The organism is Autumnicola edwardsiae (assembly GCF_031846505.1).
GTDB classification, from domain to species: Bacteria; Bacteroidota; Bacteroidia; order Flavobacteriales; family Flavobacteriaceae; genus Autumnicola; species Autumnicola edwardsiae.
In genome coordinates this window covers 1-52,774 of record NZ_JAVRHP010000015.1, presented here as the reverse complement: position 1 = coordinate 52,774, position 52,774 = coordinate 1, and the positions used below count along the sequence as shown (strand labels likewise).

Below are 52,774 nucleotides of genomic sequence, written 5' to 3'. Positions count from 1 at the left end.
ACTTATGTTATGGCAAGACTAAAGTAGACAAGTAAAACCATCTCACCAATTAAATTAGACGAACTGCATGGATATTAGTTGAAGTGTAAAAGTTAATAGGCACGGTCCTTTGTTCCTTCGTAAAAGTTAATAAAAGCGCGGTTTACCACCCGGTTACCACCCGGCGTGGGATAATCTCCTGTAAAATACCAGTCTCCAAGATTCTTGGGACAGGCTTTATGAAGGTTTTCCACGGTTTGGTAGATAACTTTTACTTTTGCCTTTACTGTAGGTTCGCTTATTAGCTCTGAAATCTTATCGGAAATTTCTTCGTTGGTAAAAGGCTCGTAGATTTCCTTTACAAAATTCTTTACCTCAGAATCTTCAAGATCTACCTGCTCTTTGCATTTATTATAGACATCCTGAATTACCTGGTAACTGTTGTTTTCTTTATGTAGGTCCAGCGCAGCTCTAAAGGCAACCAGGTCTTCCAGCCTTGCCATATCAATGCCGTAACAATCTGGATAACGTATCTGGGGGGCAGAGGACACGATCACGATCTGTTTCGGGTTTAGCCGGTCCATCATTTTAATGATACTTTTCTTCAGCGTAGTCCCACGTACAATACTATCGTCAATAATTACAAGGTTATCCTGCGGCCTTACCACGCCATAAGTTACATCATATACGTGTGCAACCAGATCATCCCGGCTGCTGTCTTCAGTAATAAAAGTTCGCAGCTTCACATCCTTAATGGCAATTTTCTCGGTTCTTAGGCGATGGGAAAGTATTTGCTGTAAGCGCGCATCGGTGAGCGTTTCCTTTTCGGCCAGAATGGCATCGTTCTTTTGCTTGTTCAATTCATCCTGGGCTGCTTCAACCATACCATAAAAAGAAGTTTCGGCGGTATTAGGAATAAAGGAAAAAACGGTATTCAAGGTATCGTGCTCTATAGATTTTAAAACTTCAGGCATTAACAACTGCCCAAGTTTTTTCCGTTCTTTATAAATTTCAGCATCACTTCCGCGGGAAAAATAAATGCGCTCAAAAGAGCAGGCTTTGCGCTCCAGAGGTTCAATAATTTGTTCTATGGAAACTTTTCCGTTCTTTTTGGTAATAATTGCATGGCCGGGAGCCAGCTCCTGCACATCTTCAAATTTTACATTAAAAACAGTCTGAATTACCGGCCTTTCTGAAGCTACCACTACAACTTCATCATCTTTATAGTAGTATGCCGGGCGTATTCCTGCGGGGTCACGTAAAACAAAGGAATCGCCGTGACCCATAAGCCCTGCCATGGCATAACCGCCATCCCAATTTTTAGAGGATTTCCTAAGGATTTTGGCAACATTAAGCTGCTCGGCAATATGTGGTGACGCCTGTTGTTTATTAAAACCTTCCTTCTTGAGCTTTTTATAAAGCTTTCTGACTTCAGAATCCAGGAAATGCCCGATTTTCTCCATTACCGTCACGGTATCGGCTCTTTCCTTTGGATGCTGCCCAAGTTCAACAAGATTGTTAAAAAGCTTGTTTACATTGGTCATATTAAAATTTCCTGCCACAATAAGGTTCCTGTGCATCCAGTTGTTTTGCCTCAGGAAAGGATGTACACTTTCAATATTGTTTTTCCCAAACGTTCCATAACGAACGTGCCCCAAAAAAACTTCTCCCAGGTACGGAATGTATTTTTTCTGAAGGGCTACGTCATCTGCATATTCGGGATTGGTTTTAATTTCTTCATTAATGCGCTCATTAATCTGAGCAAAAATATCCTGAATTGGCTGTGCCTGGTTAGACCTTACCCTGCTAATATATCTTTCTCCCGGGGCGGTGTTTAATTTGATGCTCGCAAAACCGGCGCCATCCTGTCCCCTGTTGTGCTGCTTTTCCATCATGAGGTACATTTTATTTACTCCGTAAAATGCACTTCCGTATTTCTCTTTATAATATTCCAGTGGTTTTAAAAGGCGAATGTGTGCAATTCCACATTCGTGTTTTAGGGCGTCACTCATAATTTTTTACCTCTTTAGGTTTTAGCTTTGTCACAAAAAAAGCCCTGAAATTACAGGGCAAATAAATTAAGTCAATTCTATTTCGAATTGTGTTAGTTTCCTGAACTCCTTCAGCCGGGAATGGACTTCTTCTTTGGATAGTTCCTGCATTCTTTCTGTTCCAAATTTTTCTACACAAAACGAGGCAAGAGTCGAGCCATAGATAATGGCATTCTTCATGTTTTCAAAGGAAATATCTTCGGTTTTAGCTAGATAGCCTATAAAGCCACCGGCAAAAGTGTCTCCAGCTCCTGTGGGGTCAAAAACTTCTTCCAGTGGTAAAGCCGGCGCAAAAAAGATTTCTTCCTTATAAAAAAGAAGGGCTCCGTGCTCTCCCTTTTTAATAACCACATATTTTGGACCCATAGCTTCTATCTTCCTGGCTGCTTTTACCAGGGAATATTCACCCGACAGCTGCCGTGCTTCTTCATCATTAATGGTTATGACATCTACTTTGGCGATAACTTTCTTTAAATCCTCAAGTGCGTTATCCATCCAGAAATTCATGGTGTCAAGAACTACCAGTTTTGGGCTTTCTACCTGTTCTAGTACGCTTAATTGTACCATCGGGTGGAGGTTGCCAAGCATCACAAATTCAGCATCTTTATAATTTTCCGGTACTACCGGCTGGAAATCTGCCAGCACATTTAGCTGGGTTTCCAGGGTGTCGCGCGAATTGAGATCGTTGTGATAGCGTCCGCTCCAAAAAAAAGTTTTTCCTCCTTCTACTTTCTCAATTCCCTCTATGTCTATGTTGTTTCTTTTAAATAAATCAAGATATTCCTGGGGAAAATCATCTCCTATAATAGAAACTATTGCACTGTTAGCATCAAAATGTGAGGCAGAAAGGCCAATGTAGGTTGCCGCACCACCTAAAATTTTATCTGTTTTACCAAAAGGGGTTTCAATAGCATCAAAGGCAACAGTGCCTACAATAAGAAGTTTACTCATAACAAGGTTTAAAATAAGCTGCAAATATACAGTTTGTTTTTCAAGGTGTAAACCAAATAAGGAATTAGGGAAATATTAAATTCAGTTTTTTTTAAAACCCTCGTCAATGAGCAGCTTTTTCTCTTTGGAAGCGGCTACGGCAAGTGCATCACAGCGCTCGTTTTGCGGATGGTTGTTGTGGCCTTTTATCCATTTAAATCGCACTCCGTGTTTACGATATTCGGCGAGGAATTCTCTCCATAGATCAGCATTTTTCCTTTCTTTAAAATTCTTTTTCTCCCATCCAAGCACCCATTTTTTTTCTACGGAATCTACTACGTACTTAGAGTCGGTAAAAATGAGGACATCAACCCCCGGTCTTTTAAGTTTTCTAAGAGCTTCTATAACGGCAAGAAGTTCCATGCGGTTATTTGTGGTGTGTTTGTAGCCTTTGGAGAATTCTTTACGGTAAGGCTTTCCAACCCACTCCATTACAATTCCATATCCTCCGGGGCCTGGATTTCCCCTTGCGGCACCATCTGTATAAATATGAACCTGGGGGTTACTCACTTTTTTTGTCTTGTAGAAGTTCCTCTATTACCTTCGGAAAAAAGGTATATTCAAGCTCATGAATTTTTGAGGCAAGGCTTTCCGGGGTATCACCCCGATCTATATTTACAGTTTTCTGAAAAACAATTTCACCTTCGTCATATCTTTCATTTACATAATGAATAGTGATACCGCTCTCCTTTTCTTTATTGTCGATAATTGCCTTGTGAACTTTGTCGCCATACATGCCTTTCCCGCCGTATTTTGGAAGAAGTGCGGGATGTATATTTATTATCTTTCCGGGAAATCTTTGCAAAATATTTTCAGGAAACATCCATAGGAAACCTGCAAGCACGATCAGGTCAGGTTCCATATCCTGCAAGACGTATAGAAGTTCATTAGAATGGTAGAAGGAATTCCTGTCAAAATAGAGCGCCTTTACATTGAGGTCGTGTGCTTTTTTTAAAACACCGGCCGACCGGCGGTTAGAAAACACTGCTACCACCCGCGACTCTGGCGAATTCTGAAAATATTTTATTATATTTTCGGTATTTGTGCCGGAGCCTGAAGCAAAGACAACTATTTTTTTTTGCTTTGTTGGTTGCATGGTCCTCAAAATAGGAAAGTTAACATTTATTAGGATGTAAAATTAACCGGTTTCAGTGAATTTATGTAAATTACATTCACATTTTTAAAGTAAAAATCGGTTTTAAAATAAAGTTTTTTATTTTTGCCACCTAATCAAAATTAAAATAAAATATTATGTCAGACATTGCATCAAGAGTAAAAGCGATAATCGTGGACAAGTTAGGTGTTGACGAGAACGAAGTTGTAAACGAAGCCAGCTTCACCAACGACCTGGGCGCTGATTCATTGGATACAGTGGAACTAATTATGGAATTCGAGAAAGAATTTGATATTCAGATTCCAGACGACCAGGCAGAGAACATTGCTACTGTTGGTCAGGCAATTTCTTATATTGAAGACGCTAAAAAATAAAGCAAAAAAGCCATATGGAGTTAAAGCGAGTTGTAGTAACGGGATTGGGAGCACTGACCCCCGTTGGTAACAATATTGAAGAATATTGGGATGGATTGGTGAGTGGGAAAAGCGGTAGTGCACCTATCACTTATTTCAATACCGAAAAATTCAAAACCAAATTCGCTTGTGAACTCAAAAACTTCAATCCTTTAGATTTCTTTGATCGCAAAGAAGTAAGAAGGCTTGATAGATTTGCACAGTATGCGATAGTAGCTTCAGATGAAGCTATTGAAGATTCAGGTTTAGACCTGAGTGTTGTCGATAAATTTCGTGTAGGCGTAATTTGGGGAGCCGGGATAGGTGGCCTTGAAACTTTTCAGGATGAGGTTATGACCTTTGCCGGAGGAGATGGAAGCCCCAGGTTTAATCCCTTTTTTATTCCAAAGATGATTGCAGATATTGCCCCGGGCAATATCTCAATTCGTCATGGGTTTATGGGGGCAAACTACACTACGGTTTCTGCCTGTGCTTCTTCTGCAAATGCTATGATAGATGCTCTTAACAATATTAGGTTAGGATACAGCGATGTTATAGTTACAGGAGGATCTGAAGCAGCTGTGACCATTGCCGGTATGGGTGGTTTTAATGCCATGCATGCACTTTCTACAAGAAATGAGAGCCCCGAAACAGCATCAAGACCTTTTGATGCCACACGAGATGGCTTTGTTCTTGGAGAAGGTGGGGGCGCGCTTATATTGGAAGAATACGAGCATGCCAAAGCAAGGGGCGCAAAAATTTATGCGGAGGTCCTGGGCGGAGGCTTATCCTCAGATGCTTATCATATGACGGCACCGCATCCGGAAGGAGACGGGGTTGTGGCTGTGATGAAAAATTGTTTAAGAAATGCAGAAATGAATCCTGAAGATGTTGATGCAATCAATACTCACGGGACTTCCACTCCTCTTGGAGATGTGGCAGAGTTGAAAGCCATAGTGAAAGTTTTCGGAGATCATGCGAAAAACATCAATATCAATTCCACAAAGTCTATGACGGGACATTTGCTTGGAGCTGCGGGTGCGATAGAAGCTATTTCAGCTATCCTATCCATGAAACACGGGATAGTGCCTCCAACGATTAATCACGAACATCCAGACGAGAACATTAATCCGGAATTGAACCTAACCTTAAACAAAGCACAGAAGCGCGAGGTAAACGTAGTAATGAGCAATACATTTGGTTTTGGTGGGCATAACGCCTGCGTTTTGTTCAAAAAATTCATTGAATAATCACGATGAGTGTTATTCGGAACATATTAAATTCCCGCTCTTCCAAGGGCGGGAATTTTTTTAATGATATCCATAAGATCCTGGGATTTCGTCCCAAGAATATTTCACACTACAAAAAGGCATTTACCCACCGTTCCCTCAATATGAAGGATGAGAAAGGGAATGCCGTTAATTATGAAAGGATGGAATTTCTGGGGGATGCTATGCTGAGTGCTGTGATTGCTTCGCATCTTTTTCGGGCTGTACCAGGAGGTAACGAAGGTTATCTTACAAAGATGAGGTCCAAAGTGGTGAGTCGTAAACATTTAAACGAATTAGGTAAGGATCTTAAGCTTATAGACCATGTGCAGACGAATATTCCCAAGGAACAATTTGGAGTTAATATTCACGGTAATTTATTTGAATCACTGGTTGGAGCAATTTATCTGGATCGTGGTTATAAGTATTGCCGGCGTTTTATTTTTGATCGGGTAATAGAGCCGTATGTTGATATAGAGCAACTGGAAGGTAAAGTGATTAGCTATAAAAGTTTATTTATTGAATGGTGCCAGAAGGAAAAGAAAGAATTTGATTACGAAGTGTATGAAGATACGGGTAATGATGAGCTTAAACATTTTGCGGTAAAACTTAGGATTAATGACAGGGTAGTAGCAAAAGCCAGGGCGACTTCTAAGAAAAAAGCAGAAGAAAAGGCCTCAAAACGAGCTTATTATGCTTTTCAAAATAAAATGTAATAATATTTATTCCCTAAACAGAACTACAACGTTTTCGTAAAAAAGTTGCGGATTTTTGGCCTGGAGAACCTGTATTTTGTCATTCTTATTTTATCTTTAACCAAAGTATTGAATTATGCAGTCGCATAAAATGTTGCTGGATGAGGTAGAGGAAGATCACTTTAGGCTTATAGCTATTTATTGTCCTGTAGAACAATATAAAATGGCATACCTGCTGAACAGACATTTAAATCTGCATTTAAAAAGAGCGAAGCGGGACGTGGATTTTAATCATAAATCGGTTCAGGCAATGTATCCTTTATTTACTTCAAAAGACCATACAACCCATTGTGTCTTTAGCCTGGTAGCCAATAAATTTAAAGGACAGGCCAGAAAAATACTAAGCTCAGGATCACTGTTTTATGAGGAAGAAGTGAGGCCTTTAGTAACGCATCTTATACCTGAGTACAATAAGGTTGATTTTTTTCTGAAAATAGAAGAAGATATACCAGACCATATATATAAAAGACTTCTGAATGTTGTAAATAATATTCCGCAAGTCCTTGCTGCATACGATATAGATGCAGAAAACCTTAAATCGAAAGAAAATTTAATTTTTGAATAATGCCAACAAACAAGAAGACTAAAATAGTTGCCACTCTCGGGCCGGCAACAAGTACCAAAGAAGTTTTATACGATATGCTCCAGGCTGGAGTAAATGTTTTTAGAGTAAACTTTTCTCATGCAGATTATGAAGGAGTTAAGGAGCGTATAAAAATGATTCGAGACCTTAATAAGGAACATAATTTTAGTGCAGCTATTCTGGGTGACCTGCAGGGGCCAAAACTAAGGGTTGGTGTGATGAAGGAGGATGTGGTAGTGCAAAAGGGTGATGAAATAATTTTTGCCACCGGAGAGAAATTCGAGGGGACTTCAGAAAGAGTTTATATGAACTACAAGACCTTCCCGCAGGATGTAGCTCCCGGAGAACGCATACTTCTTGACGACGGAAAGTTAATTTTTGAAGTAGTTAGCACAAATAAAAAAGACGAGGTTAAAACAAAGGTTGTACAAGGTGGTCCACTTAAATCCAAAAAAGGAGTAAACCTTCCGAACACAAAAATTTCTTTACCTGCCTTGACCGAGAAGGATGTAAAGGATGCCATATTTGCTTGTGAGCAGGAAGTAGACTGGATGGCACTTTCCTTTGTACGCCATGCTGAAGATCTCATCGAATTGCAGGAATTGATCAAAAAGCATAGCAAACACAAAATTCCAATTATCGCTAAAATCGAAAAGCCTGAAGGTGTCCAGAACATCGAAAAAATCGTGGCGTATTGTGACGGATTAATGGTGGCCCGTGGGGATCTTGGAGTAGAAATTCCTGCCCAGGAAGTACCGCTTATCCAGAAGAAACTTGTTCTTACTGCTAAAAAAGCACGTATCCCGGTAATCATTGCAACCCAAATGATGGAGACCATGATTACGAGCCTTACGCCTACAAGAGCAGAGGTTAACGACGTCGCCAACTCTGTTATGGATGGTGCAGATGCTGTGATGCTTAGTGGAGAAACTTCTGTGGGACAATATCCGGTGCAGGTAATCGAGAAGATGTGTCAGATTCTGGAAAGTGTAGAAAGTTCGCCGTTAATTAAGGTTCCACATGATCCTCCACATGTGCGCACCAAACGATATATTACAAAAGCAGTATGTTTCCATGCCGCCCATATGGCCAATGAAATTAAGGCAAAAGCTATCTGTACTTTGACCAACAGCGGCTATACAGCATTTCAAATTTCTGCTTGGAGACCAGAATCACACATATTGGTTTTTACTCCCAACATGAGAATTTTGGCGCAGTTAAGCCTGCTGTGGGGCGTTAGGGCTTTTTACTATGATAAATACGTGAGTACAGACGAAACCATCGATGATATTAGCTCCCTTGCTAAAGCTGGCGGTTACGTGCAGCCGGGGGACTTTACAGTTAACCTTGCTGCAATGCCAATGGCAGAAAAAGGTATGGTGAATACACTAAGGGTTTCTGAAATAGAATAACCAAAATAATTTCTACTTAAAAAGCCACGAACGCAATACAATTGTGAATTCGTGGCTTTTTCTTTTTGCATTGATTGTATTATTGGAGGCTTACCAGAGGCGTGAGATTTTGATTTTAGAAAAAATTATACTGAAGAAGAATTAGTGATAATAATATCTGTCTCCAACATCAAGATCTTCCCGCACTAAAAGATCTGTAATTATCGTTTTGTTGCTTCCGTATTGCTTATGATCAAACGCTAATTTCAAGGTGTCTTCTGATAAATAAAGTATTTTGAATAACTTATAATCTTCCGGAATGTTTAATAATTGTGAAATTTGGGGGCTCATTAGCTTTATAAAATGATCCCCTTTCCCATTCTTGTGGAGATGCCACTGTCCAGTTAAAGTTTTTCCACAATTGCCTGAATTTCCGTTGTTATCATAAAACACACTGTCCTTAAGAAAGGTTTGGCGGTAGGATAAAAAGCACGGGTGCATATTCATGCGTACTTTGCCATTATAGCGTTCGGCAATTTTCCAGGTCTTTATACCGTCTGAAGAAATTAAGGCCACCGCGTTATCAGGGAGTTTATACGGTTCATTATCTAACCCATCACAGGAGTACATTAAAATGATCAGGATGTATATGAGCCGCAATTTCATAAGGTGAGGTTTAGGATAAGGCATCTGTTCCATAAATATAAACCTTAAAACTCAAATCTCAGCTGCACCTCAATTTCTTCTTTTTGTTCCTTTTCTTCAAGTTTATCAGTATTAAGATTAGAAAGGGAAATGCCCAGCAGCCTTACCGAATTTTTCATCTTTTCCTGGTACAAAAGTTCCTTTGCAATTTCCAGTATTAATTCTTTGCTGGAGATATAATAAGAAATAGTTTTGCTCCGTGTTTGCAGGGTAAAGTCGCTGTACTTGATTTTTAAAGTAATCGTTTTTCCGGCTACCTTACTTTTTTCCAGTCGGCGTTCAATCTCTTCTGCAATATTTTCCAGTCGTTCCAGCATAAAAATTTCCGAAGAGATATTTTCATTAAACGTACGTTCTGCTCCAAGGGATTTTCTTATTCGGTTTGGCTTTACCTCGCTTAGATGAATTCCGCGCACTACGTTATAATAGTGCAGGCCGCTTTTTCCGAAATTCTGAGTGAGATATTCTGCCGACTTTAACTTCAAATCTGCTCCGGTAAAAATTCCCAGGCGGTACATTTTTTCTGCCGTGACTTTGCCTACACCGTGAAACTTCCTGATGTCCAGCTTTTCCAGGAATTCTTCTACCTCTTCAGGATTAACAGTCTTTTGTCCGTTGGGTTTATTATGATCGCTGGCAATCTTGGCAATAAATTTATTAATGGAAATCCCTGCAGATGCATTTAAACCGGTTTTATCCTTTATTTTTTGTCTTATTTCCCTTGCAATTAAAGTGGCGCTGGGATGTCCTTTTTTATTTTTGGTGACGTCAAGATAAGCTTCGTCCAGCGATAGAGGTTCAACCAGATCAGTATATTCCAGGAAAATTTCCCTTATTTGCCGGGAGATCTCACGGTAGCGGTCAAAACGGGTTTTCACAAAGATTAAGTGAGGGCAATTCCGCATAGCAGTTATACTGCTCATAGCACTCTTTACCCCAAACTTTCTCGCTTCATAACTGGCGGCAGCCACAACACCCCTTTTGGAACTTCCGCCAACGGCAATAGCTTTTCCCCGTAGCTCGGGATTGTCCAGTTGTTCTACGGAAGCATAAAAAGCATCCATATCTATGTGAATGATCTTTCGTAAAGGGATAGGTTTGTCCACCTTGCAAATTTAACCATTTTCGCTTCTGAAATAAGGGTACTTTTAGCTTTAAGAAACGATTGAAGGGAAATTGCTTTTAAATATAATTTTTAGATATACCAGCTTTCCTTCAGTGGAAGTGACGATAATTGTCTTTTTCAGCATTAAGCTGGAGCACTGCAAGCTTAAAGTTCAGATGAATAAAACGACATCCTAAAAATCCAAATCATTACGTACATTTGGTAGAGCGCATTAATTTTTCTCACTTATTATTTTCGGCTATATGAAAACGGCAATTATTTTAGGAGCAACCGGTCTCACAGGTGGAGTTTTGCTTCGCAACCTTTTGGGGGATGATCGTTATGGTAATATTATTCTTTTTTCCAGAAGTCCTGCCAATGTAAATCATGCAAAAATAGAAGAACACATTATTGACTTATTTAAATTGGAAGAACATGCTGAAAAATTTAAAGCAGACGAGGTTTATTGCTGTATAGGAACTACAAAGAGTAAAACTCCAGATAACGAAACCTATAAAAAAATAGACCATGGGATTCCTGTAACTGCAGCAAAACTTTGTGAGAAAAACAACATCCCCTGCTATTTGGTGGTTTCGGCTATGGGAGCAGATGGTAAAAACAAAATTTTCTATAATCGCGTTAAGGGAAAAATGGAAAAACATGTTCTTGAATTTGACATTAAAAAAACCTATATTTTCAGGCCTTCCTTAATTGCCGGTGATCGCGAAGAAAAGAGAACAGGGGAGAAAATTGCCAAATATGCGATGTCATTTTTTAAGCCCTTAATGATAGGTTTTTTAAAAAAATATAGGTCAATAAGTCCGCAAGAGATTGCTACAGCAATGATCTTTGTTGCGAATAACGGGCATCGTCAAACACGAATTGAATCTGACGCAATCGCAGAACTTGCAAATGCTGAAAAAAATAGTGAATGATGGAAATTGAACGCAAATTTTTGGTCACTTCAGACGATTTTAAGTTTGAAGCAGAAGAAAAATTGAGGATTAAGCAGGGTTATTTAAACTCTCATCCAGATCGGGCTGTTAGAGTAAGAACAAAAGGAGCAAAAGCTTTTATTACTGTTAAAGGAAGATCTTCTGAAAGCGGCCTAAGTAGATTTGAGTGGGAAAAAGAAATTTCTACTGAAGATGCCGAAGAGCTTCTGAAGCTTTGTGAACCTGGAATTATAGACAAGGCTCGATATTTAATAAAATTGGGACAACATACTTTTGAAGTAGATGAATTCTACGGAAGCAATAAAGGTTTAATTGTTGCCGAAGTAGAATTGTCTTCAGAAACAGAAGAATTTGAGAAGCCGGAATGGTTGGGCAAAGAAGTTACGGGCGATAATAAGTATTATAACGCCCAACTATGTAAAGAACCTTATCAAAACTGGAAAAAATAAGCTTCTAATATTCAATAAGTACTGAAGAATTTAACTGAGAAAGGTGACACTTCAAAAATGGCAATTTTCGGCTTTCTGTAGGGCGAGAATCAAAAACTACCAACAAGTCCTACTCTTCCCAGGCCTACTTTAAAGTCCCAGGTAATATTTAATTTATCCGGATCTTTGGTTTTATAATTCCTGTCGCTGTTCAGGTAATTATCTATAGTATCTACTACCACCACACTTAAAGCAAGGCTTAACGCCACATCAGTGAACCAGTGCGCGCCAGACCACAACCTGGAAACCGGCGCAATTAGACCAACACCCCATATTCCTGCTTTTACAAACATGTTGTCAAACTGTTTACTAAGCGCATAAGCCGTAGTAAATGATAAAATGGTATGTCCCGAAGGAAAAGAGTGGTAGGCACCTTCATTGCTAAAAGGCTTAAAACTGCCTTTACCTTCATTAGTTCCCGGCCTGGCCCTCCCTAAGGCAGTTTTACTTATAGTTTGAATCAAACCTGCCGCAGAGGCTGCAGAAATCATCAAAACCCCTGTACGCCTTAGCTTTTCATTTTTGGTAAATAATCCATAGAGATAAACAGCACCGTTTATGGCATAGTTGTTCTGCGGACTTCCATAATACCACCCGAAATCTTTTACTATTCCCGGAATGTCGTCTTCTTGCCCTCTAAACCATTCTGTAGTCTCTTCATCAAAAATATATAGAACCGCTGTTCCTGCAACTATGGCCCCTGCGGTAATAAAATCATCCTTTTGCCATTTAAGAGGCTGGGTGTAAGTAGTTTTTAAGCCACCAAATGCACTTACCCCATCATATTTTAGTAGTTCCCAGGTGGTGGGAAGGCTGTCTTTTGGGGTTTCTATTTGCTGGGCCGTGGTGCAAAAAGAAAAAAGGATAAGGGCTAAAAATGCCAGTTTTGAGGTATAAGAGAATTTCATAGCTATTTGTTCTTATTTTGTTATACTGAAAATTTCAATTGGATTTTTTCTTCCCTGGAGTATTTTAAAACCAAGGGAGGTAGTGGAGAAAATCCCCTGAAGCTTTCCTTTTTCTATTATTGAACCTGAAGCAAGAATGGACGCTTTGTATTCATTGCACAAACCTTCTATTCTTGCAGCAACATTAAGAGTATCACCGTGATAGGCAATATCTCTTTTAATATCGCCAACTTCCACAGCAGTAACCAGGCCCACATGGAGTCCTGCTTTAAACTTTGGAACCACACCAAATTTAGCATTATAAAATTCGCTTCTAGCAACAAGCAACTCCTGAACAGCAAAGAAGAATTCCACACAGGCGGCTTTTTTAAAACCCTGCATCGGCCAGCTTATTACCACTTCATCGCCAACGTACTGGTAAATTTCAGCATTAAATTCTCTAACTTTCTTATTAATGTCCAGAAAACTATCCTGGATAAGTTCGCTATACCTTATATGTCCCAGTTTTTCGGCCAGTTCTGTAGAGGAAGTAAGGTCCAGAAACATGAAAATGCGTTCTTCTTCCCTGGGATATCTAAATCTTCCGAAGAGAAATGGCAACAGGACGCCGGGACCAAATTTTTTATTCATTTGATTTATAAAGCTTATTACCAGGGACATGAAGAAGGTGTAAACCATGAGAATAGAGTTGAAATAGTTCCAGTTTTCTTCAAGCATAAGGTCAATATCACTATTATAAAGGATAAAATCGTCTGAAATACCAAAGATAATAATTCGGCTAATGCTGATAATCACCATGAGCACCAGGAAATAGGAAATACTACTTATTAAAATATTAGCCGCAAGAGGGAGGTTTCTAAAGAAGGTTTTCTTTAGAAACCCATCCAATAATCCAAGGCCGATCCCAAGTAAAATGCTCACGGTTATTACAAATAAGGATACCGGCCAAAAGCCAACTTCCAGGTTCTTGTCAAAAACATTGAATACAGAAAGTGCTACAAGGTGGATGATATATAGTAATATGCTATAGGAAATTATCCAGAAAACCACCTGCTTCACTACACTGCTTAGAAGCGGAAATTTATTGGTTATTCTAATAACATCGAAGGTGTAATTTTGCTTCATTCAAATGGATAAACTGTTAATAAAAAATAATGAAAGGGCATTGAGGCCCCAGATTAAAATATGAACAGCCCCAAAAAATGATTTTCCAGGACTGATCGTGCTAACAACTAATTAACTAACAACAATATGAAATTACTGCCAACCTCCGCCAAGGGATTGGTATAAATTAACCATGGACCTTAATTGGTCAAATCTTGCATCTATTAGATTCAAACTGGAGTTAAGAGCATTTTCCCTTGCCGTAAGCACCTCAAGGTAATTTGCCAAACCATTGGTAAGTAATTCTTCAGAATAATTTGTGGCGGTTTGATAGGCCTCATATTCTTTCTGCCTCACTTCAATAGTTTCTGTAGCCGCCTGGTAGGAGTAAAGTGCATCCATTACTTCCCGGGTGGCCGTTAAAAATGTATTTCTAAAGTCTAAACGTGCCTGTTCCTGCTCAGCCTGGGAAACCTCGTACTCGGTTCTTATCCTTCTTCCGTTAAATATTGGCTGGGTTAGCCCTCCAACGAGAGTAGCAAAAAGGGAGTTTACATTAAATAATTGGTCCATATCCAGACTCTGTAAGCCACCGTTGGCCGATAATGTTAGGGAGGGATAAAAATCTGCCCGTGCAGCATTGGTAAGCTGGAAGGCATTAACAAGGTTATATTCTGCAGCAATTACATCAGGACGATTCCTGAGTAATTGTGCGGGAACTCCTATTTGAAGTTTGGTAGTGATTTCCTGCCTGGTCAAATTGGTTCTTTCAATTTGCATTGGAGCTTCTCCCAGCAGAATCGAGAAAGAATTTTCCAGTAAACGTTCCTCATTTCGGAGATTTATCAAAATTGCCTGCGCAGTATAAAGCTGTGCTTCCGTTTGCTTTACACCAACTTCGGTCACATTGCCCGCTTCCTTTAAGGCTTTTGTAGTTTCTAGGCTGCTTTCCCTGTTCTGTATGGTTTGCCTGGTAATCCTTATTTGTTCATCCAGCGCCAGTAACTGGTAGTAATTAGAAGCAATATTAGCAATTAGGCGTGTTTTTACGGCTTGATGAGCGGCCACGGTTTGCAGGTACTGTGCCTGGAATGCTCTTTTTGTACTGGTTATCCTGCCCCAGATATCTGCTTCCCATGAGAGGTTTCCTGCAATTTGATAGGTATCTAAATAATCTATTCCACCACCTGCATTTCCCAGTTGAAGCCCTATTTGACCATTATCAGAAAAATAACTTCTGGTAAAAGAGGCATCGCCATTGAGAGTTGGAAAATAAGCTGCTTTCCCCTGTTTTACATAGGCTTCTGCGGTAAGGATCTGTTGCACGGCTATCCTTATATCTATATTATTTTCCAGCCCTTCCTCGATATATTGGGTAAGCAAAGGATCGGTAAAGATTTCCCTCCAGGATACGTTAGCCATATTTAATGAATCCTGCGGAAAAGTATCTGTACGGTAATGCTCTTCTTCTACAATATCTGGTTGCTCATAATCTTTAGCGACAAAACAACCCTGTAGTGACAGCAGAATTACGGGAGCCAGGAAAAACTTATATATCTTCAATTTTTTCATTTTAAACTATTCTAAATTCTTTGTGTTTTGTTCAGTAACAGCAGGTTTGGAACTCACTTTTTCCTGCAGCCACTGGAAAAAGATGAATAAAATTGGGATTATAAATACACCTATAAGAGTTCCTATAAGCAAACCACCTACAGCTCCTGTACCAATAGATCTATTTCCTGCAGCTCCCGTACCACCGGCAAATACAAGTGGAAGAAGGCCAATGATAAAGGCAAGCGACGTCATAAGAATAGGTCGCAGCCTTACCCGGGCAGCTTCAAAAGCCGCATCTGGAATGCTATAGCCGTTTTTGCGGCGCTGCATGGCGAACTCTACAATAAGTATCGCGTTTTTGGCCAAAAGCCCCAGGAGCATAATTAATGCGATCTGGAAGTAGATGTTGGCCTGCAATCCGGCAAATTTTGTGGCCAGATAAGCACCCATTACCCCTACAGGTAGCGAAAGTAATACTGCTAAAGGCAAAAGGTAACTTTCATATTGTGCCGATAAGATGAAGTATACAAACAGGATACTCAGCAAAAAGATGAAAAAGGTTTGTCCACCGGCAGCAATTTCTTCCCGTGTTAAACCTGAAAAGCCAACCCCAAATCCTGTGGGAAGTGCACTTTCGCTTACTTCCTGTACGGCGGCAATAGCATCTCCGGAAGAGTATCCCGGTGCAGCAGATCCACTTACATTTGCAGAATTAAACAGGTTGAACCTTGTGACCGACTGTGGCCCGTAAACCCTGTTAAGGCTCACAAACTCTGTAATAGGGGCCATTTCTCCCTCTAAATTTCTTACAAAGAGTGAATTCAGGTCATCTACGGTTGCCCTGTCTTCAGGTAAAGCCTGAACAAAAACACGGTACTGTTTACCAAAGCGGGCAAAATCGGCAGCATAGATACTACCAATATATCCCTGAAGGGTAGAGAATATACTACTAACAGGAACACCGGCTGCTTTTGCACGTGTTATATTAAGATCTATCTCGTACTGCGGATAATTAGTATTGAACGAACTTTGCGCATACAGCACCTCCGGGCGTGCAGAAAGTTCCTGCAGGTACTGCTGTGTTACCCTGTCCAGCTGTTCAAAACTCCCACCGGTACGGTCAAGTACTTTGGCTTCAAAACCTGCCGAAACCCCAAAGCCCGGAATACTTGGCGGGGCAAAAAAGAGAATATTGGCATCGGCAATGCCTGCACCAGTCTGAAACAATTTGGCGGTAATGGCATCTGAAGATAGCTCGTCGCTCTCCCTGTCTTCCCAATTGTCAAGCTTTATAAGGCCAAGGGCGTAATTACTACCGGCACCACCAATTAAGCTGTATCCGTTAACCATAGATATACCTTGTACCCCTTCCATTTGCCTTATTTGGCGGCTTAAGAGATTAGTAACCTCAACCGTACGGTCTAAAGACGCCCCGGCAGGAAGTTCGATATTGGCAAAAATCATCCCCCGGTCTTCATTGGGGACAAAACCTGTAGGAGTGGTTTTTTCTCCCCAAAAAATGGCCGCCACCGCAAGAATAAGGATCCCTGCCGTAATCCAGGAGTGTTTGTGCAGAAAGCGCAGGGATTTTCCATAGCGTTTCGTGGTAGTATCAAAAGCCGTATTAAAGGAAGCATAGAATCTTTGCAGAAGGTTCTTTTTCTTTCCGTGTTCATCTTGATGGGGTTTAAGGAACAAAGCACATAAGGCGGGGCTGAGCGTCAAAGCGTTTACAGCAGAAATGGCAATGGCCACGATTAGTGTCACCCCAAATTGTTCATAAAACACCCCTGTTGGTCCCGAAATAAAGGTTACCGGAATAAAGACTGCGCCCATTACCAGTGTAATAGAGATAATGGCACCGGTAATTTCTTCCATGGCACTTTGCGTTGCCGATAATGCACTTTTTGCACCTTCTTCCAGCTTGGCGTGTACGGCTTCCACCACTACAATGGCATCATCTACTACAATACCAATGGCCAGCACCAGTGCAAACAGCGTTAAGAGGTTAATAGAGTATCCAAAGAGGTTTAAGAAGAAAAAGGTACCTATAATAGAAACCGGAACCGCAATGGCCGGTATAAGCGTAGACCTGAAATCCTGAAGGAAAATAAAAACTACTATAAACACCAGTATAAAAGCTTCAATCAGGGTTACCACCACTTTATCTATAGAAGCGGTCAAAAATTCATTGGTATCAAAGTTTACGAAAACCGAAAGTCCCGTAGGAAAATCCTGTTCCATTTCTTCCAGACTCGTGTGGATGTTCTCAATAATTTCCTGTGCATTCGAACCAGGCGTCTGGTACACCGCCATACTTACACCAGGTAGACCATTGGTATAGGAAATCACGTTGTAGCCTTCGGCATCAAGTTCAATTTCGGCCACATCGCGCAGGCGTAAAAACTGGCCATTGTCCAAGGCTTTAATTACAATGTCGCCATATTGTTCTTCGGTACTATAACGCCCACTGTACCTAATTACATATTCAAACGCTTCTGCATCATTCTGTCCAAGGGCACCCGCGGCGGCTTCCTGGCTCTGTTCGTTAATGGCAGCGGTAACATCGGTTGGAATAAGGTTATAAGCGGCTAATCTTTCAGGTTGAAGCCAGATACGCATCGCATAATTCTTGGCCCCGAAAACATTAACATCACCCACACCGTTTATCCTTTTAAGTTCAGGAATAACATTAATGTTGAGATAATTCTGAATAAAAGTAGCATCATATTCTTCATTTTCAGAAAGAACAGTGAAGAACATCAGCGAACTCGTTTGCTGCTTTTGGGTGGTTACCCCAGATTGCGTTACCTCTATTGGAAGCAAAGGCGTTGCCCTGGCTACGCGGTTCTGTACGTTTACCGCAGCAATATCGGGATCTACTCCCTGGTCAAAGAATACCTGGATACTGGCACTACCGTTGTTACTTGCTGTAGAGGTAATATAATCCATTCCCTCTACACCGTTAATTTGCTCTTCAATAGGAATTAGAACACTCTCAAGAACTGTTTGTGCATTGGCCCCGGGATAATTTGCAGAAACCTGAACCGTAGGTGGAGCGATATCTGGATATTGTGTCACGGGAAGGGTGGTGATCCCTAAAATACCCAGCACAATTATAACGATGGAAACGACCGTGGATAATACAGGCCTTTCTATAAATTTCTTTAACATTTAATTTCTTATTTAAAAACAGGTTGTAAGGTATTGGCGATGCTGTCAAAAGGTACTGGTTGTGGTTGTATAGGCGTATTGTTTCGCAGTTGTCCAACACCTTCAGCAACTATTTTGTCACCTACTTCAATTCCAGAAGCAACAATAATTAGACTTTGCACCCTATCACGCACCTCAACTACTCGGGAAACAGCGAGGCTATCTCCCTGTACATGGTAAACATAAACTTTTCCCTGTTGTTCAAAAGAAGAGGCTTGAGGAACAACGGGAACGTCTTCGTATGTTTTAGGAATGCGGATTTGCCCGCTGTTTCCACTTGCCAGGATTTCATTTGGGTTTGGAAAAACAGCTCTAAAACTAACCGTACCTGTAGAAGGATCGACCTGTCCTGTAACAGTTTCAATTTCTCCCTTGTGATCATAAATTGTTCCGTTTACAAGCTGAAGTTCCACAGGAGGAATATTGTCAATTTTTTCTGAAAGGTTCGCTCCTTCTGTATTTTGGATAAAACTGAGGTAATCACTTTCGTTCATCGAGAAGAAAGCATAAATTTCGTCAATCTGTGAGACAGTAGTCAATGGCATAGGATCTCCGGGGCTTACAAGGGCACCTTCCCGGTACGGGATTGCCCCAACATAACCATCTACGGGGCTTTTTATATTTGCATAACCTATGTTGGCAGCAATGCTCTGGTAATTTGCCTGGGCTTGAGCAAGCTGGGCCTTTGCAGTCTCTAACTGTACCCCGCTAATAATGTTCTTTTCTACCAGCGGCTCCAGTTTATTTACTTCTACCTGCGCGGCATTTACATTAGCACGTGCTGCACCTGCCTCCTGGCTCAAAGATTCGGTTTCCAGTTTAAAAAGGAGCTGACCTTTTTGAACCTTTTCTCCTTCATCTACAAGAACATCGGTAATGTATCCTGAAACTTTTGCTCTCACGGCGCTGTTCACCACGCCCTCCAGGTTTGTTGGATAAGAAGTGTAACCGGTCAGAGTCCTCACAGGGACCTCCAGTACGGGAAAAGGTGTTGGGCCCTGGGCCTGCTGTTGCTGGCCGGCATCGTTTCCGCAGGAAATGATACTCAGGATGCCGGTAATAGCGACAATATTTTTAAATATGTTTTTCATCTTTGGTAGCATTGTTTGTTTATGTTATTATTTATTCTGAATTTCTGATATTTTGGTTATCGTGCTTTTTAGGTTCTCTTCCTGGCGCAATAGGTATTCTTTAAATATCATAGGAACCTTGCCGATCTTCTCATATTTTTCCGGATTGTAGGAAGCATTAAATGTTGTGATCTTTTCTACTATTTTAATTTCTTCGGAAATGTTTACGAGGTATGATTCCAGTGTATTTTTTAAGTACATTTTATTGCCGCGGAAATAGCGCTTCCTGTCTCCCGACTTAGTGAAATATTCAACTTTCTTTAATTGAAGAAGTAGGTTTAATTGCGTAGAAACCGAACTTTTACTCGCCTCGGTAATACTCATTATTTCATCAAAAGTATGGCCCTCTTTGGGGGAAAGGATCATTATGGCATAAATCCTTGCGGCCAAAGGAGCTAATTGATGGGTTTTCTCAAAATGGAGACCAATCTCTTCAACTAGTTTACGTTTTTCGGGTGAACAACTCATTCAGTTAAATTTGAATTTTGAAGCTGCAAATATATAATTAGTTCGGAACTCACCGAACTAAACGAAACTTAAAATTACGTTAATTATAACTTCCGGAGAATTTGAAGAAATTTAGGTTGTTGGATTTAATCACATACCCTACACGAATCATACTTCTAAACTCGTCATAATTAATGAGGTTTTCGCCGTACCCGTTGTACCACTCCAACATAAGGTACTGGTTGTTCAGCTTAAACGGATGGTAAAACAGTTGCGCCCTTAAAGAACCTTTCCAGTCATCAAAATTATTGCCCTTACGGAGTTGTAAATCCAGGATCCATTTTTCGGGGTTTAAATCGTAAGATATGTTTACTTCTCCATAACCCATATACTCTAGTAAATCTGGATTATCAACTTTATATCTAAAAGGGAGCCAGCCTTTTAGGCGCACAGTTGTTCTGCTGTTTACTGCAGTTTCAAAACTTAGGGAAATTCTGTTCCAGGTCCTGGAATAAATACTATCACGGCCATTGCTTTCATGTTCATATTCCAGGTATGCCAAAGCCATAAGTTTGTCGTCCTTATTAAAAATAGGCTTTCCCAGACCTATGCCGGGATTAAAATTAATTTCAGAAAACGGACTTGAAAAGCTGTAAAGGTCCCAGAATGCCTTTTGGGTATAGGTGAGAAAAAGGTAGGTATTTAACGGCAGTGTATTTCTGGTAAGGAGCTGCTTAAAACTTATCTGGTATTTCGCATCTGCATTTTCAGAAACCGATCTGTTTAGAGGGATCCCGGTGATAAAATAATTGTTCTTATGAATAGAAAATGAAGGCATATTTTCTATCGTATCATCAACCTGTTCCCGGGTTAAACCCTGTGCATTAGCAGAAAAAACAGTGCAGAGAAAAAGGAGGTAACTCAGGAAATGAAAAAGCTTCATAGATTTTTTTTCAAAGTTAAAGCCTCCCTGCTAAAGTTGCCATTATCGAGTTCTAATTCTATGTTAAAGATGATTTTTAACGTAACTGAACCCTTAAAACCTCTTCAAAAATTACACGCTTTCTATTCGAATCTTGTAAGATTATTCGCCGTAAATCCCTATTTCCAGTTCTCCCTTTCTGTTCATTTTGGCGCGGTACATCCCGGCGGTATTAAATTCCATCGCAACATTTCCGTTGTGGTCTATCGCAATAATACCACCATCGCCGCCCAGGTCGGGAATTTTCTTCTGGATAACTTCACTCGCAGCTTCCTGCAGGCTCACCCCTTTATATTCCATCATCGCAGAAATATCGTGCGCCACCATCCCCCGAATAAAGAATTCTCCCCACCCGGTGCTGGAAACTGCGCAGGTCTTGTTGTTGGCGTAAGTTCCTGCACCAATAATTGGCGCGTCGCCAATGCGATTGTACCTTTTGTTGGTCATCCCGCCGGTGGAAGTCCCTGCAGCAAGATTTCCGTTTTTATCGAGCGCGGCGCAACCTACAGTGCCAAATTTTGAATTTTTGATATATGGGTCGATAAATGCAGTTTTACCATCGTGATCCAGTTCGGTTTTTTCCCGGTTTTTTATACGTTGTAAACTTCTAAAGCGGTTTTCGGTATAAAAATATTCGGGAGCCACGATTTCGATTCCCTGCTCCTTTGCAAAACGTTCAGCACCTTTGCCTGCCAGCATCACATGTTCAGAATTTACCATCACTTCATGCGCCAGGTTAATCGGGTTTTTAATAGTGGTAACCCCGGCAACTGCACCGGCATTCAAGGTTTTGCCGTCCATTATGGAAGCATCCAGTTCATTCGTTTCTTCGTTGGTAAAAACAGCACCTTTTCCCGCATTAAAAAGCGGCGAATTTTCCATAACATTAATCGTTTGTTGTACTGCTTCCAGTGCCGTGCCGCCATTCGCCAAAATTTCATGTCCCGTCCTTATGGCTTCCTCCAGTTTTGCTTTGTAAGCATTTTCTAAAGAATCGCTCATATTTTCCTTTAAGATCGTTCCTGCGCCGCCGTGAATTACAATACCAAAATTGGGAACAGAATCTTTTTCCTGAATATTTTTTGAATTTTCTCCGGAAGCGGTTCCTGCTTCGGTAGATGTATTTTCGTTACAGGCGAAGCACAGGCAAAAGCTGAAGAATAAAAGTATTTTTTTCATCTGATCGTTTTATTTGCTACAGGCCGATAATTGACATTTTCGGCATTACCCCGAAAGTTAATAAAACTAACGGTATTTTTTAGTTTCGAGTTCGTTGTTCGTAGTTTGGGGTGAAACTGACAACCCACAACTGACAACGGTTTTCAAGATCGAACCTCAAAAATGTCAATTTTCGACCTGGAGTATTTGGTTTGGCTAAGCAATGACGAGTGGATTCAGAAATATTTATAGGTTAGCGCGCATAAGACCTCACGATTTTTTAAAACCTGTGAAGTCTGGCTGTGGCTTTGAGGATGAGACCCTGAATCAGGTTCAGAGTGACAATGAAAACAAAACGAGTTCGGTAGAATAATAGTGAACGCTCAAAATTGTCAATTTTCGGCAATTATGAGTTCGGAGTTTAGAGTTGTGAAACTGACAACCCACAACTGACAACGGTTTTCAAGATCAGACCTCAGAAATGTCAATTTTTGGCAAATATCAGCCCGGGGTTTGGAGTTCGAAGTTTAAGTCTATTTACTAATCTATTTCAACAGAAAAATTTCCTTCTGAGATCGATCGTATAGATTCTCTAAATTCATCTTGTGCGTCGAAAGAGAAAGTACCGCTAATAGTTTTGCCGTCATCATTTGTTATTTCTAAAATAGCTCTATTGCTTGTAATCGTATTTTGAGTTGTACTCCAGACACCTTGTGGTAAAGCCTGGGAATACTTCATCCAGTTCCCGTTTATAGGAATATAAGTGTTATTAGCAAAAAGATAAGTATTTGCACCATTATAATTAAGAATTATAATTTCGATATCTTTTCCTTCTTCAGTACTAGCTTTTACTGCTAAACCAATAGTTCCCAAATCTGTAAGATGTTTTTTACACCTAATAATTGAATTTGAGCCCCCAACAAAATATTCCTCACCATCTACCTGAGCCATAAAAAACTCTTCCTGGTTCCCGGCTATATCTTCATCCTTACTACATCCTAACAGTAAAATGAAAATTGGCAGTAAAAGTATTTTTTTCATAATGAAACAGCTTATAATTATATTAAAATTACAGAACATCATTATAAGACTTATGTAAAAATAACTACGATATTTTATTAATAGACAAACAGAAAAAAGAAACCGGTAAAAGAGCCTATTTTAATTTATCTTAGGAAGATAAGGTAAGAAACTACTTGATTTATAGCTAGTTGAAAGATAATTTGTCTGGCCTTAAGAGCTGTCGATATCCAAAATTCAGAAATTAAATTCTTTTTTTAAAAAGTTAAAAATGCCTGTAATCAATTTTTTTAAAAACATCCTCCATCATAGATGCCTTTTTAAAAGTGGTATATTCAATAGGATTTACGCCGGTAAAAGTTTTGAAGCTTTTTCTAAAATGGGCATAATCATAAAAATTATAATGACGGATAAGTTCGGAAAGTCTGCTTCCATTGTTTTCCACTTCTCTAATAATATTATTGAATTGTATTAGGCGTATAAAGAAGTTTGGGGAATACCCAATATATTTTTTAAAATATACGCCTAAAGTACTTTTCGCAAACGGATATTTTTTTAATATATCTGATAATTTTATCATGCCCTGGCATTCAAAAATTTCATCAACAATATCATCAATGGGGAATGGCTTTTGCCATTTTTGGTAAAAACTACCCAAGTGCTCATCAAAAATTTCAACTACATGTTTAGCATCATTAGTATGTGCACATTGGGCATACAGGGAATCTAGAAGTTCTCTTGGAAAAATTTCGTATAAATCCAAAACCCTTTCATTATATAAAGAGGCCGGCTCTCCCGAAATTGCAAACCAACGAGTAGAGTCCATTGCAACAATCACCATTTTACCTCCTTTTTTAACTGAAAATGAAAAATAATTACTTACCGGCCTAAGCTGCATGGCAGGGTTAAAGACTTTCTCGCCATAGCAATCGATAGTAATAAATTTTTCATATAACAATGCAAAGTATACCCTTCCAAAATTAATTGAAGATTGATGTTTTAGCTCTTTATGATAGTTTACAACCACACTGCTCAAAAACAAAGGATGATCTTGCAAGGTGTGATAGCATATGGAATGGTGCTTCATTGATATGTATTAAGTATCTAATATACAAACATTTATGAATATATGCCAGATGCATAAACGCTCTCTCGTGGGGTTTAATTTTGATGAATCTGTATATCATATAAAGGCAGGCAGCAGGGAAGTTTTGGCTGTCCGGTTGTGACATGACAACTTTTAATTGGAAGATGTTCTCACTTCTATTCACTTTTGGATTGGCTGAAATTATTAGTTCGGAGTTTTGTTGTTCGTAGTTCGGGGCTTTTTATTTGTAGTAAGAGTGTGTCACACTTCTTTAGGCCGAAAATTGGCATTTTTGGGGCTGCTCTTTTAGGAGAGAGTAAAGTGGAAAGTTTTTCCGTTATATGTGGTGGTGAGAAATTCACTTTCCCTCTTTTCTTTCTTTTTTTCGCACCAGCGATAGCAGCGTAAAGCCCGCAGGAGCTTTTGGGCGACGAGGACTTGCAGCGGATAGCGCGGTGCTGTTGCAGCGTAGCGGAAACAGCAGGTGCCATAATGATTATTGGCCTTACACATCGCTTTGTTGTGGAGATTGCTTAATTTTAGGCTATAAAACGAAAAATATGGCTGTTAATAAACCTTTTAACCTTAATAAATGGATAGATCAAAACCGGCATACGCTTAAACCGCCGGTGGGGAACAAGAATCTTTACCGGGAGTCTGGTGATTATATCGTGATGGTGGTTGCGGGGCCAAATGCGCGAAAGGATTACCATTATAACGAAACCGAAGAGTTATTTTACCAGTTGGAGGGGAAGATAAGGGTTCATGTTCAGGATAATGGGGAAAAAAGGACGATGGAATTAGGGCCGGGGGATATGTACCTTAATCCGGCGAAAGTGCCACATTCTCCCGTGCGCGATGAGGGTTCTATAGGGCTGGTCGTGGAAAGGAAACGGCAAAATGAAATTGGCGAGGACGGGCTTTTGTGGTTTTGTGATAATTGCAATAATAAGCTGTACGAGGTGTATTTCCCTTTGCACGATATCGAGAAGGATTTTTTAAAGCATTTTAAGCATTTTTACAACAGCAAAGAGCTGCGAACGTGTGGCAATTGCGGGGAGGTGATGCCGGCAGACCCACGTTTTGTGGCAGAGGAGTAAGCGCTTTGCAGTGAAAATTTTGAGGAATCTTAAATATTCTTAAACATTGGCGTCTGCTAAATTATATTCCGTAATTTAGGGAGTCAATCACAATAAAAAAATTATACTATGAGCTTGTTTTCCAAAGAAAATGCCGAAGAGGAACATAATAAACGTCAGAAGAATTTTAGTAAAAAAGATGTAGATAAGGTAATAGCGGAAGAAGAAAAAATTAAATCTAAATTTGAGAGTAAGGGTAAATTGAGCCGGTACCTTGGGGATGTACAACTTTTATTTTCTTTAGTAAGAGATTATGCCAACGGTAGCTACAGGGAGATGCCCTGGAATATTGTTGCATCTGTTGGCGGTGCTTTGCTTTATGTGCTTTCACCTATAGATATTATTCCAGATTTTATTCCTGTTATAGGTTACCTGGATGACGCTGCGGTAATCGCTTTTTGTCTTAATCTTATTGAAAAAGATCTTGCAGCTTACAAGGTTTGGAAAGATGGTATTGGGACTGCGTGATTAGAAGAAATACTGTAGAAATCAAGCGGAGTGGATTCGTTCGTAATGGCGGACTTCCATATCAAAACTCCGCATCATTTTTTGTGCTTTTTCTGAAATTACCGCGAGGTGAATATCTTCTCCTGCAAAGGCTTTTATAGCTTCTTTAGACGTCCATTCTGAAATAAAAAGAAACTCTGGAAAACGGCCATAATCTCTCCGCCGGATGCTTGCACCACAAAATCCTTCTAAAGTGGATAAATGCGGCAGAATCTCTTCTTTAAGATAGCTTACGTAATTATCTTCTTCTCCTGGCTTTATCCTGCAGGACCAATATCTGGAAATCATAATTAATGAAAAATCTTTAAGTAAGACCTAGAATCTGTACCCAACACTAAACCCTGCGTTAAACTCCACTGCAGAAAAGCGATCTTTCACTTCGTTGCTAAAATTTCTCCCGATGTTTGCATAAGGTCCAAGCACAAAGGAATCATTAAAATTCCATTTATAGCCACCGCCAATGCCTATTATAAAGGCGCCCATATCTGTTACCCGCCGCACATCCTCTTCTTCTACCTGCACTACTTCTGTAAATTCTCCTGTTCTGATTTTAGCAAAGGGATTTGCAAAAAATTCTGAACCGGAGCTTTCTGTTCCAAAGTAAAAATTATAGCCTAATTTAAAACTGGTGGTGTTAAACTGGCGGGAATTTTTTTCGGAATGATAATTCATGCGGTCGTTTATGAGGATTTCGGCATCAATGGATTGATTGAAGTCCAGGAAGCGCTCATATCCCACTTCTACTGAAGCTATCGCGATAGTATTTCCTATGTTGAGCTTTAATTCGTTTTGCATATAATCTATTTGCGCAAAACTATTTTGGATAATGAAAAAACCTGCAATGGCTAAAATGATCTTTTTCATAGCTTTTCGTTTTTTATAAAAGTAGGGACTATTTTTTATTTGTGGCTAAGCTGCTATAAAGAAACCGCTCCGGTGGGAAGCGGTTTCTGCTTATAGTTTTTTCTACGGAATTAAAGTGTACCATTAGGTGCTACCCATTTAAACTGGTGCTGGTCCTGGGGAACCGCAATACGATCTGCAATACGGGCCATCCTGTCCGGCATTTTCATTAAATAATCCCTTGCCTTTTCTGCCTCATCTGTAAGTGACGTCATTTTATCGATTTCCCAGTAATCATTTAGTTTTCTCAGGATATCGATGTAATCGTGTGTAGTGTAAACTCCAAGTCGTTGAGCAGCATTGGAAAAATTTTCAAAAGCTGAGGCAATACCTTCGCCAGATTCTCTTATGAACTGTGCAGGCATTACAATTTTCTTTTTCATCATATCCTGAAACGCTAGCATCATTTCGCTTGGATCATGCTCAAAAATTGTTTTTACAAACTCACGGTATGCCATGTAATGCCTCATTTCGTCACCCGAGATGATATTGCACATCTTGGCGAGCATCTTATTTCCTTTCTTCTTTGCAAGTTGTCCCACGCGTTTGTGGGAAATATTTGTAGCCAGTTCCTGGAAGCTGGTATATACAAAGTTACGATAGGGGTCCCTTCCGGTCCCAATATCAAAACCGTCGTTAATAAGATGTTGTGTGGTTTTTTCAATCTCCCTCATATCCACCCTTCCGGAGAGGTATAAGTACTTATTAAGGGTGTCTCCGTGGCGGTTTTCTTCCCCGGTCCAGTGGCGAACCCATTTGGCCCAGCTGTTTTGTTCTCCTCTGGAAGCACCATGTTGTTTTACGCCTTCCATATCCATTAGCCAGGATTCGTAAGTTGGCAGGGCTTCCTCGGTAACCATATCGGCAACAAGTACTACCCAAAAATCGTATCCCAGCTCTTTTGCCTCTTCCCTTATTTGTATAATTTCTTCGTTGTAATTTTCATTCTGAAGATTGGGTAGAAGATCAGTAGGTTGCCAGATATCATCAACAGGTATAAGATACTTATCTATAAACCCATCTACAGATTTCTCTACGGTTTTCATTACTTCTAATCGAACATTCTCTAAAGCCATTTTTCTTCTCTCTAAATGCAATTGAACAATATAAGCAGTACAATTGAATGTGGTTTTAACTAAAATTCTTTAACTAGTTACCGACAAAAAAGCCATGCTACGACTTAATTTGGAGTTAAAGTTATTGAGGTTCAAAGATATGAATATGTTAACAGAGTCTATAATAAAAAACTCTTAATTTCTACCATTCTCATTGGGGTAGAGCTTATATATCGGGTCGCTTTGCCATACTTCTTTGGTATTTACCTCTATGGCAGACAACTTGCCCATAAAAGCGGCACCTGTATCTATATTCCAAACACCTGCTTTATGAAAAGGAGTAGTTTCATCTATACGTGTCACGGGAGTATGGCCAATAAATATTTCTTTAAAAAGCTGAAGCCTTTTTGGGTAATAGATATTAGATTTTTGCATTTTGGGATCCAGGGCAAGAACTGTTTCCCATAGCGTACGATCCCAGTAATATCCTGTATCGTGATATTCATTCTGCGGCCCGTGCTGGTTCGTAAATCCCGCGTGCACAAAAAGCCTGTTTTTCTTGTCGATGTAATAATTCATCATTTGCTGAAAAAACTCGATATGGGCTTGTTTTTCTTCCGGAGTTAAATTGCGGTAAGCATCCATACTTGACTGGCCGCCGTGCTGCAGCCATTTTTCGTTTAATTCACCTGTCTTTAACCAGCGGTGCACAAGGTCGTCATGGTTACCCCGAATAAAAATGCAGGTGTTTTGCTTCGCAAGTTCTATGAGGTAAGAAACGACATTGGCAGAATCGCTCCAGCCATCTACATAGTCCCCCAGGAAAATGATTTCATCTTCAGGAGTAATATCTACTCTTCTTAAGAGTTGAACGAGCGCCTTCAACCCACCATGAATATCACCTATTGCTATTTTCCTGCTCATTCTAGTTATATTTTACTTTTCTCAAAATACGCATACTCTCCTTATAAGAATGATACACTTGCGGATTATATTGCTTTAAATACGGTTTTGCTTCTTCCAGTTTTGTCAAAGCGTCTTCAAAGTTATTGAAATAACACAATAAATAAGTGGAAGGCAAATTTCTTAAATCTCTTTGCTGAAATTTATCCAGGGGTAAATTCTGTTTTAAGCGTTGGATTAATGTGTTGTTGATGTTGTAAATATGGTGCAGCGTTTTTTTGTCAAACTTTGGAGGATCAAAAAGTAAATTGCTTTGTATTTCATAACTCGCATTATCCCGAAATTCTATGCATACTTCCTCTAACGGATAATATTTGAAGCTATCATGCAACCCAAGATGTACATATTCTATAATCCTGAAAGAATCTTCTTCTACATTTATACTCACTTCATCTAAATCTGAATAAAAAAGTTTTACCTGCTCGTTTATAAGTTCAATATCCACCCTGGAAAAGTAAATATTGTCCTTGCTTTTTTTCTGTTTTCCTGCCCAGCAAACCACAAAATATTCTTTAAAAACTTTATAGGTCGGATTAAAATCCCGGCGCTTTCTCATAAAGTCGAAAACCCCGTCCAGCGTAAGTTCGATATTGTTTTGTGCGTGATTTTCTACGGAAGCGACTATTTGCGAGTTTACGTCTTCTATTTTAATATCGAAATCTTTGGGCATGCTTATGCTGCCGTCCCTCAGGAAAATAGAGCCGCCATAATATTTCCAGATATTTTTACGCAGTGAGCAAATTTTGCCGTGGTTTGGCCTGATGGTGACCAGTCCCACCACAAGATCATCCGGCAGGTGCGGAAATGGAATATTTTCATAACTAATAACCGGCGGATTCTGAAGATAGGCGTTCACCAGGTTCTGAATTTTACTGTCATCAAAAAAATCGATGCCAACAATATTGTTGTCTTCATCTTCCACGCCAATTACTATGTAAGAATTATTTTCAGGATTGGAATTTGAAAGGGCACAAACGTGTTTTAAAAATTTCGCCTTGCCTTCCTTTTCGCCAAGATTAAGCCGTAGCTTCTTATCATAAAAGCTGTTCTCATCATTATGCGCAAGCAGGTTTTTTATTAAAAGGCGTTTGTTAATCATGCTTATAGCTATATGCTTACAGCATTGGGCTATAAGCTTTTAATCATCGGCTGTTTGTTGATCATTAAGAGAATTCTCTATTTATTAATAAATTAGAAATTTGTTCCGTCTTATCTTAATTTTTCTGATACAGACTAAAGACCAGTAAATCAATTATTCCACCCTCTTCCAAATCCTTCTGCAATATTCCATAACAGATCCGAATTAGGCAATCTTTTCCTTTGGTTAAATCAAATGCTTACAGCTTAGGGCTTAAAGCTTATTTCTTGTAGACAATAGCACTACTGGCCTGGGCGGTGCACATTACCATAAGATCTGCAATGTTTACATGAGAAGGTCTTGTCACCACAAACCTTATGATATCTGCAATATCTTCTGATTGTAACGGTTTAAAACCTTCGTAAACTTTTTTGGCTTTTTCTGTATCGCCCTTAAACCGCACTTCGCTGAATTCTGTTTCTACCATGCCGGGGTTAATTGCTCCAACCCTAATTCCCTTACCGTTTAGATCAATCCGCATTCCCTGGGTTATCGCATCCACGGCGTGTTTACTGCCGCAATAAACATTTCCGTTAGGATAAACCTCTTTACCCGCAGTAGAACCAATATTTATAATGTGTCCCGAAGCCCGCTCTATCATTTTTGGGATAATTGCTTTAGAGACATAGAGCAGTCCTTTTACATTAATATCTATCATTGCATCCCAGTCTTCAATACTTCCTTTCTGAATGGGATCCAGGCCATGTGCGTTTCCCGCGTTGTTGATGAGGATATCGATATTTGCAAATTTTGAAGGTACACCTTCAATTTTACTAAAAACCTCTTTTTTTTCCCGTACATCAAAAGCGAGGAGGTGTACAGAACATTTTCCCTGAAGTTCCTGCTGGAGTTCTTCCAGCTTTTCCTGTCTCCTTCCGCAGAGGATAAGGTTAAATCCTTCTTCAGCAAAGATTTTGGCCGTTGCTTTGCCTATGCCGCTCGAGGCTCCGGTAATTAGTGCAGTTTTCATACAATCTATTCTTTTCTAAAGTACTAAAGTAATTCTCCGGAAATATTAATTGGAGGTTACCTGCTGTTAAATTTCGTTAATCTTATGAACGCAGCAAAATTAGCAGCACAATTTGCCGTTATCCCAGTTGAAGTGATTACCTCTTAAATAAAGATGATTCTAAACTTCATGGTGTACCTGCCGGAACTTATAAACTTACAGTTATTCCAGATGTGGCATCAAATTTGTCAAATATCGAAAAGAATAATGTGGTAGTTAAAGGCAACAGCACGGTTAATCTGGAAACGCTCTTTTTAGAATAAGCTTTCCGGTTTTTATAAAACCTTTAAGAGCGGCCTTACTAGGCTGCTCTTATTTTTTAACCTATAATTAACAAGTAAGAAACTAATTAATTTTCAATTTGCGACCTAGTTTCCTTGTATGTATATTCACGACTTTAAAATTTAAAAGCGATGATAGAAAATGATTCTTCGGTAGACATTGCCAGCCTTAATGAGAGAATTGAAAGAGAAAGTGCGTTTGTAGATGTGCTTACTTCAGAGATGAACAAAGTTATTGTGGGCCAGAAGCATATGGTGGAGCGCCTGCTTATTGGGCTTCTTGGCCAGGGGCATATTTTGCTCGAAGGGGTTCCGGGGCTTGCAAAAACCCTTGCCATTAACACGCTTTCCCAGGCAGTTCAGGGTAGCTTCAGCAGGGTGCAATTTACGCCAGATTTGTTGCCGGCAGATGTTGTGGGAACGCTTATTTATAATATGAAGCTGAATGACTTCAGCATTAAAAAAGGGCCGATATTTGCCAATTTTGTGCTTGCAGATGAGATTAACCGTGCCCCTGCCAAAGTACAATCTGCTTTGCTGGAAGCGATGCAGGAGAAGCAGGTAACCATTGGGGATGAAACTTTTATCCTGGATCGTCCTTTCCTGGTAATGGCAACGCAAAACCCGGTGGAGCAGGAAGGAACCTATCCTTTACCTGAAGCCCAGGTAGACCGTTTTATGCTGAAAACGGTGATCAAATATCCGCAGATGAACGAGGAGCAACTAATAGTTCGTGCAAACCTGAAGGGGGCTTTTGAAAAAGTGAATCCGGTGGTAAGCCTGGATCAGATTGCCCGTGCGCAACAGGCTGTTCGTGATGTTTATATGGATGAAAAGATAGAACAGTATATTCTGAATATAATTTTTGCCACACGAACTCCGGAAAAATATAAACTTGAAGAAATTAAACCGCTTATAAGCTTTGGGGCTTCTCCAAGGGGAAGTATTAACCTTGCCACTGCGGCAAAATGTTACGCTTTTATTAAACGCAGGGGTTATGTTATTCCCGAAGACGTAAGAGCGGTGGTCCACGATGTGTTAAGGCACAGGATTGGAATTACCTATGAAGCCGAAGCAGAAAATATTACTTCTGATGATCTTGTAAGCAAGATCGTAAACGAAATTGAAGTACCGTAGGGCCCCTAAATCCTCCCATGGGGGAACTTAATTATTAAGGTGAAATACAATATTTTCAGTTTCTATCAGGAAAAAAATTATTTTGAAATTAAATTTTGTCAGAATCTATCAACCAAATTTTTCAATTTTTGAGAAAAAGAATTAAAAAGTCCTTCCCTTTGGGGAGGATTTAGGTGGGGCTATGGATACGAAAGAGTTACTTAAGAAAGTCCGGAAAATCGAGATTAAGACCCGCCGCCTGAGCGATCACGTCTTTGGTGGTGAGTATCATTCAACCTTTAAGGGCCGTGGTATGACGTTTAGCGAAGTGCGGCAGTACCAGTTTGGGGATGATGTAAGGAATATAGACTGGAATGTGACCGCGCGCTACAGCGAACCTTTCGTAAAAGTTTTTGAAGAGGAGCGGGAACTTACCATGATGCTTATGGTAGACGTTTCAGGATCTGAAATGTTCGGGACAGAAAAGCAATTCAAAAAAGATATAATTACAGAAATTGCAGCAACCCTGGCTTTTTCCGCGACCAAAAACAATGATAAAATTGGTCTTATGCTGTTTACAGACAAGATCGAATTATATATACCGCCTAAAAAAGGAAGGTCTCACGTTTTAAGGATCATAAGGGAACTTCTGGAATTTAAGCCTGAAGGAAAAAAAACAGACATTGCCGGTGCGATAAAATATCTTTCCAATGTGATGAAGAAGAAAGCTATAGTTTTTATTCTTTCAGATTTTATTGGAGAAGATTATCAGCAAACCTTAAAAATTGCTGCGGGCAGGCACGATGTAACCGGAATAAGGATCTACGACAGGCACGAGGAGGGAATTCCTAATCTAGGTTTGGTACAAATGTTGGATGAGGAAACCGGAGAATCCATTACGGTGAATACCGGTTCAAAATCTGTACGTAACAGTTACGCAAAATACTACAGGGAGAAAGTGGATTATTTTCGGGAAAGTTTTACCCTTAGTGGTGCTGGCACTATAGAGAACAGGCTGGATGAGAGCTATGTGAAAAAATTACTTGGCTATTTTAAGAGAAGAGCATAATTAATATGAAAAAAGAAAGTTCATATTCTATTAATAGAACAACATTGCAACAAATAACAAATAAGAGGAGGTGTAGCGGCATTTTCTCTTTTTTCTTTTTTCTTTTTTCCTTTTTTGCTGTTGCCCAGCAGCCGCAGGTTTCAGCAGAAATTGATTCTGCCAGTATTAAAATTGGGGAACAGATTAGGTACAGTATTTCTGTAGAGACAGATTCAACTAACCTGGTAATTTTTCCTGAAGGGGAAACTTTTTCTCCGCTGGAAGTCGTGGAATCCATGACCGCCGATACTTCCCGAATCGAGGACAGGTTCCGTTTACTAAAAGAATATTCCCTTACGCAGTTCGATTCCGGTACTTACACAATTCCGCAGCAACGCGTCCTGATTAACGACAGGCAGTATCTCACAGATTCGATGTTGGTTGAGGTTTCCACTGTGGTGGTGGATACCACAAAACAAAAAATGTATCCCATAAAACCTTCGGTAGAAGTGCCTTCAGGATTTTCTGTTCCTTCCTGGATTTGGTGGGCATTGGCGATAATTGCCATTTTGGCGGTGCTGTTCTTTTTTCTTCGGAAGAAAAGAAGAGCTGAACGGGAAAAGGAATTGCCGCCTTATGAACAGGCAATGCTGGAGCTTAACAAACTTGACGAATCGAATTTGCTGGAGCAAAGGGAGGTAAAAGAATATTATTCGCAGCTTACATTCTCTGTAAGAAAATATTTAGACAGAAAAGTATATGACCGTGCGCTGGAAAGTACCACAAGCGAGCTAATAGCTTACCTGGAAATGCAACGCGACTCCGGAAATTTAAAATTGGACAAAAAAACCATCAATAACCTGCAGCTTATCCTACAGCGTGCAGATTTAGCGAAATTTGCCAATTCCAGGCCCGATGTTATTACGGCAAAGGCCGACAGGTCTAAAGTGAAACATATCGTAAATGATGTGAAAACCTCTATTCCGGCGCCAACCGAGCAGGAATTGATGCAGGACGAGGCATACCGCCAGCAGAAACTCAGGCAGCGCAGAAACAAACGGATCATTATTGGAGTGGTAGTTGGAGCTTTTGCTCTGGTTATAGCTGTTACCGCGCTTGTTGCCACTAAAGGTTTTACCTATGTTAAAGACACCTATTTAGGGCATCCTACCAAAGAGCTGCTGGAAGGAGAGTGGATAAGGAGCGAGTATGGTTATCCTCCCGTGTCAATTACCACACCCCAGGTTTTAAAACGCGGGGAAATAGAGATGCCAGAGGAGGCAAAGCAAATGCTGGTAGGCAATGAAACCTTTATGTATGGCAGCCTTATAAGTAATTTTTATACGGTAGTAAATACCATGCAATTTAATGAGCAGGTAGAATTTAACCTGGAAACTGCAGTAGACGGTATTTATGCATACCTGGAAAATCAGGGTGCTAAGAATATTATTATGAAGCGGGAGCAATTTACCACGATAAATGGAGCTGAAGGTATCCGTGCCTTTGGAACTTTGGAGATAGAAAATCCGGTTACCGGAGAATTGACTCAAAATGAATATGAAATTCTGAATTTTGCTGAAAACGGAGGCTATCAGCAAATCACCATCATTTACAATGAAGATGATATTTATGCCGAAGAAATCGCCCAGCGTATCACAGATTCGGTAGAATTAAAAAATTTGAATAACTGATGTTGACAAATTTTACTTTCGAAGATCCGCAGTTTTTCTGGCTTTTGCTGCTTTTGCCAATAGCCATAGCCTGGTATTTCTATAAACGCAATAAGCAAACTGCGGAGTTAAGGATCTCGACTATTAAAGGTTTTAAGGCAAAACACAGCCTCTTGGCTAAATTTAAGCCTTTGCTCTTTGTCCTAAGACTACTTATCCTTGCCTTGGTTGTAACAGCAATGGCAAGGCCAAGAACGGTAGATGTATCCACCAGGACCAACAGTACACAGGGTATAGATATTGTAATGGCAATAGATGTATCAGCAAGTATGCTGGCGCGGGATCTACAGCCAAACCGGCTGGATGCACTTAAAGAAGTTGCGAAAGAGTTTGTTAAGGACCGTCCGTCAGACAGGATTGGACTGGTGGTTTATGCCGGGGAAAGTTTTACCAAAACACCAATCACCAGTGATGAAGAAATTGTGCTGAGTGCACTGGAAGATATAGAATATAACAATGTGCTGCAAAACGGGACGGCAATAGGCTCTGGACTGGCAACAGCGGTAAACCGCATAAAAGACAGTGAAGCAGAAAGTAAGGTGATTATCCTGTTGACAGATGGTGTGAATAATTCCGGTTTTATAGATCCTAAAATAGCCAGTGAACTGGCGGTGGAATTCAATATTAAAGTTTACACCATTGGTGTTGGAAGTAATGGAATGGCTTTGTCCCCAATAGGGATATTGCCTAACGGGAGGTTTCAATATGGAAACAGCAAAGTGGAAATAGATGAAGTATTGCTGCAGGAAATTGCCGATGCAACCGGTGGGAGGTATTTTAGGGCGACAGATAATGAAAAGCTGGAGCAGATCTATGATGAAATCGACGAGTTGGAAAAAACAGATATTGAGGAGTTCCGGTATTATAATTATGATGAAAAATTTCGTTCTCTTGTATTACTGGCAGGCGGATTGCTGTTATTCGAAATAATGCTGAGGTACACATTATTCAGAAGTTTTGTATAGTACAAATTGAGGTTTAATAGCATTAATGGTATTTAAAAAATGGTTTTAGAAGAGAAAATATATTTCTGGCTTTTACTTGCTATACCGGTGGTTATACTGCTATTCCTGTTTCTGGTTTTCTGGCAAAGCCGTACTCAGAAAAAATTTGCAGACCCGGTCCTGCTTGGATATCTCACTCCGCACAGGTCACGGTTTAAAACAGTATTAAAATTAATTGTTATTTTACTTGCCATTGCCAGCCTGGTAGTAGCGCTGGTAAACCCAAAAATTGGTACAAAACTGGAAACAGTTAAACGTGAAGGTGTGGACATTGTCTTTGCCATAGATGTTTCCAAAAGTATGGAAGCAGAGGATATTGCACCCAACAGGCTGGAGAAATCCAAACAACTTGTAACGCAAATCCTGAATAACCTGGGTAGTGACAGGGTAGGGATTATTGCTTATGCAGGGAGCGCATTTCCGCAATTGCCAATCACGACAGATTATGCTGCTGCCAAAATGTTCCTTCAGGCGCTTAATACAGATATGATTTCCTCCCAGGGGACAGCGATTAGCGATGCCATAGACCTTGCAACTACTTTTTATGATGATGAGCAGCAAACCAACAGGGTGCTTTTTATAATAAGCGATGGGGAAGATCATGAAGGGAACGTGGAAAATATTGCTGAAGAAGCGGCGGAAGCTGGAATTAAAATAATAACAATTGGTGTTGGAACCGAAAAAGGCGGGCCTATACCTGTTAAGAGAAATGGGGTTGTACTTAATTTTAAAAAAGACAATGCGGGGGAAACAGTCATTACCAAACTTGTTCCCGGGACACTTCAGGAAATTGCTTCTGAAGCGAATGGAAGTTATATTGAAGGTAATGTGACAGCGCAGGTGACAGATGAGGTGCAGGAAATCCTTCAGAATATTGAGAAATCTGAATTTGAAGCAAAGCAATTTGCCGATTTTCAGTCTCATTTTCAGTGGTTTTTGGCATTAGGATTGTTATTATTGTTCCTGGATATATTTTTGCTGGAACGTAGTACAGCGTGGATCAGGAAATTAAATTTGTTTAATGAAAGAAAGCGGAAGGAGGATTAAGATGATGAATAGTTTAAAATTTAAAAATATAGCAGCCATGTTTTTTGTAGTGGCGATCTCGTGTTTTTCTATGCTTTCAGCTCAGGAAAACCCGGAAAAAACAGAGAGGGAAGTAAATCAATATCTCCGTGAGGCTGAAGATGCCATGGGAGAGAACGATTTTGCTTCGGCGGAAGCTTCCTATAGAAAAGCTATTGCCAAAGATCCTTCAAACACTGCGGCAAAATATAATTTAGGCAATCTCTATTATAATAAAGAAAAAACACCTGAGGCTGCAAATAGGTTAAGTCAGGCACATGAAATTTCCGGAAGTAAGGAAGAGAAACACCGGATTAATCACAACCTGGGAAATTCCTTTATGAAGCAGAAAAAATATCAGGAAGCTGTAGAAGCCTATAAAAATGCTTTGCGTAACAATCCTTCAGATGAAGAAACCCGTTATAATTTAGCCCTGGCGAAGAAAATGCTGGAAGAAGAGCAGCAAAATCAGGATCAGGACCAGGATCAAAACCAGGATCAGGATCAGGAAGAAAACCAGGATCAACAGGAAAGCCAGGATCAACAAAATCAGGATGGAGATGGCGGTGAGAATGAAAACCAGGACAGCCAGCCAAAAGACGAAGGAGAAAACGAGGATAAGGAAAACCAGGATAAAGGCGATCAGGAAGATCAGGATCAAAAAGAGCAGCAGGATGAAGGTGGTGAAAATGGAGAGGAGCAAGAGGAGCAGCCCCAGCAGCAGCAACCTGCGCAGGGACAATTATCACCCCAACAGATACAAAGTTTACTGGATGCCATGGACAATGAAGAAAAGAAGGTCCAGGATAAGATAAATGCTGAAAAGGCCAAAGGAGTGAAAGTGAAATCTGAGAAGGACTGGTAAGGTCTGTTTAGAGTTTGTTCAACTTCCTAAATAAGAGGATAGAAGATGAAATTGAGAATATTGTTCATAAGCTTATTTATGATAACCGCTAATCTGGTGCAGGCACAGGTGCGGTTTGAGGCTAATGTTAGTAAAGAAAAACTGGGAATAAACGAACGCTTACGTGTAGATTTTGAAATGAATCAGGATGGTGACAATTTTCGTCCGCCTTCTTTTGACGGTTTCAGAATTATTGGCGGCCCTAATCAGGCAGTGAGCCGAAGTATCCTGAACGGAAAAAGTTCTTATTCCAAAACCTATACCTATTTTCTACAGCCAGAATCCAGGGGGAACCTTACTTTAGGCCAGGCAGAAATTGAGATTGATGACAAGATTTATAAAACCTCCCCTATAGATATTGAAGTCACGGCAGCGGTAGACGAGTCTGAAGCGGGTTCTGATACAGACATAGTCGCTTCAGAAAACCTACATCTTGTGGCTGAGGTTTCCAACGCTAATCCTTACCTAAATGAGGCGATAACTGTAGTTTACAAACTTTACGTAAGCCCCAGCATTAGTGTGAGTAACTGGCGCGAAATAGATAACCCAAAATTCAGTGACTTCTGGAGCCAGAATATAGACATCCGGCAACTGCGGGCAGAGAATGGGGAATATAAAGGTCAGCCATACCGGTTTGTAGTATTACGGAAAACCGTTCTTTATCCGCAAAAAACAGGAGAATTGGATATAGAACCTTTGGCACTTTCAGTATCTGTGGATGTGCCCAGTGAAAGAAGGGATATTTTTGGAAGCAGAATTTACCGGACGGTGCAAAAAACAGTTGCAGCGGGAAGCAGGACCATTAATGTAAAACCGCTGCCGCAGGAAGGGAAACCTGCAGATTTCACCGGTGCGGTTGGTAATTTCGATTTTACTGTGTCTACCACAAAGGAGACCCTCGATGCCTCGGAGTCTTTAAGAGCTACGGTAGAAATAGAAGGTAGCGGAAACCTGAAATTATTTGATCTGCCCGACTTATCTGTTCCGGCTTCTCTGGAAATTTATGAGCCCGAACGTTCAGAAAATGTGAATACTAACCTGAATGGTATGCAGGGGAGCATTTCAGAAAACTACACTATCGTTCCAACCCGAAAGGGAAAATATCCCATCCCTGCTTTAAGTTTCTCTTATTTTGATCTGGACAGCGAAACTTACAGAACATTAACTTCAGAAGAAATACTGCTAAATGTAGACGAAGGACCGGTTGCGGCAACGGGTTCTCCGGGAGCTGTTGCCAACAGACAGGCGGTAACCACAAGCGGAGATCAGTTTAGATATATAAAGTTGAATGCTGATTTAAGGCCGCTTCAGCAACAGGAATTCTTTAAGTCCTTACCTTTTTGGGGAATGGTCTTGCTGCCGGCGGTTATGATCCCATTATTTATTCTCTTCGGGAAAAAACGTGAAGCAATTGCAAATGATGAAACGGGAAACAGAAGAAAACGGGCAGACAAACTTGCCAGAAAATACCTCTCTGAAGCAAAAAAGAATCTTGGGGATCAGGTTACCTTCTATGTAGCCCTGGAGAAGGCAATGCACAATTATTTAAAAGCAAAACTCCACATCCAAACCAGCGAAATGAGTAAGGATAAAATACGGGAGGTTCTCGCTGAAAAAGGGGTGGATCCAGCTACGATCAATGAATTTTTAAGCCTGCTGGAGAGTTGCGAATTTGCACGATATACACCGGCGTCCTCTGTGACCATGAAGCAGGATTACGAAAAGGCGGCAGGGGTAATTTCAACCTTAGACAAACAAATTTAGAAATGAAGAATTTATTTTATATCCTTTTCTTTTTTTCAGCTCCGCTGTTTGCTCAAAATGAGGAATTATTTGAAGCAGCGAATAATGCCTATGCCGAAGGGAACTATGAGCAGGCAATTGAGAGATATGAAGAGATTCTCGAATCTGGAGAAGCATCTGCGGCATTATACTATAACCTTGGGAATGCCCATTATAAGCTCAACAATATTGCCCCTAGTATATATAATTATGAAAAGGCTTTATTATTAGATCCCGGTGATGCTGATATAAATAATAATATTGAATTTGCCAGGAATATGGCCATAGATGCTATTGAAGAAGTAGAACAAACTGGTTTTCAACAATCCTTTAAAAGTTTTATCTCTGGGTTTAGTGCAGATTCCTGGGCGAAAATTGCCATTTTCTTTTCATTGCTCTTTGCGGCATGTTTCCTTGCTTATTATTTTATGAGCAGGCCTTTGGTAAAGAGGCTGCTTTTTGGAGCTTCTGTGGCAATTTTGTTATGCTGTTTTGCCAGCGTTTACTTTGCATATGCGAAAGAAGACATTCAGGAAAATAATCAGTTTGCCATTGTTTTTGGTCAGGAGGCCCAGGTTAGAAGTGAGCCATCGGTAAGGGGTGAGGAAGCTTTTATACTTCATGAGGGTACTAAAGCAAGAGTGCTGGAAACTTACCAGGAATGGATGAAGATCGAACTTGCCAATGGCGATCAGGGTTGGATGGTTAAAGATGATCTAAAGACTATATAATTAAGGGTGATGTTTTATTAACGATAAAGTATAGATCATACACTTGATCGTTAGTAAAAATATGTTATTTTTGCTTTTCGTGAAAAAAGTTGCTTACATACTATCATTCATCTTCCTGGTGTTTATTGCAACGCCAACTATTGTGGTGTGCATAGACAAATCGGTCGATGTTTCTGCGGCTTTTCTGGTCAATGAAGAAGAAACTCCTTCAGGATATAATTTCTTCGAATTTAATTTTGAAGAAAACCATCACTCCAACTACGAGAGTATCCACTTTTTACAGGAGCGAAAGGTTGTTGATCATTATTATCACTTAAATTACCACAATGTATTTCTGGAAGTGGTCTCCCCGCCTCCAAAAAGAGCATAGTATTCTACCCTTTAGAGGATTCCTACAATTGGTTTAAAGACCAGACGGGATATTGATGCTGTAAATTTATAGCACATCAATTTTCATATTCCTCATTTTCAATTTTTGTTATTCACTTAAAGCAGAGAAAAAACTGCTTATAATTTGTAGATATTATGTTTAAAAATCTTAATAAAGATTTACCCGCAAGTATTGTTGTATTTTTTGTTGCCATCCCTCTTTGTTTGGGAATAGCACTTGCCAGCGGGGCACCTCTTTTTTCCGGACTTATTGCCGGGATTATTGGAGGTATTGTAGTTGGTGCCATTAGTGGCTCCAGCCTTGGAGTTAGTGGACCTGCGGCGGGACTGGCAGCAATAGTTCTGGCCGCTATTACCGATATAGGCTATGAGAATTTATTACTTGCCGTGGTTATTGGAGGTATCATCCAGGTAGGTTTTGGTGCTTTAAAAGCCGGAATAATAGGATATTACTTTCCTTCATCGGTGATTAAGGGAATGCTTACTGGTATAGGTATTATCATTATCCTTAAGCAGATCCCTCATTTTTTTGGATACGACGATGATCCCCAGGGCGACTGGGCGTTTTTCCAGGTTGACGGGGAAAATACATTTTCTGAAATTTTTAATGCTGTGAATAACATTAGTCCCGGGGCGACTTTAATTGCACTAATTAGTATTTCAATTCTAATTCTTTGGGATGTTGTATTAACCAAAAAAGCAAAAATTTTCCGATTGGTACAAGGGCCTCTGGTAGCCGTGGTATTAGGAATTCTGTATTATTTGTTTACTGCAGATTCTTCTTCAGTATGGTCTATTTCTCCTGAACATCTTGTAAATGTGCCAGTTCCCGACAGTTTTGATTCATTTATAGGACAATTTACAACTCCTTCTCTTGAAATGATTGGCACGGTACAGATATGGGTTACAGGATTTACCATTGCATTGGTAGCAAGTCTTGAAACTCTCTTGTGTGTGGAAGCAACAGATAAGCTGGATCCTCATAGAAGGACCACCCCTACCAACAGGGAGCTTTTTGCACAGGGAGGCGGTAATATCCTTTCAGGTCTCATTGGTGGGCTTCCTATTACGCAGGTGATAGTTAGAAGTTCGGCAAATATTCAATCTGGGGGACAAACTAAAATGTCTGCAATTCTTCATGGTTTTCTGTTGTTAATCTCAGTAATTATTATTCCGAATATTTTAAATTATATTCCACTTTCAGTACTTGCTGCAATACTATTTATTGTGGGTTATAAGCTTGCTAAGCCAGCTTTATTCAAGCAAATGTTCCAGGCAGGATGGAAGCAGTTTGTTCCATTTATAGTCACTATTGTGGGAATTGTGTTTGGAGACCTGCTTATTGGTATTAGCTTAGGATTGATTGTCGGGATTGTGGTGATATTAATTAAATCCTATCAGAACTCTTATTTCCTGCATATGGAAAATCAGCAGAACGGAAATAAAACAGTTAAAATGACTTTAGCTGAAGAGGTTACCTTTATAAATAAGGGTGCAATTATAAAAGAACTTAATAATCTTGAAAAAGATTCCATTCTTATCTTAGATGTTACAAAGTCCACCTACCTGGACAGTGACATTATTGAAATCCTTGACGATTTTAAAATCAAGGCAGCTGAAAAGAACATTTCCATCAAAATCATTTCAGAACGGGGAGTAATTGAAAACCCTGATAGTTATCAGGAGTTTTTTAAAAGAGCAAAGAAACCGGCATAAATTAAAAGTAAAAAAGAAGTCTTGATATTCTAATTAAGGACAACAGTAGTGGATCAAGTATTTTTGTTGTTGGAAAAAATCAGATACTATCAGGAGCGAGAATTAAAAATCAAAAGAAATTATGACAAAAGACGAAATATTAGACAGGCTAAAAGAAGGTAACGAACGTTTTACCGCCGATAAAAAAGAAAGTAAATTACAGGATAAATCCCGAAGGGAAGAATTGACCCAGGGGCAATCACCATACGCAATTGTTTTAAGCTGTGCAGATAGCCGCGTAGTGCCGGAACTTGCTTTTGATAGCGGCCTGGGAGAGTTATTTACTGTGCGTGTAGCCGGAAATGTTGCAAATAGTTCTTCTATTGCAAGTATGGAATATGCGGTAGCACATTTGGGCACCGAAATTATTATAGTAATGGGCCACGAGAGCTGTGGTGCTGTTACTGCTGCTATGAGCGGGGGAGATAACGGTTATAATTTAAACCATCTTCTTTCTCATATTGCTCCGGCAATTTCGGCGTCTGGTACGGATGCTGAGGTAAATGATGTGGTGAAGAAAAACGCGCAGTTAACTGCCGAAGAGCTTAAAACCCGTTCTACAATTATAAAGGAAGCTGCGGAAAGCGGAAAAGTAAAAATTGTACCTGCCTATTATAACCTGGATTCAGGTAAAGTAGATTTCTTGTAAAAGAAAGTTTTTTATATGAAGAAAGGTTGCCTGCAAAGGCAGCCTTTTTTTGATGAATTAATTCAGGTGATTAAGCTGTTTAGGTCCCTTTTGAGTGCAAGTTGCAAGTTATACGGTGCACATTCCGTAAATTCTGCCAAAAATCACCTTTGTAGTAGTTACATTTTTTTGAATTGGAGGGGCATCATTTGTAGAACATGTTATGAATGATAAACCCAGAATTATAAGTAATTGACAATTTCTTATAATGGCTGTTTATATATAGAGATGCTCATTGTTTCAAATGGTTGCGTGGCGCAGGATGATAATTGGAGGGTTTGGTTTGAGTATGGCAAAATTTATCTAATGCCTATTTATACCGCCAAGTAATTGTTTCAGTCAGCACTGCGTTAATGAGTCTGTACCGGCCACAGTAACACTTAATTGTTAGCTATAGTACTTTATAAAGATTAGCGAATTTAATCAAGAGTCTTTTTGTCCCACCATTTTCAAAATCAAATTCACCTTTAAATGAATTTAAATCATCAGGTGTACCTTCAATTTTCACGACAGTTCCTGCTCCAAACCTTTGGTGAACAACTTTGTCCCCTTCTTTTAATTTTGCTATTTCCGAAATAGTAAATTTTTCATCACTAAAGCTATTTTCATCAATGTCATCAAATAAAGTCTCTTCTTTTAAGGGTTTCTGATAGTAATATTTTTGATGATGCTTATTCTTATTTTCAATAAAATCTAATCGTCTGTCAATTGAACCTAATTGATTTAAAATTAATTCCGTTTCAACCGAAATATTCGTTGAATCTGAAAGTTCTGCTGGATTAATACCAAGCAATTTAACCAAGGAATTAACTTGATTATTTCTTTCGGTATATGTGATTTTCATAATTTCGGCAAGGTTTTCGACGATTTCTTTGACGTTATCGATTCTTAAATTTTCATCATATTCCAAATCTCTAAAACCTTGAATATCAAATACTCGATTAGTTTTTGAATCTTTAATTAACGCTACTGGTTTATTAAATGCTTGTCTAATGCCTAGTTCATACAATACATTAGGATTTTGGTTACTTAAATCGCAAAGTGCCATATCTGAGCTAATAATCATTTTTAAAATGTCTAATGCAATATGATTAGTATTTAAAACATCATCTGCTCTTAAAGGTTTAAACCCAGCTGAAATACAAGCGGGTTTAATAATATAGTCGTATACTCTCTTAAAATGGCCTTTTGCATAACTAGAGTTATCGCTAATTGGCATTATGATGAAACAAGTCAATTCCATGTTTTTTTAATTAAAGCCATTAATCTAAAAATGTAAGTTAGGAAAAATAAAACCCTTCGTAGTGTCTATCCATTTTCAAATCCTCTATAAAAGAAAACAGCAACGTTGTTAAAGATCACTCGGTAAGTTCATCAAGGTCATTCAGGATATTACGCTCTCTTGCTTCCCGTAGAATAGATGGTAGTAGTAAAGGCGCAATACGTTCTACAGGTTCATATAGTTTTGATTCTTCCAGTGCTTCCTCCTGGATTAAGTCGATTTCTTCATTGGTGGATTTAAAGAACATGATAATTACACTGGTTAAAAACGCCACCTTTAAAAGCCCAAATCCCGCTCCAAGTATTTTATTCACAATGCCAAGAGCAGCAAAAGCAGCGATGTTGGTGAGAATTTTTCCTGCCAGTGCCACCAGGAACAGGATAATAAAAAATGTGATGGCAAAGGAGAGCAGGTTTACATACTGCATGTCCCAATCTACATAATTTTCCAGGAGGTCGCTTAGAATATGCGAGAATCGAATAGCACCGTAAATCCCGAGTACAATTCCCACCAGGGAAGCTATTTCGGCTAAAATTCCTCTAAAAAAACCTCTTACTGCACCATAGAGTAAGATTAAGGCTAAAACGATATCGACTATATTCATATTCCAAATATAGCAATTTCATGAAGTAAGAATATTATCTTTGCAAAATGGCAAGAGATGAACAATTAAAGGAGCGTTGGGAAGTACTTCAGAAAAAGCTTTCCAACCAGTTTGCAGATGGAGAATTAATGGATCTGGATGCGATAATTTACATCATTGGGGTTCAGGAACTGGGGCAGCCTCACCGTAAGTTTAAAAAAGATCATAAGTTGGATCTAATGCATATTGCCATTTGCCGCCTGCTCGAGCCTTACGGTTACTACGAATTCGATTTTTTTGATGATGATGGCTGGCCGCACTACAAAACCCTTGAACAGTTGCCGGTTTTAAAGGCGGGGGAACAAACAGTGTTAATGAAAGAAGCAATAGTTCAATACTTTATGGAGAAGGAGTATATTCTATAAATGGAAGTTTTGGCAGCATTGCTGCCTTTCCCAAACGACAGCTGGCCTGTTTACCAGGACTATGGCAAAGGCTTTGGCAATTATCGGCCTACGGAGGAGAAAAAGAGTTAAAGAGTGAAGGAGGAAAATAAGTGAGAAGTGAAGATTCGCTTTCCACTTTCCTCTCTCCACTATAAGAGAGCTTAAAAATGGCAATTATCGACCTGAAGAGCAGAAAAAGAGTTAAAAAGTGAAGGAGTAAAAGTTTGTTCCCCTCCGAACTACGAACAAAAAACTACGAACTACTAATTCAAGCCGCAATTTTTTTTAAATTTGCTTTTCTGAAAAAGATGAAACCCTAATGATTGATAAGATAAAGGAATATATTGCTGAAGTTGAAGCTTTTCAGGCGCAAACGGCAGAAGAAATTGAAGCTTTCAGGATTAAATTCCTGGGTAAAAAAGGAATTTTAAATCAGTTTTTTGCTGAATTTAAAAATGTTCCGAATGAGCAAAAAAAGGATTTTGGCCAGGCTATAAATGAACTGAAGACCGGTGCGCAGCAAAAAGTTTCAACTTTAAAAGATGACCTTGAAAGCAAAGAAGAGGAAAAAGGGGTTTATGGGGATTTGTCCCGGCCCGCAGAGCCCGTACAGATAGGTTCGCGGCATCCTATTTCAGTCGTAAAAAATCAGATCATCGAGATTTTCTCCAATATCGGATTTAATGTTTCCGAAGGACCTGAGATTGAGGACGACTGGCATAATTTTACCGCTTTAAACCTTCCGGAATATCATCCTGCAAGGGATATGCAGGATACTTTCTTTATACAGACAGATCCCGATATATTACTGCGTACCCACACGTCTTCGGTACAGGTGCGTTATATGGAAAATAACAAGCCGCCAATACGTACTATTTCCCCGGGAAGGGTTTTTAGAAATGAAGCGATTTCTGCACGTTCCCATTGTATTTTTCACCAGGTGGAAGGCCTTTATATAGATAAGGATGTTTCTTTTGCAGATTTAAAGCAGACGTTGCTTTACTTTACAAAACAACTCTTCGGAAAATCTAAAATACGCCTGCGCCCTTCTTATTTTCCATTTACAGAGCCAAGTGCCGAAGTGGATATTTACTGGGGGTTGGAAACGGAAACTGATTACAGGATTACTAAAGGTACCGGCTGGCTGGAAATTATGGGCTGCGGAATGGTAGATCCTAATGTGCTTAAAAACTGCGGAATTGATCCTACAGAATATTCCGGGTTTGCCTTTGGAATGGGGATAGAACGTATTGCAATGTTACTGTATCAAATTGGGGATATCAGGATGTTTTATGAAAATGATGTTCGTTTTCTGGAACAATTCCGATCTTCTTTGTAAATTCAAGGCATAATCCATAGTCATCAAAGCCGCAGAAAAGCTGAAAATGACTTGTAATTTTTTTAGTATGAAAAAAACAGGTTTTATTATTCTGGCGGTAATTATTCTTGCAATTATCCTTTATGTGACGATTGTTATAAAGGTGATAGAATTTCTTTTTGGAGCAATATTGTTTATTGTTGCAGCAGTGATACTCTGGATTATCTGGAATAAAGTAAAAAGTAAAGTCGAAGAGGAGTTTTGAGAAAAGATATCGATATCCCTGAGGTGAAAGATGTTCATGTGGCCGTGGTAAGGGAGTTTAATAAAGAATTCCGAAGCGACGAATGGAATGCCTACATCATCAATAACCGCGGAATTTCTATAGAAATGGTTCTTATTGTTGCCCGAGGATTTGAAGGCAAAAAGGAAACTTCTACCATGCGGCACAAGCTGGAGAAATTACCTCCACATTCGTTTGCCAAAATTGAATACATGCAGGATGAGGTAACTGCTTTAAATAACGAATTTCTGGTAACTTTTTTTGCAGAAAACAAGATGTTTGAAAAGAAATTCTTCTTTCCCAAAAACAGTATTTCTGAAGATGTTGTCGCAACTATTCCTGTAATCCCGAAGAAGGGGATTTTAGCAGAATAAGCAGAGCAGGAGGAAACAGCAATAAATAAAAAAGCCCCTCTGAAATTAATCAGGTGGGGCTTTTATCAACCTAGCCTTCGATTGATTATTATAGTTTATCTGAAGTATCTGTATAGTTCCCTGTGATAGTCACGTTTTCTCCTCTTCTTACCTGCCCGTAAATATGAATTGAGGAGTTAGCTCCAACAAATTCCAGTGTAGCTCCACTGTTAAGGTTTAGGTTTCCATATACGGTAATACTACCCTGGATTCTAAGTACAGAATTGTCGTTTATATTTAGATCCAGATCTTTTCCTACAGCACCTACAGCTAAAGCTCCGCTCATATTAAACTCTCCGTTGCTGTTAATATTGACAGTATTTTGAACGTTTAGACTTCCACAATAAGTTAATTTATCGTTTACATTTAGATATAAAACAGTCGCTGATCCAGAGTATGCTTTTTCTTCATTGGAATTCACATTAAAGTAAAGACCTTCATTGTAAGTGTCGAAAGACGAACATTCTGCAAATTCTGGTGCAACTTCACTGTCTCCACCGTTGTCTGCTTCTGGTCTGCTCATTTTTAAAATTCGAAGCCCACCTGTTCCGGAAGCAACAAAGATATAATCTCCTTTTGCTTTTACGTAATTCGCAGAACCATCTATACCAATAATTCCTTCTTCTTCTAAAGTTTGCGTATCATCAAGTTTAGCAATTCCAAATCCTGCGCCACCGTTGGCCATAAGAATAAAGTCATCTAAGCTGGAAACTGCGTTGGTTACCTTTTCACCTTCGGCAATTTCTGCGTCAGGAATAGTGTTTATAGCTAACCTTGTTACTAAATCCCCTGTTTCAGTATTGTAGATACCAATACCTTCAGCACCTTCAGAAACCATTAGAAGATTTCCAAGAAATTCCATAGTTCTTTTAGATTCGGCTACAAGACCAGATAGAGCGATTTCTTTTTTGATTGTCAGGTTTTGATCGTCCAAAACCAATAAACCGTTATCTCCGCTTAAAGCGACAAGATTGCCGTTGGCATATGCAGCAGACCTAAGGTCGCTATAAGATGCTTCAGCTTTCAGGTTAGAATCTGGAGAGTCGTAAGAGGCTATCACACCATCGCTACCGCTAACTGCAATAAAGCTGTTATCGAAAGGAAGGATATCCACCCCGGACTGTCCCAGACTGAATTTTTGTGCAGTAAAGTCAGAAGTAAATTCTCCACCTGCGGTTTCTACAGTCCCATAAAAAGCACGAACAGGATCTGCTGTTTGATCGTTATATGCTCCGGTAAAGTAAATTTTGTTCTCTTTGTAGAACAAGGCATTTACATCTGCAGAGTTTGAAGTAACCCTGCTTATCACCTTTGGTTCCAATTTATTACTGATGTCGATAATGTCGATTCCACCAAGATAGGTAGCACCCTCTTTAGTATAGGCAACATAAGCATAGTCCCCATCTATATCAACGTGGTTGGCCCGCATTGCCTGTCCGTCAAGCACAGGAGGAGCTACAGTTGCGATTTGTTCCAGTGCAATATGTCCTATTTCTGAAACGTCCTGGTTTTTAGAATTTCTGGCACCGGAAAATGTGGTGATGCCAATCACACCCACACCTTCTGTAGTTATTGCACTTCTTAAAACTTCAGAATTATTTTCCTTTTTGAAAATATTTGATGGTTCTTGTGTTGAAGGATTCTGTACGTCATCTGAGTCACAGGAAATAAAAAGTACAGAAAGAATGAAACTGAGACCAAGTAATTTTTTAGTCATTTTAAATTTAGGTTAAGTTAGTATCTATGTAAAAAATTTAGGGCTTGTAAATCTTTTACGGCACAATGATAAAACAAATAATTTAAAGTTTTAAGATTTTAACTACTTGCAAATGAAACTTGTGCGTTAATCGGCAATATGATGCTTTTCATCGATAATGGTGATTCAAAATAGCTTCTTCATTTAAGGATTCAATGATTGCTTTTCTGGTTTTTACTCGATAATTGAGATTTAATGCTCGAGGCTTGCTTCGAAAGCAGAAATTATTTTTTCTTAATGCTTCGTGGGCTTGGACCGAAGCAGTTGACTAAAAAAATTAAAATGTCATAAAAGAGAAAACCTTTAATTTATGCTCTAATCCAGTTTTTCTGCAAGTTTTTTAAAAACCTTTTTGGGATTCTTTCCTTCATAAAGAATAGAGTAAACTGCATTAATAATAGGAGTTTTAGCACGTTTGTCTTTATTGATTTTGTAAGCACTTTCTGTAGCATAATAGCCCTCTGCGATCATGCTCATTTCCATCTGTGCGCTTTTTACAGTATAACCTTTCCCAATCATATTTCCGAACATGCGGTTGCGGCTAAAAACCGAATATCCTGTTACCAACAGGTCGCCAAGGTAGGCAGAATCATTAATGTTTCTTTTCATTTTATGCACCTTCTTAATGAACTTTTTCATCTCCCTTATGGCATTGCTCATAAGCACACTTTGGAAGTTATCACCATAGCCTAAGCCATGGGCAATACCCGCAGCAATAGCATAAATATTTTTTAGAACGGAAGCATATTCTGTTCCTGTAACATCATCGGTAATTTTACAGGTAATATAATCACTGCCCAGGCAGTCTGCCATGAGCTGCGCCTTTTTCTCATCGGCACAGGCAATGGTTAAATAGGAAAGCCTTTCCAAAGCAACTTCCTCGGCATGGCAGGGGCCAGTGATCACGCCAATGTTCTCGTACGGGATGTTATAATATTCTTCAAAATGTTCTCCCACTATAAGGCTGGTTTCGGGAACAATACCTTTAATTGCTGAAAAAATAATTTTATCGTCCAGCGGTACCTGGAGGTTGTCCAATTCTCTTTTCAGAAAGGCAGAGGGGATAGCGAAGATGATGTAATCTGCATTTTGAATAGTTACATTAATATCATTACTGAGCTTTAATTGATCAGTATTAAATTCTACAGAACTCAGATAATTTGGATTATGCTCCTGTTTCTTAATATGCTCCACTGCATAAATACTTCGCATGTACCAGTTTACCTGCTCTACATTTTCGCATAGCATTTTTACAATTGCAGTAGCCCAACTTCCGCCGCCAATAACGGCAAACCTCGGATGTGTATCCATAGAATTAGTTTAAGTCCTTCAAAAATAAGCAAATTTTTAAGTATACTCATTTCTTTCCTCTTTTAAGCTCTCCGGCTGAGAATTATTCAATATTTTTTAAAAAAGTCACGCATCTGTACACAATTTACTGTAGTTAACTCCGTTATCCTTTTGTTCCTCTTAATTAAGAAGAATATTTTTTCTGTTTTTGGTTATTATTTAACCACCTCTGGCGAGGTGGTTTTTTCTTTTTGAAAATCTAACAAAATTTTAATAATGAACATCTTGAGATGTTGTTACACTTTTGTAACTTCCTCTTAAATAACAGATAGGATTCAAATATGAGTATATTTTCTTTTATTAAGGAAGCCGGGGCAAAAATTATGGGGATCGGTAAGTCCAAACCCGAAAATAACCCTGAGGTCTCTGAGCGTAAGGCTAAAGAAGATCAACAGGAAAACGCTAAAGCTGCCGCCAGGCTGGAAGAAAATATCCGAAATCTTAATTTAAATATTGAAAATCTGGATATCACCATAGAAGGCGACATGGCAACAGTTTCAGGCGAGGCAGAAGATCAGGCCACGCGTGAAAAGATAATACTGGTTGTGGGAAATACCGCTGGAATTGGCCAGGTAGATGATAGGATGGATGTGGAAGATGAGGAGCCCGAAGCTATCTTTCATACGGTGGAAAGAGGGGATACGCTAGGCAAAATAGCGAAAGATCATTATGGTGATGCCAACAAGTACAAAATAATTTTTGAAGCAAATACCCCGATGCTAAAAGATCCCGATAAAATTTATCCGGGCCAGGTATTGCGAATACCACAACCCGAAGAAAAGAATAATAAAGAGACTGTTTAGAAATTTTGAGGGTGCTACATTGAGAGCAGTCGACGTTCTAAGCTTGTAGTTCCACAATGAAAAAAGTAGGTTCAATCAGCTAAATAGAGCACTCAGGAATTTTTTTAAACAGTCTTTCTATTTATAAAAATTCATGTGTTTAATATATTCCCACACTGGGTTGCTGAGCAGGGGTTCAATGTTTTTACCTTCAGAAATAGCCTGTCTTATAAAAGTTGCCGAAATCTCCATTCTTGGAGCAGCCACTCTGGTAATCTTTGGATGATCTTTAAATTGATTCTGAACTTTTTCTCCCGATATTCTTGGATACACATAAATATTATGATTCTGCAGGATCACTTCATAATTTTTCCACTTGTGAAAACTTTTCAGGTTGTCTTCGCCCATAATGAGGCAAAAGTTGTTCGTGGGAAATTTTTCCTGTAAATGTAGCAGGGTTTTAACCGTATAGTTTGGTTGCTCCAGCCCAAATTCGATATTACTTGGTTTCAGTTTTTCAAAAGGTTCACAGGCGCGATAAACCATCTCCAGACGGTGGTGATTGTCCAGAAGGGTACTTTTTATCTTTAATGGATTGTGAGGTGTTACCACCAGCCAGATCTCTTCAAGATCTGAGAATTCTACCATGTGGTTGGCAATAATAAGGTGGCCAATGTGGATTGGGTTAAAGGTGCCAAAAAACAACCCTACTTTTCTATTCATTTTTCAACATTTACACCAATGTAGTTCGAAACCAGGTGATAGGCTTCTTCAAGGGCAACCTCCAGATTGTTATTTTCTATAATAAAATCGAATTGCGGGGCAGTGGCAAGCTCGATAGAAGCTTTGGCAACACGCATGTTAATTTTATCGGGGGTTTCAGTTTTTCTCTTTTTAAGCCTTATTTTCAGTTCTTCTATACTTGGAGGCTTTACAAAAACAGCAAGGGTTTTTTCAGGATAAATATTCTTGA

The 52,774-nt window shown here is 39.5% G+C and carries 52 protein-coding genes and 1 pseudogene; 25 read left to right on the top strand and 28 right to left on the bottom strand.

The window, feature by feature from the left end; all coding sequences use genetic code 11:
- Positions 1 to 92 precede the first annotated feature (92 nt).
- From RM529_RS04840 to purN, 4 genes are all read right to left on the bottom strand, one after another.
- Positions 93 to 1,991: an amidophosphoribosyltransferase gene (locus RM529_RS04840; RefSeq protein WP_311483619.1), complete on the bottom strand. Its 1,899-nt coding sequence runs from the start codon at positions 1,989 to 1,991 to the stop codon at positions 93 to 95.
- A 66-nt stretch (positions 1,992 to 2,057) separates the two neighbouring features.
- Positions 2,058 to 2,981, bottom strand: coding sequence for a PfkB family carbohydrate kinase (locus RM529_RS04835; RefSeq protein ID WP_311483618.1), 924 nt, complete (start codon positions 2,979 to 2,981; stop codon positions 2,058 to 2,060).
- Positions 2,982 to 3,062: 81 nt separating this feature from the next.
- The gene (gene rnhA, locus RM529_RS04830) at positions 3,063 to 3,530 is read right to left on the bottom strand and encodes a ribonuclease HI (RefSeq protein ID WP_311483617.1); all 468 of its coding nucleotides are present in this window, start codon (positions 3,528 to 3,530) and stop codon (positions 3,063 to 3,065) included.
- Positions 3,523 to 4,116 carry a phosphoribosylglycinamide formyltransferase gene (purN, locus tag RM529_RS04825; protein WP_311483620.1) on the bottom strand — a complete coding sequence of 198 codons (594 nt, stop codon included), beginning with the start codon at positions 4,114 to 4,116 and terminating at the stop codon, positions 3,523 to 3,525. The genes rnhA and purN overlap by 8 nt, the downstream gene beginning before the upstream one ends.
- A gap of 155 nt (positions 4,117 to 4,271) precedes the next feature.
- Here purN and RM529_RS04820 point away from each other — a divergent pair, with 155 nt between their 5' ends.
- From RM529_RS04820 to pyk, 5 genes are all read left to right on the top strand, one after another.
- Positions 4,272 to 4,508 (top strand): acyl carrier protein, encoded by a 237-nt coding sequence (locus RM529_RS04820; RefSeq protein ID WP_013069791.1) that lies wholly within the window; start codon positions 4,272 to 4,274, stop codon positions 4,506 to 4,508.
- Positions 4,509 to 4,522: 14 nt separating this feature from the next.
- Positions 4,523 to 5,776 carry a beta-ketoacyl-ACP synthase II gene (gene fabF / locus RM529_RS04815; RefSeq protein WP_311483616.1) on the top strand — a complete coding sequence of 418 codons (1,254 nt, stop codon included), beginning with the start codon at positions 4,523 to 4,525 and terminating at the stop codon, positions 5,774 to 5,776.
- A gap of 5 nt (positions 5,777 to 5,781) precedes the next feature.
- Entirely contained in the window at positions 5,782 to 6,510 is a 729-nt protein-coding gene (rnc, locus tag RM529_RS04810) for a ribonuclease III (RefSeq protein WP_311483615.1), read from the top strand.
- 115 nt (positions 6,511 to 6,625) lie between these two features.
- On the top strand, positions 6,626 to 7,114 hold the full coding sequence (locus RM529_RS04805) for an IPExxxVDY family protein (RefSeq protein ID WP_311483614.1): 489 nt from the start codon (positions 6,626 to 6,628) through the stop codon (positions 7,112 to 7,114).
- On the top strand, positions 7,114 to 8,544 hold the full coding sequence (pyk, locus tag RM529_RS04800; RefSeq protein ID WP_311483613.1) for a pyruvate kinase: 1,431 nt from the start codon (positions 7,114 to 7,116) through the stop codon (positions 8,542 to 8,544). The genes RM529_RS04805 and pyk overlap by 1 nt, the downstream gene beginning before the upstream one ends.
- 141 nt (positions 8,545 to 8,685) lie before the next feature.
- On the opposite strand, the gene RM529_RS04795 is transcribed toward pyk, so the two are convergent.
- Complete coding sequence (locus RM529_RS04795) at positions 8,686 to 9,189, bottom strand: lipocalin family protein (protein ID WP_311483612.1); 504 nt, start codon at positions 9,187 to 9,189, stop codon at positions 8,686 to 8,688.
- 44 nt (positions 9,190 to 9,233) lie between these two features.
- Positions 9,234 to 10,334 carry a DNA polymerase IV gene (gene dinB, locus RM529_RS04790; RefSeq protein WP_311483611.1) on the bottom strand — a complete coding sequence of 367 codons (1,101 nt, stop codon included), beginning with the start codon at positions 10,332 to 10,334 and terminating at the stop codon, positions 9,234 to 9,236.
- Between the two features lie 262 nt (positions 10,335 to 10,596).
- On the opposite strand from dinB, the gene RM529_RS04785 reads away from it, so the two are divergent.
- Positions 10,597 to 11,268: an NAD(P)H-binding protein gene (locus RM529_RS04785; protein ID WP_311483610.1), complete on the top strand. Its 672-nt coding sequence runs from the start codon at positions 10,597 to 10,599 to the stop codon at positions 11,266 to 11,268.
- Positions 11,265 to 11,738: a CYTH domain-containing protein gene (locus tag RM529_RS04780; RefSeq protein ID WP_311483609.1), complete on the top strand. Its 474-nt coding sequence runs from the start codon at positions 11,265 to 11,267 to the stop codon at positions 11,736 to 11,738. Before RM529_RS04785 ends, RM529_RS04780 begins: the two co-directional genes overlap by 4 nt.
- 89 nt (positions 11,739 to 11,827) lie before the next feature.
- Here RM529_RS04780 and RM529_RS04775 read toward each other — a convergent pair whose 3' ends face one another.
- The 10 genes from RM529_RS04775 to RM529_RS04730 form a co-directional block, all read right to left on the bottom strand.
- Entirely contained in the window at positions 11,828 to 12,685 is an 858-nt protein-coding gene (locus RM529_RS04775) for a phosphatase PAP2 family protein (RefSeq protein WP_311483608.1), read from the bottom strand.
- Between the two features lie 12 nt (positions 12,686 to 12,697).
- A complete protein-coding gene (locus RM529_RS04770) occupies positions 12,698 to 13,810 on the bottom strand; it encodes an adenylate/guanylate cyclase domain-containing protein (protein WP_311483607.1) in 1,113 nt (370 codons plus the stop codon).
- Positions 13,811 to 13,942: 132 nt separating this feature from the next.
- Complete coding sequence (locus tag RM529_RS04765; RefSeq protein ID WP_311483606.1) at positions 13,943 to 15,361, bottom strand: efflux transporter outer membrane subunit; 1,419 nt, start codon at positions 15,359 to 15,361, stop codon at positions 13,943 to 13,945.
- Positions 15,362 to 15,367: 6 nt separating this feature from the next.
- Positions 15,368 to 18,517 (bottom strand): efflux RND transporter permease subunit, encoded by a 3,150-nt coding sequence (locus tag RM529_RS04760; protein ID WP_311483605.1) that lies wholly within the window; start codon positions 18,515 to 18,517, stop codon positions 15,368 to 15,370.
- 8 nt (positions 18,518 to 18,525) lie between these two features.
- Positions 18,526 to 19,647, bottom strand: coding sequence for an efflux RND transporter periplasmic adaptor subunit (locus RM529_RS04755; RefSeq protein ID WP_311483604.1), 1,122 nt, complete (start codon positions 19,645 to 19,647; stop codon positions 18,526 to 18,528).
- Positions 19,648 to 19,674: 27 nt separating this feature from the next.
- Positions 19,675 to 20,154 carry a GbsR/MarR family transcriptional regulator gene (locus tag RM529_RS04750; protein WP_311483603.1) on the bottom strand — a complete coding sequence of 160 codons (480 nt, stop codon included), beginning with the start codon at positions 20,152 to 20,154 and terminating at the stop codon, positions 19,675 to 19,677.
- Between the two features lie 79 nt (positions 20,155 to 20,233).
- Positions 20,234 to 21,076 (bottom strand): phospholipase A, encoded by an 843-nt coding sequence (locus RM529_RS04745; RefSeq protein ID WP_311483602.1) that lies wholly within the window; start codon positions 21,074 to 21,076, stop codon positions 20,234 to 20,236.
- Between the two features lie 141 nt (positions 21,077 to 21,217).
- Positions 21,218 to 22,294, bottom strand: a complete 1,077-nt coding sequence (locus tag RM529_RS04740) for an isoaspartyl peptidase/L-asparaginase family protein (RefSeq protein ID WP_311483601.1) — start codon at positions 22,292 to 22,294, stop codon at positions 21,218 to 21,220.
- A 519-nt stretch (positions 22,295 to 22,813) separates the two neighbouring features.
- Complete coding sequence (locus RM529_RS04735) at positions 22,814 to 23,314, bottom strand: hypothetical protein (RefSeq protein WP_311483600.1); 501 nt, start codon at positions 23,312 to 23,314, stop codon at positions 22,814 to 22,816.
- A gap of 244 nt (positions 23,315 to 23,558) precedes the next feature.
- Positions 23,559 to 24,380, bottom strand: a complete 822-nt coding sequence (locus tag RM529_RS04730) for a helix-turn-helix domain-containing protein (RefSeq protein WP_311483599.1) — start codon at positions 24,378 to 24,380, stop codon at positions 23,559 to 23,561.
- A 560-nt stretch (positions 24,381 to 24,940) separates the two neighbouring features.
- Between RM529_RS04730 and RM529_RS04725 the strand changes: the two genes are divergently transcribed.
- Positions 24,941 to 25,480 carry a 3-hydroxyanthranilate 3,4-dioxygenase gene (locus tag RM529_RS04725; protein ID WP_311483598.1) on the top strand — a complete coding sequence of 180 codons (540 nt, stop codon included), beginning with the start codon at positions 24,941 to 24,943 and terminating at the stop codon, positions 25,478 to 25,480.
- Positions 25,481 to 25,588: 108 nt separating this feature from the next.
- Entirely contained in the window at positions 25,589 to 25,987 is a 399-nt protein-coding gene (locus RM529_RS04720; RefSeq protein WP_311483597.1) for a YkvA family protein, read from the top strand.
- A gap of 21 nt (positions 25,988 to 26,008) precedes the next feature.
- On the opposite strand, the gene RM529_RS04715 is transcribed toward RM529_RS04720, so the two are convergent.
- From RM529_RS04715 to RM529_RS04690, 6 genes are all read right to left on the bottom strand, one after another.
- A complete protein-coding gene (locus RM529_RS04715) occupies positions 26,009 to 26,314 on the bottom strand; it encodes an antibiotic biosynthesis monooxygenase family protein (protein WP_311483596.1) in 306 nt (101 codons plus the stop codon).
- 27 nt (positions 26,315 to 26,341) lie between these two features.
- Positions 26,342 to 26,890: a DUF3575 domain-containing protein gene (locus tag RM529_RS04710; protein WP_311483595.1), complete on the bottom strand. Its 549-nt coding sequence runs from the start codon at positions 26,888 to 26,890 to the stop codon at positions 26,342 to 26,344.
- A 110-nt stretch (positions 26,891 to 27,000) separates the two neighbouring features.
- Positions 27,001 to 28,005: an acyl-ACP desaturase gene (locus RM529_RS04705; RefSeq protein ID WP_311483594.1), complete on the bottom strand. Its 1,005-nt coding sequence runs from the start codon at positions 28,003 to 28,005 to the stop codon at positions 27,001 to 27,003.
- A gap of 174 nt (positions 28,006 to 28,179) precedes the next feature.
- Positions 28,180 to 28,908: a metallophosphoesterase family protein gene (locus RM529_RS04700; protein ID WP_311483593.1), complete on the bottom strand. Its 729-nt coding sequence runs from the start codon at positions 28,906 to 28,908 to the stop codon at positions 28,180 to 28,182.
- A gap of 1 nt (position 28,909) precedes the next feature.
- Positions 28,910 to 30,046 (bottom strand): ATP-binding protein, encoded by a 1,137-nt coding sequence (locus tag RM529_RS04695; RefSeq protein ID WP_311483592.1) that lies wholly within the window; start codon positions 30,044 to 30,046, stop codon positions 28,910 to 28,912.
- 259 nt (positions 30,047 to 30,305) lie between these two features.
- On the bottom strand, positions 30,306 to 31,055 hold the full coding sequence (locus RM529_RS04690; RefSeq protein WP_311483591.1) for an SDR family NAD(P)-dependent oxidoreductase: 750 nt from the start codon (positions 31,053 to 31,055) through the stop codon (positions 30,306 to 30,308).
- 452 nt (positions 31,056 to 31,507) lie between these two features.
- Here RM529_RS04690 and RM529_RS04685 point away from each other — a divergent pair, with 452 nt between their 5' ends.
- The 11 genes from RM529_RS04685 to RM529_RS04635 all read left to right on the top strand — a co-directional run bounded on the left by RM529_RS04685 (position 31,508) and on the right by RM529_RS04635 (position 43,549).
- The gene (locus RM529_RS04685) at positions 31,508 to 32,512 is read left to right on the top strand and encodes an AAA family ATPase (protein WP_311483590.1); all 1,005 of its coding nucleotides are present in this window, start codon (positions 31,508 to 31,510) and stop codon (positions 32,510 to 32,512) included.
- 181 nt (positions 32,513 to 32,693) lie between these two features.
- Positions 32,694 to 33,560, top strand: a complete 867-nt coding sequence (locus tag RM529_RS04680; RefSeq protein WP_311483589.1) for a DUF58 domain-containing protein — start codon at positions 32,694 to 32,696, stop codon at positions 33,558 to 33,560.
- Between the two features lie 5 nt (positions 33,561 to 33,565).
- Positions 33,566 to 35,230 (top strand): DUF4381 domain-containing protein, encoded by a 1,665-nt coding sequence (locus RM529_RS04675; RefSeq protein WP_311483588.1) that lies wholly within the window; start codon positions 33,566 to 33,568, stop codon positions 35,228 to 35,230.
- Positions 35,230 to 36,234: a vWA domain-containing protein gene (locus RM529_RS04670; protein WP_311483587.1), complete on the top strand. Its 1,005-nt coding sequence runs from the start codon at positions 35,230 to 35,232 to the stop codon at positions 36,232 to 36,234. The genes RM529_RS04675 and RM529_RS04670 overlap by 1 nt, the downstream gene beginning before the upstream one ends.
- Positions 36,235 to 36,273: 39 nt before the next feature.
- Entirely contained in the window at positions 36,274 to 37,320 is a 1,047-nt protein-coding gene (locus RM529_RS04665) for a vWA domain-containing protein (RefSeq protein WP_311483586.1), read from the top strand.
- The gene (locus RM529_RS04660) at positions 37,295 to 38,203 is read left to right on the top strand and encodes a tetratricopeptide repeat protein (RefSeq protein WP_311483585.1); all 909 of its coding nucleotides are present in this window, start codon (positions 37,295 to 37,297) and stop codon (positions 38,201 to 38,203) included. Before RM529_RS04665 ends, RM529_RS04660 begins: the two co-directional genes overlap by 26 nt.
- 45 nt (positions 38,204 to 38,248) lie before the next feature.
- The gene (locus RM529_RS04655) at positions 38,249 to 40,006 is read left to right on the top strand and encodes a BatD family protein (protein ID WP_311483584.1); all 1,758 of its coding nucleotides are present in this window, start codon (positions 38,249 to 38,251) and stop codon (positions 40,004 to 40,006) included.
- A gap of 2 nt (positions 40,007 to 40,008) precedes the next feature.
- Positions 40,009 to 40,755 carry a tetratricopeptide repeat protein gene (locus RM529_RS04650; RefSeq protein WP_311483583.1) on the top strand — a complete coding sequence of 249 codons (747 nt, stop codon included), beginning with the start codon at positions 40,009 to 40,011 and terminating at the stop codon, positions 40,753 to 40,755.
- A 70-nt stretch (positions 40,756 to 40,825) separates the two neighbouring features.
- Complete coding sequence (locus RM529_RS04645) at positions 40,826 to 41,125, top strand: hypothetical protein (RefSeq protein WP_311483582.1); 300 nt, start codon at positions 40,826 to 40,828, stop codon at positions 41,123 to 41,125.
- A 155-nt stretch (positions 41,126 to 41,280) separates the two neighbouring features.
- Positions 41,281 to 42,861: a SulP family inorganic anion transporter gene (locus RM529_RS04640; RefSeq protein WP_311483581.1), complete on the top strand. Its 1,581-nt coding sequence runs from the start codon at positions 41,281 to 41,283 to the stop codon at positions 42,859 to 42,861.
- A gap of 121 nt (positions 42,862 to 42,982) precedes the next feature.
- On the top strand, positions 42,983 to 43,549 hold the full coding sequence (locus RM529_RS04635; protein WP_311483580.1) for a carbonic anhydrase: 567 nt from the start codon (positions 42,983 to 42,985) through the stop codon (positions 43,547 to 43,549).
- Between the two features lie 430 nt (positions 43,550 to 43,979).
- On the opposite strand, the gene RM529_RS04630 is transcribed toward RM529_RS04635, so the two are convergent.
- The gene (locus tag RM529_RS04630; protein ID WP_311483579.1) at positions 43,980 to 44,831 is read right to left on the bottom strand and encodes a hypothetical protein; all 852 of its coding nucleotides are present in this window, start codon (positions 44,829 to 44,831) and stop codon (positions 43,980 to 43,982) included.
- A 115-nt stretch (positions 44,832 to 44,946) separates the two neighbouring features.
- Complete coding sequence (locus RM529_RS04625; protein ID WP_311483578.1) at positions 44,947 to 45,474, bottom strand: CvpA family protein; 528 nt, start codon at positions 45,472 to 45,474, stop codon at positions 44,947 to 44,949.
- 47 nt (positions 45,475 to 45,521) lie between these two features.
- On the opposite strand from RM529_RS04625, the gene RM529_RS04620 reads away from it, so the two are divergent.
- The 4 genes from RM529_RS04620 to RM529_RS04605 all read left to right on the top strand — a co-directional run bounded on the left by RM529_RS04620 (position 45,522) and on the right by RM529_RS04605 (position 47,874).
- On the top strand, positions 45,522 to 45,878 hold the full coding sequence (locus RM529_RS04620) for a hypothetical protein (protein ID WP_311483577.1): 357 nt from the start codon (positions 45,522 to 45,524) through the stop codon (positions 45,876 to 45,878).
- Between the two features lie 340 nt (positions 45,879 to 46,218).
- Positions 46,219 to 47,238, top strand: a complete 1,020-nt coding sequence (pheS, locus tag RM529_RS04615; protein ID WP_311483576.1) for a phenylalanine--tRNA ligase subunit alpha — start codon at positions 46,219 to 46,221, stop codon at positions 47,236 to 47,238.
- A 67-nt stretch (positions 47,239 to 47,305) separates the two neighbouring features.
- Positions 47,306 to 47,482: a hypothetical protein gene (locus RM529_RS04610; protein ID WP_311483575.1), complete on the top strand. Its 177-nt coding sequence runs from the start codon at positions 47,306 to 47,308 to the stop codon at positions 47,480 to 47,482.
- On the top strand, positions 47,479 to 47,874 hold the full coding sequence (locus RM529_RS04605; RefSeq protein ID WP_311483574.1) for a hypothetical protein: 396 nt from the start codon (positions 47,479 to 47,481) through the stop codon (positions 47,872 to 47,874). Before RM529_RS04610 ends, RM529_RS04605 begins: the two co-directional genes overlap by 4 nt.
- Positions 47,875 to 47,962: 88 nt before the next feature.
- Here RM529_RS04605 and RM529_RS04600 read toward each other — a convergent pair whose 3' ends face one another.
- Positions 47,963 to 49,630, bottom strand: a complete 1,668-nt coding sequence (locus tag RM529_RS04600) for an LVIVD repeat-containing protein (RefSeq protein ID WP_311483573.1) — start codon at positions 49,628 to 49,630, stop codon at positions 47,963 to 47,965.
- 354 nt (positions 49,631 to 49,984) lie between these two features.
- Positions 49,985 to 50,980 (bottom strand): NAD(P)H-dependent glycerol-3-phosphate dehydrogenase, encoded by a 996-nt coding sequence (locus tag RM529_RS04595; protein ID WP_311483572.1) that lies wholly within the window; start codon positions 50,978 to 50,980, stop codon positions 49,985 to 49,987.
- Between the two features lie 320 nt (positions 50,981 to 51,300).
- Between RM529_RS04595 and lysM the strand changes: the two genes are divergently transcribed.
- A complete protein-coding gene (lysM, locus tag RM529_RS04590; RefSeq protein WP_311483571.1) occupies positions 51,301 to 51,822 on the top strand; it encodes a peptidoglycan-binding protein LysM in 522 nt (173 codons plus the stop codon).
- A gap of 117 nt (positions 51,823 to 51,939) precedes the next feature.
- Here the strand turns inward: lysM and nadD are convergent, their stop codons facing one another.
- Together nadD and RM529_RS04580 are read right to left on the bottom strand one after the other, a co-directional pair.
- Positions 51,940 to 52,524, bottom strand: a complete 585-nt coding sequence (gene nadD, locus RM529_RS04585) for a nicotinate (nicotinamide) nucleotide adenylyltransferase (RefSeq protein ID WP_311483570.1) — start codon at positions 52,522 to 52,524, stop codon at positions 51,940 to 51,942.
- A pseudogene (locus RM529_RS04580) lies at positions 52,521 to 52,774 on the bottom strand (guanylate kinase); the annotation flags it as partial. The gene nadD and the pseudogene RM529_RS04580, both read right to left, overlap by 4 nt.

Excerpts from the sequence above, each read along its gene's own strand:
- RM529_RS04695 (WP_311483592.1), bottom strand. The coding sequence starts at position 30,046 with ATGATTAACAAACGCCTTTTAATAAAAAACCTGCTTGCGCATAATGAT.
- rnc (WP_311483615.1), top strand. The coding sequence starts at position 5,782 with ATGAGTGTTATTCGGAACATATTAAATTCCCGCTCTTCCAAGGGCGGG.
- pheS (WP_311483576.1), top strand. The coding sequence starts at position 46,219 with ATGATTGATAAGATAAAGGAATATATTGCTGAAGTTGAAGCTTTTCAG.
- RM529_RS04835 (WP_311483618.1), bottom strand. The coding sequence starts at position 2,981 with ATGAGTAAACTTCTTATTGTAGGCACTGTTGCCTTTGATGCTATTGAA.
- RM529_RS04620 (WP_311483577.1), top strand. The coding sequence starts at position 45,522 with ATGGCAAGAGATGAACAATTAAAGGAGCGTTGGGAAGTACTTCAGAAA.
- RM529_RS04680 (WP_311483589.1), top strand. The coding sequence starts at position 32,694 with ATGGATACGAAAGAGTTACTTAAGAAAGTCCGGAAAATCGAGATTAAG.
- RM529_RS04805 (WP_311483614.1), top strand. The coding sequence starts at position 6,626 with ATGCAGTCGCATAAAATGTTGCTGGATGAGGTAGAGGAAGATCACTTT.
- fabF (WP_311483616.1), top strand. The coding sequence starts at position 4,523 with ATGGAGTTAAAGCGAGTTGTAGTAACGGGATTGGGAGCACTGACCCCC.
- RM529_RS04635 (WP_311483580.1), top strand. The coding sequence starts at position 42,983 with ATGACAAAAGACGAAATATTAGACAGGCTAAAAGAAGGTAACGAACGT.
- RM529_RS04630 (WP_311483579.1), bottom strand. The coding sequence starts at position 44,831 with ATGGAATTGACTTGTTTCATCATAATGCCAATTAGCGATAACTCTAGT.
- RM529_RS04640 (WP_311483581.1), top strand. The coding sequence starts at position 41,281 with ATGTTTAAAAATCTTAATAAAGATTTACCCGCAAGTATTGTTGTATTT.
- RM529_RS04785 (WP_311483610.1), top strand. The coding sequence starts at position 10,597 with ATGAAAACGGCAATTATTTTAGGAGCAACCGGTCTCACAGGTGGAGTT.
- RM529_RS04725 (WP_311483598.1), top strand. The coding sequence starts at position 24,941 with ATGGCTGTTAATAAACCTTTTAACCTTAATAAATGGATAGATCAAAAC.
- nadD (WP_311483570.1), bottom strand. The coding sequence starts at position 52,524 with ATGAATAGAAAAGTAGGGTTGTTTTTTGGCACCTTTAACCCAATCCAC.
- RM529_RS04820 (WP_013069791.1), top strand. The coding sequence starts at position 4,272 with ATGTCAGACATTGCATCAAGAGTAAAAGCGATAATCGTGGACAAGTTA.
- RM529_RS04660 (WP_311483585.1), top strand. The coding sequence starts at position 37,295 with ATGAAAGAAAGCGGAAGGAGGATTAAGATGATGAATAGTTTAAAATTT.
- RM529_RS04650 (WP_311483583.1), top strand. The coding sequence starts at position 40,009 with ATGAAGAATTTATTTTATATCCTTTTCTTTTTTTCAGCTCCGCTGTTT.
- RM529_RS04750 (WP_311483603.1), bottom strand. The coding sequence starts at position 20,154 with ATGAGTTGTTCACCCGAAAAACGTAAACTAGTTGAAGAGATTGGTCTC.
- lysM (WP_311483571.1), top strand. The coding sequence starts at position 51,301 with ATGAGTATATTTTCTTTTATTAAGGAAGCCGGGGCAAAAATTATGGGG.
- RM529_RS04780 (WP_311483609.1), top strand. The coding sequence starts at position 11,265 with ATGATGGAAATTGAACGCAAATTTTTGGTCACTTCAGACGATTTTAAG.
- RM529_RS04755 (WP_311483604.1), bottom strand. The coding sequence starts at position 19,647 with ATGAAAAACATATTTAAAAATATTGTCGCTATTACCGGCATCCTGAGT.
- RM529_RS04795 (WP_311483612.1), bottom strand. The coding sequence starts at position 9,189 with ATGAAATTGCGGCTCATATACATCCTGATCATTTTAATGTACTCCTGT.
- RM529_RS04625 (WP_311483578.1), bottom strand. The coding sequence starts at position 45,474 with ATGAATATAGTCGATATCGTTTTAGCCTTAATCTTACTCTATGGTGCA.
- RM529_RS04710 (WP_311483595.1), bottom strand. The coding sequence starts at position 26,890 with ATGAAAAAGATCATTTTAGCCATTGCAGGTTTTTTCATTATCCAAAAT.
- RM529_RS04740 (WP_311483601.1), bottom strand. The coding sequence starts at position 22,294 with ATGAAAAAAATACTTTTATTCTTCAGCTTTTGCCTGTGCTTCGCCTGT.
- RM529_RS04745 (WP_311483602.1), bottom strand. The coding sequence starts at position 21,076 with ATGAAGCTTTTTCATTTCCTGAGTTACCTCCTTTTTCTCTGCACTGTT.
- RM529_RS04840 (WP_311483619.1), bottom strand. The coding sequence starts at position 1,991 with ATGAGTGACGCCCTAAAACACGAATGTGGAATTGCACACATTCGCCTT.
- RM529_RS04700 (WP_311483593.1), bottom strand. The coding sequence starts at position 28,908 with ATGAGCAGGAAAATAGCAATAGGTGATATTCATGGTGGGTTGAAGGCG.
- RM529_RS04690 (WP_311483591.1), bottom strand. The coding sequence starts at position 31,055 with ATGAAAACTGCACTAATTACCGGAGCCTCGAGCGGCATAGGCAAAGCA.
- RM529_RS04670 (WP_311483587.1), top strand. The coding sequence starts at position 35,230 with ATGTTGACAAATTTTACTTTCGAAGATCCGCAGTTTTTCTGGCTTTTG.
- RM529_RS04610 (WP_311483575.1), top strand. The coding sequence starts at position 47,306 with ATGAAAAAAACAGGTTTTATTATTCTGGCGGTAATTATTCTTGCAATT.
- RM529_RS04600 (WP_311483573.1), bottom strand. The coding sequence starts at position 49,630 with ATGACTAAAAAATTACTTGGTCTCAGTTTCATTCTTTCTGTACTTTTT.
- RM529_RS04715 (WP_311483596.1), bottom strand. The coding sequence starts at position 26,314 with ATGATTTCCAGATATTGGTCCTGCAGGATAAAGCCAGGAGAAGAAGAT.
- RM529_RS04720 (WP_311483597.1), top strand. The coding sequence starts at position 25,589 with ATGAGCTTGTTTTCCAAAGAAAATGCCGAAGAGGAACATAATAAACGT.
- purN (WP_311483620.1), bottom strand. The coding sequence starts at position 4,116 with ATGCAACCAACAAAGCAAAAAAAAATAGTTGTCTTTGCTTCAGGCTCC.
- RM529_RS04705 (WP_311483594.1), bottom strand. The coding sequence starts at position 28,005 with ATGGCTTTAGAGAATGTTCGATTAGAAGTAATGAAAACCGTAGAGAAA.
- RM529_RS04685 (WP_311483590.1), top strand. The coding sequence starts at position 31,508 with ATGATAGAAAATGATTCTTCGGTAGACATTGCCAGCCTTAATGAGAGA.
- RM529_RS04760 (WP_311483605.1), bottom strand. The coding sequence starts at position 18,517 with ATGTTAAAGAAATTTATAGAAAGGCCTGTATTATCCACGGTCGTTTCC.
- RM529_RS04735 (WP_311483600.1), bottom strand. The coding sequence starts at position 23,314 with ATGAAAAAAATACTTTTACTGCCAATTTTCATTTTACTGTTAGGATGT.
- RM529_RS04770 (WP_311483607.1), bottom strand. The coding sequence starts at position 13,810 with ATGAAGCAAAATTACACCTTCGATGTTATTAGAATAACCAATAAATTT.
- RM529_RS04730 (WP_311483599.1), bottom strand. The coding sequence starts at position 24,380 with ATGAAGCACCATTCCATATGCTATCACACCTTGCAAGATCATCCTTTG.
- RM529_RS04765 (WP_311483606.1), bottom strand. The coding sequence starts at position 15,361 with ATGAAAAAATTGAAGATATATAAGTTTTTCCTGGCTCCCGTAATTCTG.
- RM529_RS04655 (WP_311483584.1), top strand. The coding sequence starts at position 38,249 with ATGAAATTGAGAATATTGTTCATAAGCTTATTTATGATAACCGCTAAT.
- RM529_RS04595 (WP_311483572.1), bottom strand. The coding sequence starts at position 50,980 with ATGGATACACATCCGAGGTTTGCCGTTATTGGCGGCGGAAGTTGGGCT.
- RM529_RS04675 (WP_311483588.1), top strand. The coding sequence starts at position 33,566 with ATGAAAAAAGAAAGTTCATATTCTATTAATAGAACAACATTGCAACAA.
- RM529_RS04665 (WP_311483586.1), top strand. The coding sequence starts at position 36,274 with ATGGTTTTAGAAGAGAAAATATATTTCTGGCTTTTACTTGCTATACCG.
- pyk (WP_311483613.1), top strand. The coding sequence starts at position 7,114 with ATGCCAACAAACAAGAAGACTAAAATAGTTGCCACTCTCGGGCCGGCA.
- RM529_RS04775 (WP_311483608.1), bottom strand. The coding sequence starts at position 12,685 with ATGAAATTCTCTTATACCTCAAAACTGGCATTTTTAGCCCTTATCCTT.